Source organism: Saccharothrix sp. CCNWYY140, assembly GCF_037401995.1.
In the GTDB taxonomy this organism is placed as follows: Bacteria; Actinomycetota; Actinomycetes; order Mycobacteriales; family Pseudonocardiaceae; genus Actinosynnema.
Genome location: NZ_JBBEGC010000034.1, coordinates 1 through 56447, shown reverse-complemented (window position 1 = coordinate 56447; position 56447 = coordinate 1). Strand labels below are relative to the sequence as shown.

General features: G+C 72.2%; 59 protein-coding genes (1 of these 59 running past the window's edge). 27 read left to right on the top strand and 32 right to left on the bottom strand.

The window, feature by feature from the left end:
* The 5 genes from WBN91_RS17580 to WBN91_RS17560 all read left to right on the top strand — a co-directional run.
* Window positions 1–411, top strand: partial view of an LLM class flavin-dependent oxidoreductase gene (locus tag WBN91_RS17580; RefSeq protein WP_337724858.1) — the end only. 624 nt of this gene lie to the left of the window's left edge; the window shows 411 of its 1035 coding nt (coding positions 625–1035); its start codon lies off the left edge, out of view; its stop codon occupies window positions 409–411.
* A 287-nt stretch (window positions 412–698) separates the two neighbouring features.
* Window positions 699–1232 carry a hypothetical protein gene (locus WBN91_RS17575; protein ID WP_337724859.1) on the top strand — a complete coding sequence of 178 codons (534 nt, stop codon included), beginning with the start codon at window positions 699–701 and terminating at the stop codon, window positions 1230–1232.
* A gap of 540 nt (window positions 1233–1772) precedes the next feature.
* Window positions 1773–2246 carry a thioredoxin-dependent thiol peroxidase gene (gene bcp / locus WBN91_RS17570; protein ID WP_337724860.1) on the top strand — a complete coding sequence of 158 codons (474 nt, stop codon included), beginning with the start codon at window positions 1773–1775 and terminating at the stop codon, window positions 2244–2246.
* A 220-nt stretch (window positions 2247–2466) separates the two neighbouring features.
* Entirely contained in the window at window positions 2467–2793 is a 327-nt protein-coding gene (locus WBN91_RS17565) for a DMT family transporter (RefSeq protein ID WP_337724861.1), read from the top strand.
* Window positions 2794–2834: 41 nt separating this feature from the next.
* Window positions 2835–5960, top strand: a complete 3126-nt coding sequence (locus tag WBN91_RS17560; protein WP_443217740.1) for an NACHT domain-containing protein — start codon at window positions 2835–2837, stop codon at window positions 5958–5960.
* On the opposite strand, the gene rdgB is transcribed toward WBN91_RS17560, so the two are convergent.
* A complete protein-coding gene (gene rdgB, locus WBN91_RS17555; protein WP_337724863.1) occupies window positions 5944–6552 on the bottom strand; it encodes an RdgB/HAM1 family non-canonical purine NTP pyrophosphatase in 609 nt (202 codons plus the stop codon). The genes WBN91_RS17560 and rdgB overlap by 17 nt on opposite strands.
* Window positions 6549–7313 carry a ribonuclease PH gene (rph, locus tag WBN91_RS17550; protein ID WP_121222520.1) on the bottom strand — a complete coding sequence of 255 codons (765 nt, stop codon included), beginning with the start codon at window positions 7311–7313 and terminating at the stop codon, window positions 6549–6551. The genes rdgB and rph overlap by 4 nt, the downstream gene beginning before the upstream one ends.
* A gap of 54 nt (window positions 7314–7367) precedes the next feature.
* Here rph and WBN91_RS17545 point away from each other — a divergent pair, with 54 nt between their 5' ends.
* Window positions 7368–7883 (top strand): DUF2231 domain-containing protein, encoded by a 516-nt coding sequence (locus tag WBN91_RS17545; protein ID WP_337724864.1) that lies wholly within the window; start codon window positions 7368–7370, stop codon window positions 7881–7883.
* A gap of 3 nt (window positions 7884–7886) precedes the next feature.
* On the opposite strand, the gene WBN91_RS17540 is transcribed toward WBN91_RS17545, so the two are convergent.
* From WBN91_RS17540 to WBN91_RS17510, 7 genes are read right to left on the bottom strand one after another with little or no spacing between them, the layout of a single operon-like run.
* Window positions 7887–8282, bottom strand: a complete 396-nt coding sequence (locus WBN91_RS17540; RefSeq protein WP_337724865.1) for an OsmC family protein — start codon at window positions 8280–8282, stop codon at window positions 7887–7889.
* Between the two features lie 10 nt (window positions 8283–8292).
* Window positions 8293–8796 carry a hemerythrin domain-containing protein gene (locus WBN91_RS17535; RefSeq protein ID WP_337724866.1) on the bottom strand — a complete coding sequence of 168 codons (504 nt, stop codon included), beginning with the start codon at window positions 8794–8796 and terminating at the stop codon, window positions 8293–8295.
* Complete coding sequence (locus tag WBN91_RS17530) at window positions 8786–9595, bottom strand: MBL fold metallo-hydrolase (protein WP_337724867.1); 810 nt, start codon at window positions 9593–9595, stop codon at window positions 8786–8788. The genes WBN91_RS17535 and WBN91_RS17530 overlap by 11 nt, the downstream gene beginning before the upstream one ends.
* A gap of 17 nt (window positions 9596–9612) precedes the next feature.
* Window positions 9613–10407 (bottom strand): glutamate racemase, encoded by a 795-nt coding sequence (gene murI, locus WBN91_RS17525; protein ID WP_337724868.1) that lies wholly within the window; start codon window positions 10405–10407, stop codon window positions 9613–9615.
* A complete protein-coding gene (locus tag WBN91_RS17520) occupies window positions 10404–11033 on the bottom strand; it encodes a rhomboid family intramembrane serine protease (RefSeq protein WP_337724869.1) in 630 nt (209 codons plus the stop codon). The genes murI and WBN91_RS17520 overlap by 4 nt, the downstream gene beginning before the upstream one ends.
* A 41-nt stretch (window positions 11034–11074) precedes the next feature.
* The gene (locus tag WBN91_RS17515) at window positions 11075–12031 is read right to left on the bottom strand and encodes a hypothetical protein (protein WP_337724870.1); all 957 of its coding nucleotides are present in this window, start codon (window positions 12029–12031) and stop codon (window positions 11075–11077) included.
* A complete protein-coding gene (locus tag WBN91_RS17510) occupies window positions 12028–12546 on the bottom strand; it encodes a SigE family RNA polymerase sigma factor (RefSeq protein WP_337724871.1) in 519 nt (172 codons plus the stop codon). The genes WBN91_RS17515 and WBN91_RS17510 overlap by 4 nt, the downstream gene beginning before the upstream one ends.
* A gap of 155 nt (window positions 12547–12701) precedes the next feature.
* Here WBN91_RS17510 and WBN91_RS17505 point away from each other — a divergent pair, with 155 nt between their 5' ends.
* Window positions 12702–13547 carry an SMP-30/gluconolactonase/LRE family protein gene (locus WBN91_RS17505; RefSeq protein WP_337724872.1) on the top strand — a complete coding sequence of 282 codons (846 nt, stop codon included), beginning with the start codon at window positions 12702–12704 and terminating at the stop codon, window positions 13545–13547.
* A gap of 15 nt (window positions 13548–13562) precedes the next feature.
* Here the strand turns inward: WBN91_RS17505 and WBN91_RS17500 are convergent, their stop codons facing one another.
* The 8 genes from WBN91_RS17500 to clpS all read right to left on the bottom strand — a co-directional run bounded on the left by WBN91_RS17500 (window position 13563) and on the right by clpS (window position 18251).
* Complete coding sequence (locus WBN91_RS17500) at window positions 13563–14327, bottom strand: MBL fold metallo-hydrolase (RefSeq protein WP_337724873.1); 765 nt, start codon at window positions 14325–14327, stop codon at window positions 13563–13565.
* Window positions 14328–14486: 159 nt separating this feature from the next.
* Window positions 14487–15437 carry a PLP-dependent cysteine synthase family protein gene (locus WBN91_RS17495; RefSeq protein ID WP_337724874.1) on the bottom strand — a complete coding sequence of 317 codons (951 nt, stop codon included), beginning with the start codon at window positions 15435–15437 and terminating at the stop codon, window positions 14487–14489.
* A gap of 5 nt (window positions 15438–15442) precedes the next feature.
* Window positions 15443–15715, bottom strand: a complete 273-nt coding sequence (locus tag WBN91_RS17490) for a MoaD/ThiS family protein (RefSeq protein WP_337724875.1) — start codon at window positions 15713–15715, stop codon at window positions 15443–15445.
* 59 nt (window positions 15716–15774) lie between these two features.
* Window positions 15775–16230 (bottom strand): M67 family metallopeptidase, encoded by a 456-nt coding sequence (locus tag WBN91_RS17485; RefSeq protein ID WP_337724876.1) that lies wholly within the window; start codon window positions 16228–16230, stop codon window positions 15775–15777.
* A gap of 51 nt (window positions 16231–16281) precedes the next feature.
* The gene (locus tag WBN91_RS17480; RefSeq protein WP_337724877.1) at window positions 16282–16797 is read right to left on the bottom strand and encodes a DUF2231 domain-containing protein; all 516 of its coding nucleotides are present in this window, start codon (window positions 16795–16797) and stop codon (window positions 16282–16284) included.
* A 14-nt stretch (window positions 16798–16811) separates the two neighbouring features.
* Complete coding sequence (locus tag WBN91_RS17475; protein WP_337724878.1) at window positions 16812–17366, bottom strand: peptidase S58, DmpA; 555 nt, start codon at window positions 17364–17366, stop codon at window positions 16812–16814.
* Window positions 17367–17397: 31 nt separating this feature from the next.
* Window positions 17398–17955, bottom strand: coding sequence for a DUF2017 domain-containing protein (locus tag WBN91_RS17470; RefSeq protein WP_337724879.1), 558 nt, complete (start codon window positions 17953–17955; stop codon window positions 17398–17400).
* Window positions 17952–18251, bottom strand: a complete 300-nt coding sequence (gene clpS / locus WBN91_RS17465) for an ATP-dependent Clp protease adapter ClpS (protein ID WP_337724880.1) — start codon at window positions 18249–18251, stop codon at window positions 17952–17954. Before clpS ends, WBN91_RS17470 begins: the two co-directional genes overlap by 4 nt.
* A gap of 90 nt (window positions 18252–18341) precedes the next feature.
* On the opposite strand from clpS, the gene WBN91_RS17460 reads away from it, so the two are divergent.
* Both WBN91_RS17460 and WBN91_RS17455 read left to right on the top strand, forming a co-directional pair.
* Entirely contained in the window at window positions 18342–19616 is a 1275-nt protein-coding gene (locus tag WBN91_RS17460; protein WP_337724881.1) for a nicotinate phosphoribosyltransferase, read from the top strand.
* Window positions 19617–19630: 14 nt separating this feature from the next.
* Entirely contained in the window at window positions 19631–20200 is a 570-nt protein-coding gene (locus WBN91_RS17455) for an isochorismatase family protein (protein ID WP_337724882.1), read from the top strand.
* Between the two features lie 107 nt (window positions 20201–20307).
* Here WBN91_RS17455 and WBN91_RS17450 read toward each other — a convergent pair whose 3' ends face one another.
* The 3 genes from WBN91_RS17450 to WBN91_RS17440 all read right to left on the bottom strand — a co-directional run bounded on the left by WBN91_RS17450 (window position 20308) and on the right by WBN91_RS17440 (window position 24172).
* Window positions 20308–20964: a hypothetical protein gene (locus WBN91_RS17450; protein ID WP_337724883.1), complete on the bottom strand. Its 657-nt coding sequence runs from the start codon at window positions 20962–20964 to the stop codon at window positions 20308–20310.
* Between the two features lie 134 nt (window positions 20965–21098).
* Complete coding sequence (gene wecB / locus WBN91_RS17445) at window positions 21099–22259, bottom strand: non-hydrolyzing UDP-N-acetylglucosamine 2-epimerase (protein ID WP_337724884.1); 1161 nt, start codon at window positions 22257–22259, stop codon at window positions 21099–21101.
* Window positions 22260–23413: 1154 nt separating this feature from the next.
* Window positions 23414–24172, bottom strand: coding sequence for a choice-of-anchor P family protein (locus tag WBN91_RS17440; protein ID WP_337724885.1), 759 nt, complete (start codon window positions 24170–24172; stop codon window positions 23414–23416).
* A 329-nt stretch (window positions 24173–24501) separates the two neighbouring features.
* Here WBN91_RS17440 and xrtP point away from each other — a divergent pair, with 329 nt between their 5' ends.
* The 9 genes from xrtP to WBN91_RS17395 all read left to right on the top strand — a co-directional run bounded on the left by xrtP (window position 24502) and on the right by WBN91_RS17395 (window position 33021).
* A complete protein-coding gene (xrtP, locus tag WBN91_RS17435) occupies window positions 24502–25020 on the top strand; it encodes an exosortase P (RefSeq protein ID WP_337724886.1) in 519 nt (172 codons plus the stop codon).
* Between the two features lie 44 nt (window positions 25021–25064).
* Window positions 25065–26375 carry a glycosyltransferase family 2 protein gene (locus WBN91_RS17430; protein ID WP_337724914.1) on the top strand — a complete coding sequence of 437 codons (1311 nt, stop codon included), beginning with the start codon at window positions 25065–25067 and terminating at the stop codon, window positions 26373–26375.
* A 101-nt stretch (window positions 26376–26476) separates the two neighbouring features.
* A complete protein-coding gene (locus WBN91_RS17425) occupies window positions 26477–27049 on the top strand; it encodes a biotin transporter BioY (protein WP_337724887.1) in 573 nt (190 codons plus the stop codon).
* Window positions 27046–27711 carry a nucleotidyltransferase domain-containing protein gene (locus WBN91_RS17420; RefSeq protein WP_337724888.1) on the top strand — a complete coding sequence of 222 codons (666 nt, stop codon included), beginning with the start codon at window positions 27046–27048 and terminating at the stop codon, window positions 27709–27711. Before WBN91_RS17425 ends, WBN91_RS17420 begins: the two co-directional genes overlap by 4 nt.
* Before the next feature lie 119 nt (window positions 27712–27830).
* On the top strand, window positions 27831–29759 hold the full coding sequence (locus tag WBN91_RS17415) for an ATP-dependent DNA helicase (protein WP_337724915.1): 1929 nt from the start codon (window positions 27831–27833) through the stop codon (window positions 29757–29759).
* Window positions 29760–29834: 75 nt separating this feature from the next.
* Window positions 29835–30764, top strand: a complete 930-nt coding sequence (locus tag WBN91_RS17410; protein WP_337724889.1) for an ABC transporter ATP-binding protein — start codon at window positions 29835–29837, stop codon at window positions 30762–30764.
* Window positions 30764–31528 (top strand): ABC transporter permease, encoded by a 765-nt coding sequence (locus WBN91_RS17405; protein WP_337724890.1) that lies wholly within the window; start codon window positions 30764–30766, stop codon window positions 31526–31528. The genes WBN91_RS17410 and WBN91_RS17405 overlap by 1 nt, the downstream gene beginning before the upstream one ends.
* A complete protein-coding gene (locus WBN91_RS17400) occupies window positions 31521–32315 on the top strand; it encodes an ABC transporter permease (protein ID WP_337724891.1) in 795 nt (264 codons plus the stop codon). Before WBN91_RS17405 ends, WBN91_RS17400 begins: the two co-directional genes overlap by 8 nt.
* A gap of 94 nt (window positions 32316–32409) precedes the next feature.
* Entirely contained in the window at window positions 32410–33021 is a 612-nt protein-coding gene (locus tag WBN91_RS17395) for a hypothetical protein (RefSeq protein WP_337724892.1), read from the top strand.
* Here the strand turns inward: WBN91_RS17395 and WBN91_RS17390 are convergent, their stop codons facing one another.
* From WBN91_RS17390 to WBN91_RS17375, 4 genes are all read right to left on the bottom strand, one after another.
* Window positions 33022–33705 carry a peptidyl-tRNA hydrolase gene (locus tag WBN91_RS17390; RefSeq protein WP_337724916.1) on the bottom strand — a complete coding sequence of 228 codons (684 nt, stop codon included), beginning with the start codon at window positions 33703–33705 and terminating at the stop codon, window positions 33022–33024.
* Between the two features lie 14 nt (window positions 33706–33719).
* Window positions 33720–34946 (bottom strand): phosphoserine phosphatase SerB, encoded by a 1227-nt coding sequence (gene serB / locus WBN91_RS17385; RefSeq protein ID WP_337724893.1) that lies wholly within the window; start codon window positions 34944–34946, stop codon window positions 33720–33722.
* An 81-nt stretch (window positions 34947–35027) separates the two neighbouring features.
* Window positions 35028–36815: an aa3-type cytochrome oxidase subunit I gene (gene ctaD, locus WBN91_RS17380; RefSeq protein WP_337724894.1), complete on the bottom strand. Its 1788-nt coding sequence runs from the start codon at window positions 36813–36815 to the stop codon at window positions 35028–35030.
* A gap of 190 nt (window positions 36816–37005) precedes the next feature.
* Entirely contained in the window at window positions 37006–37722 is a 717-nt protein-coding gene (locus WBN91_RS17375) for a hypothetical protein (protein ID WP_337724895.1), read from the bottom strand.
* 260 nt (window positions 37723–37982) lie between these two features.
* Between WBN91_RS17375 and WBN91_RS17370 the strand changes: the two genes are divergently transcribed.
* The 3 genes from WBN91_RS17370 to WBN91_RS17360 all read left to right on the top strand — a co-directional run bounded on the left by WBN91_RS17370 (window position 37983) and on the right by WBN91_RS17360 (window position 40631).
* A complete protein-coding gene (locus WBN91_RS17370) occupies window positions 37983–38663 on the top strand; it encodes a response regulator transcription factor (RefSeq protein ID WP_337724896.1) in 681 nt (226 codons plus the stop codon).
* A 71-nt stretch (window positions 38664–38734) separates the two neighbouring features.
* The gene (locus WBN91_RS17365; RefSeq protein ID WP_337724917.1) at window positions 38735–40087 is read left to right on the top strand and encodes a HAMP domain-containing sensor histidine kinase; all 1353 of its coding nucleotides are present in this window, start codon (window positions 38735–38737) and stop codon (window positions 40085–40087) included.
* Window positions 40023–40631 carry an HD domain-containing protein gene (locus WBN91_RS17360; protein WP_337724897.1) on the top strand — a complete coding sequence of 203 codons (609 nt, stop codon included), beginning with the start codon at window positions 40023–40025 and terminating at the stop codon, window positions 40629–40631. The genes WBN91_RS17365 and WBN91_RS17360 overlap by 65 nt, the downstream gene beginning before the upstream one ends.
* Here WBN91_RS17360 and WBN91_RS17355 read toward each other — a convergent pair.
* The 7 genes from WBN91_RS17355 to WBN91_RS17325 all read right to left on the bottom strand — a co-directional run bounded on the left by WBN91_RS17355 (window position 40615) and on the right by WBN91_RS17325 (window position 46822).
* A complete protein-coding gene (locus WBN91_RS17355) occupies window positions 40615–41178 on the bottom strand; it encodes a 1,2-dihydroxy-3-keto-5-methylthiopentene dioxygenase (RefSeq protein ID WP_337724898.1) in 564 nt (187 codons plus the stop codon). The genes WBN91_RS17360 and WBN91_RS17355 overlap by 17 nt on opposite strands.
* Entirely contained in the window at window positions 41175–41768 is a 594-nt protein-coding gene (mtnB, locus tag WBN91_RS17350; protein WP_337724899.1) for a methylthioribulose 1-phosphate dehydratase, read from the bottom strand. The genes WBN91_RS17355 and mtnB overlap by 4 nt, the downstream gene beginning before the upstream one ends.
* A complete protein-coding gene (mtnC, locus tag WBN91_RS17345; protein ID WP_337724900.1) occupies window positions 41765–42430 on the bottom strand; it encodes an acireductone synthase in 666 nt (221 codons plus the stop codon). The genes mtnB and mtnC overlap by 4 nt, the downstream gene beginning before the upstream one ends.
* A complete protein-coding gene (locus tag WBN91_RS17340) occupies window positions 42423–43445 on the bottom strand; it encodes a s-methyl-5-thioribose-1-phosphate isomerase (RefSeq protein ID WP_337724901.1) in 1023 nt (340 codons plus the stop codon). The genes mtnC and WBN91_RS17340 overlap by 8 nt, the downstream gene beginning before the upstream one ends.
* On the bottom strand, window positions 43445–44569 hold the full coding sequence (locus WBN91_RS17335; RefSeq protein ID WP_337724902.1) for an acyl-CoA dehydrogenase family protein: 1125 nt from the start codon (window positions 44567–44569) through the stop codon (window positions 43445–43447). The genes WBN91_RS17340 and WBN91_RS17335 overlap by 1 nt, the downstream gene beginning before the upstream one ends.
* Window positions 44570–44669: 100 nt before the next feature.
* Window positions 44670–45857 carry a hypothetical protein gene (locus tag WBN91_RS17330; RefSeq protein WP_337724903.1) on the bottom strand — a complete coding sequence of 396 codons (1188 nt, stop codon included), beginning with the start codon at window positions 45855–45857 and terminating at the stop codon, window positions 44670–44672.
* On the bottom strand, window positions 45854–46822 hold the full coding sequence (locus tag WBN91_RS17325) for an XRE family transcriptional regulator (protein WP_337724905.1): 969 nt from the start codon (window positions 46820–46822) through the stop codon (window positions 45854–45856). Before WBN91_RS17325 ends, WBN91_RS17330 begins: the two co-directional genes overlap by 4 nt.
* Window positions 46823–47418: 596 nt before the next feature.
* Here WBN91_RS17325 and WBN91_RS17320 point away from each other — a divergent pair.
* Complete coding sequence (locus tag WBN91_RS17320; protein ID WP_337724906.1) at window positions 47419–47679, top strand: hypothetical protein; 261 nt, start codon at window positions 47419–47421, stop codon at window positions 47677–47679.
* Between the two features lie 73 nt (window positions 47680–47752).
* Entirely contained in the window at window positions 47753–48577 is an 825-nt protein-coding gene (locus WBN91_RS17315) for a hypothetical protein (protein WP_337724907.1), read from the top strand.
* Here the strand turns inward: WBN91_RS17315 and WBN91_RS17310 are convergent.
* On the bottom strand, window positions 48532–49893 hold the full coding sequence (locus WBN91_RS17310; RefSeq protein ID WP_337724908.1) for an MFS transporter: 1362 nt from the start codon (window positions 49891–49893) through the stop codon (window positions 48532–48534). The genes WBN91_RS17315 and WBN91_RS17310 overlap by 46 nt on opposite strands.
* 155 nt (window positions 49894–50048) lie before the next feature.
* On the opposite strand from WBN91_RS17310, the gene WBN91_RS17305 reads away from it, so the two are divergent.
* The 4 genes from WBN91_RS17305 to WBN91_RS17290 all read left to right on the top strand — a co-directional run bounded on the left by WBN91_RS17305 (window position 50049) and on the right by WBN91_RS17290 (window position 56325).
* Window positions 50049–50618 (top strand): NADPH-dependent FMN reductase, encoded by a 570-nt coding sequence (locus WBN91_RS17305; protein ID WP_337724909.1) that lies wholly within the window; start codon window positions 50049–50051, stop codon window positions 50616–50618.
* Between the two features lies 1 nt (window position 50619).
* Window positions 50620–51603 carry a zinc-binding dehydrogenase gene (locus WBN91_RS17300; protein WP_337724910.1) on the top strand — a complete coding sequence of 328 codons (984 nt, stop codon included), beginning with the start codon at window positions 50620–50622 and terminating at the stop codon, window positions 51601–51603.
* A gap of 2 nt (window positions 51604–51605) precedes the next feature.
* Window positions 51606–54467, top strand: coding sequence for a helix-turn-helix transcriptional regulator (locus WBN91_RS17295; protein ID WP_337724911.1), 2862 nt, complete (start codon window positions 51606–51608; stop codon window positions 54465–54467).
* 85 nt (window positions 54468–54552) lie between these two features.
* Window positions 54553–56325 carry a family 20 glycosylhydrolase gene (locus WBN91_RS17290; RefSeq protein WP_337729388.1) on the top strand — a complete coding sequence of 591 codons (1773 nt, stop codon included), beginning with the start codon at window positions 54553–54555 and terminating at the stop codon, window positions 56323–56325.
* The last annotated feature ends 122 nt before the right edge of the window (window positions 56326–56447 follow it).

The following is a 56447-nucleotide window of genomic DNA, read 5'->3' as shown; positions in this document are numbered from 1 at the left end:
CGGCCGTCGCAGGTGCTGTCGGAGCCCTACGCGATGGTGTGCGCTTCGGTCATCGTCGCCGAGTCGGCGGAGCACGCGCGGTACATCTCGGGTCCGGGCGCGCTGGCGTTCCTGCGGCTGCGTTCTGGACGTCCCGAGCCGCTGGCGACCAACGCCGAGGCCGCCGCCTACCCGTACACCGACCTGGACCGGTTGATCGTGGACGAGAGGCTGTCCACGCAGGTCATCGGCGACCCCGAGCAGGTGCGGGCGCAGTTGGAGCAGCTGCTGGACGACACCGCGGCCGACGAGCTGATGGTCACCACGATGGTCGCCGAGCAGTCCGACCGGCTGCGGTCCTACGAGCTGTTGGCGGAACTCGCAGACCTTTCACGTTCATCCGAAAGAGTGAAGACTGAAGTCGAGGTGTAGCAGACTGGCGCAGGGCGGCGATCATGTCAGTGAGCGCGCACGCCCCCCGACGCGCTCTTCAACTCCCGGGCCCCGTGCCCGGAGCACGACCGCCGCCGCGGTCCGCGTGGGTGGCGCCGCACCAGGTGTGGCGCTGCCCACGTGGGCGCCCGCGCGTCATCACGGCTTGGCCACAGGCAGGCACCAGGTCCGACTCAAGCCCCCTCATCCGTCCCCGAGCGCCGCCGCACCCGTCATGGTGGTGGGAGTCGCTGCAAGCCCACCGCCGGGGCGGGAAGGGGAGGTTCGTGAGATTCGCCAGACTGGCCGCCGGCCTGTGCCTGGCGGGGGCCTTGGCGGGATGCGCGGACCCCTCCGGGCTCGCGGACGCCGTCCCCGAGCCGACCTCCGCCGGTGCGAAGCAGGACCCGGCACCCCCCGCCTCGACGTTCACCGCCTTCGGCGCGCAACGCGTGTGGGGCAACGGCCTGTCCATCACGGTCTCCGCCCCCAAGTCGCTCAAGCCCAGCGACACCTCCATCCCGAAGTCACCGCGCACGGCGGTGTTCGTGGTGACCCTGGTCAACGGCACCCCCACCCCGTACCGGACAAGCCAGTTGGCGGTCCGCGCGACGGTCGGCGGCCAGCCCGTGGCGGAAGTCCTGGACACCGTGCAGGGCCTCAACGGCCTGTCGTCGGCGGTGACCGAGGTGGCACCCGGCGCGGACACCAAGCTGACCTTGGCGTTCGCCGTGCCCGAGGGCCCCGTGCGGCTCCAACTGGTGATCGAGCCGAACGGCGCCAACCAGGACCCCAGCGCCACCTTCGAGGGCATGGCCTGACCAGGTAGGACCAGCACGGGCCCACGCCTCCGGGACAGTCCTCCGCACTGGGGCAGCCTCCGACTGTCGGTGCTCCGTGGGACGATGGAAGCGGGGGCCGGAGGCCGCGCCGGCGATGGATTTCCGCCACTCGCAACCGCGCCTAACCCAGCCCCCGAAACACACCGCCGCCCGCCCGCGCCCGCACATGCTGCCGCCCGCGCTCGCACGCGCCGCCGCCCCGCCAAGCCCCCGCCAAGGCCGCCCCGCCCGCCTTGCCCCGCCCGCCTTGCCCCGCCCCGCCTTGCCCCGCATCGCCAAGCCCCGCATCGCCAAGCCCCGCCGAGCCTCGCCTCGCCCCCGCCGAGCCCCGCCCCGCCTTGCCCGCATCGCCAAGCCCTGCCAAGCCTCGCGCCCGCCAAGCCCCGCCGAGCGCCGCTCCTCCAAGCGCCGCCCCGCCGAGCCCCGCCCGCCGAGCCCCGGCCCGCCGAGCGCCCGCCGAACCCGTGCCCCACCTGCCCTGACCCTTCCCGTCGGGGGCCACCTGTAGCGTCTGCGGGCATGACCGAGCAGAAGCGCCTGTCCCCCGGCGACCAGGCCCCGGCGTTCACCCTGCCCGACAGCGAGGGCAAGCCCGTCTCGCTCTCCGACTACCTCGGCCGGTCCGTGGTCGTCTACTTCTACCCCGCCGCCGGCACCCCCGGGTGCACCAAGCAGGCGTGCGACTTCCGGGACAACATCGCCCAGCTGTCCGAGGCCGGGTACGACGTCGTCGGGGTCTCCCCGGACAAGCCCGAGAAGCTCGCCAAGTTCGCCGAGGCCGAAGGGGTCGACTTCCCCCTCCTGTCCGACCCGGACCGCAAGGTGCTCAGCGAGTGGGGCGCGTTCGGCGAGAAGCAGAACTACGGCAAGACGGTCATGGGCGTCATCCGCTCGACCTTCCTCGTCGACCCCGAGGGCAAGGTCGCCAAGGCGATGTACAACGTCCGCGCCACCGGCCACGTGGCCAAGTTGCTGCGCGAACTCCCGGCCTGAACCAGCCTCGAAGCGGGGGGCGCCGGGTACACTCGACGGCGAGGACAGGCCACAAGGGCCGCTCAGACCTCTCGTAAGGGTGATAACCGTGTGTCGCGCGACGACACCCGACGCCCCCCGTTCCAAGTTCGTCATCAGGGTCCACTTCCCCACTCGCGGCGGTTGACGCGGGCGTTCCACCACGCCCAAAACAACCGAACCCACGCTCGGGACACCCGACATGCTGAAGTGGATCCTGCTCTCCCTCGCCATCGGCTGCGAGGTCTTCGCCACGCTGTGCCTGAAGGCCTCCGACGGCTTCACCAAGACCCTCCCCACCCTCGGCCTCGTCGCCGGCTACGCCGCCGCGTTCTACCTGGAGTCCCAGGTGATCCGGCTGGGGTTGCCGGTCGCGATCACCTACGCGGTGTGGGCGGGTGGTGGTATCGCGCTGGTCGCGGTCGCCGGCCGCGTCCTGTTCGCCGACCCCATCTCGCCGGCCGTGCTCGCGGGCATGGCCCTGATCGCCGTGGGGGTGGGCGTCGTGACGACCGCCGCGGCCACGTGAGGCACTAACCTCGGCCCCCAGGGAGGACCTGGGGAGGGGCCATCACCGGACTGGAGACCGCGGCCGGGAGGATCGGGCAGGCGGTGGCGCAGCGTGCCGCCAAGGCGTGGCTCGAACGTCGCCGCAAGCAGCACGAGCGCACCGCGTCGCTGGCGCAGCTGGCCGCCGAGGAGCTGTCCTCGACCCGGCACCGCGCCCGCCTGGAGCACCTGGTCGAGGGCATCGGCCACCAGGTCGGCGACCAGCTGGAACCGTTGCTGGCGGCCAAGTTCGGCGACCTGCCCGAGCACGAGGTGGCCGCCGCGCTGGCCGCCGTCACCGACGCGCTGGCCGACCTCGACCTGTCCGACGACGCCCTGCTCGCCGCCGACGCCGACCCGGAGACCCTGGCCCGCCGGGTCCGGGCCGGGGTCGCGGCGCGCGCCGGGCTGTCCGAGGCCGCCCAGCGGCTCTTCGGGGTCGCCCTGGGCCAGGCGTGCCGGTACCTGGTGCAGGTCGTGCGGCACCTGCCCGCGTTCCAGCCGCGCGCCCTGGCCGAGGTGCTGACCCGCGCGTCGCAGCAGGCCGCCGCCCTGGACGAGGTGCTGGCCCGGCTCCCCCGCACCAGCCTGCACGCGCCGACCGGCACCGACACCGACGACGACTTCCGCGACGAGTACCTGCGCCACCTGGCCGCCACGCTGGACCGGCTGGAACTGCTCGGGCTGACCATGCGCCACCGGCCCCGGCTGGCGTTGAGCGTGGCCTACCTGAGCCTGAGCGTCACCGGCGGCGACCGGCGCAAGCCCGACCACGGCCTGGACGGCTGGTTCGGCGGGGACCTCGGGCACGGCGGGTCGCTGCGCGTCGAGGCCGCCATCGGCGGCGCGGACCGGACGCTGGTGCGCGGCGAGGCCGGGTCGGGCAAGACGACCCTGCTGGACTGGCTCGCCGTGACCGCCGCGCGCGAGGCCTTCACCGACCGCCTGACCTCGTGGAACGGCCTGGTCCCGCTGGTGGTGCGGCTGCGCCGGTACGCGGACTCGCCGCTGCCGCGCCCCGAGCAGTTCCTGGACCACGCGGCGAGCTGGCTCGTCGGCCTGATGCCGCAGGGCTGGGTGCACCGCGTGCTGCGGTCGGGGAAGGCGCTGGTCCTGGTGGACGGCGTGGACGAGGTGCCCGCCGGACGCCGCCGCCTGGTCCGGGAGTGGCTGCGCGACCTGGTGACCGCGTTCCCGACCGCCCGCGTGGTGGTGACGTCCCGCCCGGCCGCCGCCGACCAGTCGTGGCTGGCCGACGAGGGTTTCGGCTCGGTCCTGCTGGACCAGCTCACCCCGCACGACGTCCGCACCTTCCTGCGCCGCTGGCACGAGGCCGCGCGGGACGCCGAGTCGCTGCCGTGCGCGCCGGAGGACCTGCCGGAGGCGGAGCGGAGGTTGTTGCGCCAGTTGGGGAACCGCCCGCACCTGCGCGCGCTGGCCGCCAGCCCGCTGCTGTGCGCGATGCTGTGCGCGTTGAACCTGGGGCGCACGTCGGAGCTGCCGCAGAGCCGGATGGAGCTGTACCAGGCGGCGCTGACCATGCTGCTGGACCTGCGGGACGCCGAGCGCCAGATCGCCGGGATGCTCACCGGCACCGAGAAGACCGTGCTGCTGCGCGACCTGGCCTGGCGCCTGACCACCGCGAACCGCAGCGAGTTCCCGCGCGACCGGGCGGCGGACTTCGTGGCCCGCAAACTGGCGTCGATGCCCAGTGTGGACGGTGCGGCGGCGGCCATCCTGGAGCACTTGTTGGAACGCAGCGGCGTGCTGCGCGAGCCGGTGCCCGGCCGGGTGGACTTCGTGCACCGGACGTTCCAGGAGTACCTGGCCGCTTCCGAGGCCACGGAACAGGAACACATCGAGACCCTGGCCGGCAACGCGCACCTGGACACCTGGCGCGAAACCATCGTCATGGCCTGCGGCCACGGCAAACGCTCGCAGACCAAGGCCCTGCTGACCCACATCCTCGACCGCGCCGACGCCGAACCAAGACACGCCCGCCACCTGCGCCTGCTCGCGGCGGCCTGCCTGGAGACCGTGACCGACGTGGACGCCGAGGTCCACCACCGCATCGACACGGTGATCCGCGAGAAGCTGGTGCCGCCCAGGAGCACCAAGGAAACCCGGTCCCTGTCGTCCATCGGCCACCGGGTGCTCCGCTACTTACCCGACACCCTGGACGGCCTGACCGACGCCGCCGCCACCGCGACAGTGCGCACGGTCGCCCTGACCGGCACAGCCGATGCGATCCCGAGACTGGCCAAGTACGCCACGGACAGCCGCCCCTCGGTGCAAGGCGAACTGATCGCGGCGTGGGCCTACTACGACCCCGAGTCGTACGCGCGCGAGGTGCTCGCCGAGGCACCACTGAAGAGCCTCCAGTGGATCCAGTACCCGCGACTCGCACCGCACCTGCACCTGTTGCGGCACCTCGGAGCCGTGCAGATGCTGTTTCAACAGGCCGAAGCGTTCGCCGACCTCGGTTTCCTCGACGGTGTGCCCGAAGTGGTCCACCATCTCTCAGCACAGGTGCGCGGCACGGTGGACCTGCGGCCCCTGACCCGGCAGCGGCAGCTCCAGTCCCTGACGCTGCTCGGGGCGGATGGCTTCGCCCACCCCGAGGTGTTGTCCGAGCTGACCCGATTGCGACGGCTGCACTGGTACGAGAATGACGGCACCCGGAGCCTGGACTTCGTGCGCCACCTACCCCAGCCGGTGAGGAAGCTGTCGTTCGACCGGCTGGACCCGGGCGCGGACATCGAGCGGATCAGTACCCTGATCGCGCTGACCGAGCTGAGCTTCAACGGGTGGCCCGACACCCTGCCCCTGTCGATCCTGGGCGGGCTGCCCCACCTGAACCGGCTGCGGTTGGCCTGGCACACCCCACCTGCGGTGCTGCGGCGCATCGAGGAGCAACTGCCGAACCTGAAGTCACTGCTGCTGGTGGGTGAGGTGGCGTACCACGCCGGTGCCGTCACCGGTTTCGCCGGCTTGGAACACCTGTTCCTGTCGCCCTGGGACCGCAAGGAACCGGTCGACGTGCGGCCGTTGCGGGACATGAAACTCACGTTGAGCATCTCGCGCCGGGACCGGTTCGTCGGGCTGGACGAACTCGGTCCCGGCGTCACGATCAAGTTCCGGCGTTGAGCTTGCGCAGCTCCGGCAACAGCAGGCGCAGGGCGCGGCCCCGGTGGGAGAGCTTGTCCTTCTCCTCCGGGGTCAGTTCGGCCGACGTCACGTCGTGGCCCTCGGGGCGGAAGATCGGGTCGTAGCCGAAACCGTTGGCCCCACGCGGTTCCCGGATGATCGACCCGCGCCACTCGCCACGCACGACGGTCTCCAGGCCGTCCGGCCCGACCAGGGCCGCCGTGCACACGAACGCCGCACCGCGCCGCTCGTCGGGGACATCGCGAAGCTGCCCCAGCACCAACTCCAGGTTCGCCACGTCGTCCCCGTGCCGCCCGGACCACCTCGCCGACAGCACACCGGGCATCCCGTTGAGAGCGTCGATCGCGATACCGGAGTCGTCGGCGACAGACGGCAGGCCGGTGGCGTTGAAGGCGTCCCGGGCCTTGAGCAGGGCGTTGCCCTCGAAGGTCGGCTCGGTCTCCGGCGCCTCGGGGAACTCCGGCACGTCGGACAGGCCCAGCACCTCGATGCCCTCCAGGCCCTCGAAGGCCAGGATCCGGCGCAGTTCGCCGAGCTTCTTCCGGTTCCTCGACGCCAGCAGGAGCTTCACTTCTTCTTCCCCTTCGGCTCGGGCAGCACGCCGGGGTAGGGCTGGGCCAGGGCCTCGGACTGGAGGCGGTTGAGCTCCGCGCAGCCCGCGAGCGCCAGGTCCAGCATCTTGTCCAGAGTGGACCGGGCGAACGTCGCGCCCTCGCCGGTGCCCTGGACCTCGATCAGGGTGCCCGCGTCGGTGGCGACGACGTTCATGTCGACCTCCGCCCGCGAGTCCTCCTCGTAGGGCAGGTCCAGCCGGACCCGGCCGTCCACGACGCCCACCGACACCGCCGACACCGCGCACGACAGCGGCTGCGGGTCGGCCAGGCGGCCGGCCGCGCCCAGCCAGGTGACGGCGTCGGCCAGGGCCACGTACGCGCCGGTGATGGCGGCGGTCCGGGTGCCGCCGTCGGCCTGGATGACGTCGCAGTCGATGACGATGGTGTTCTCGCCCAGCGCCGCCAGGTCGATGCACGCCCGCAGGGACCGGCCGATCAGCCGGGAGATCTCGTGGGTGCGACCGCCGATGCGGCCCTTCACCGACTCGCGGTCGCTGCGGCTGTGGGTCGCGGACGGGAGCATGGCGTACTCGGCCGTCACCCAGCCCAGACCCGAGCCCGACCGCCACCGGGGCACGCCCTCGGTCACGCTCGCCGCGCACAGCACCCGCGTGTTGCCGAACTCGATCAGCACCGAACCGGCGGGCCACTGCTGGTAGCCCCGCGTGATCCGGATGTCGCGCAGTACGTCGTCGTTCCTGCCATCGGTCCTCAGCACGGCACTACCCTAAGGCGCTGAACCCGGGAACGTCCCACTGGCGTAGGGAGAGGCATGGCACTCGCAGACGACCTGGTGACGATCTTCGGTCTACCGGCGCACCCGCTGCTGGTCCACGCGGTCGTGGTGCTGCTGCCCCTGGCGGCGGTGGCCGCCGCCGCGCTGGCCGTGGTGCCCCGCTGGCGGCAGCGCTACGCGTGGCCGCTGCTGGGCCTCACCGTGCTCGGCGTCGGCGCGGTGTTCCCCGCGCAGAAGGCGGGCGAGCAGCTGGAGGCGCGGATGGCGAACCTGGAGAACCCCCTCATCCAGCGGCACGCCGAGCTGGGCAACGACCTGCTGCCGTTCGCCCTCGGGTTCTTCGTGGTGGTCGTGGCGCTGCTGGTCGCGGGCCGGCTGGCGGACCGCGAGCGCACGGCCGCCGCGGACGACACGAACGTGCCCAAGACCTGGCGGCGGATCTCGGTGGTGGTGGCGGTGGTGGTCATCGCGGCGGGCACCGCCACGACCGTGCAGACCGTCCGCATCGGCCACAGTGGCTCGACAGCGGTGTGGACCGGCGTGGGGCAGTGACGCCTAGGGCAGGTTCAGCGGGGTCGGCGGGGCCTTCTTCAAGGTCCTGGTGACCGTGCAGAGCTGGTCGATCGCCCGGCGCACCGCCGCGTCCAGCGCCGCGCGCTGCTCGTCGTCCAACCGGGACACGTCGTAGGCCAGGGTCACCGGCACGGCGTCCAGCTCGTGCGCGCCCGCCGGCCGGACGTCGTCGGCACGGGCCGTGAGCGTGCCCTCCACCCGGCGCGTGACCAGGGTCTCCGCCGTCACGATCGCGCAGCCCGCAGCGGCGGCCAACAGCAGCTCGACGGGCGTGAAAGCGCCCTCCGCTCCCGCGCGGCCCACGCGCACCGAGGCGCCCCGGTCGTTCGTGGCCACGAAATCGTGCTGTCCGATCCGGCGCACCTCGACGTTCGACACGCTTGCGACGTTAGTCGATGCCGTCGGCCGTGGCCCTTGCGATCTTGCGCACGTACTCCAGGTCGCCGCAGTCGTCGTCCAGCCGGTCCTGGCGTACGTCCAGGAACGCCTTCCCCAGCTCGGCGCGCCGGGCCTCGGGCACCTCGGAGCGGGCGTCGTTGAGGATGGTCCGCTCCTCCTCGTCGACGTGGTGGTTGAGCGCCTCGACCAGCTCTTCCAGCTTGGCCTCCCACTCCTCCGACTCGGTGTCGGCGACCTCCATCAGCGCCAGCAGCGCCTGGTGGCCCTCGGCGTGCTCCTCGGCGCCGTGGTCGACCTCCTCGTCGTCCACCTCCTTGTACCGCTTGAGCGCCGGGTACACCTCCGACTCCTCGGCCTCGGCGTGCGCGACGAGCAGCGCCGCCAGCTCCGCCAGCAGGGCCGGGCGGTCCGAGGAGCGGTCGCGCAGCTCGCGGAACAGCTCCTCGAACCGCCGGTGGTCGTTCAGGATCAGCTCGACGACGTCAGTTGCCATGCCCGCCTGTTACCCGCACCACCGGCTCGTCAACCTCGTACTTCCCCCCTTGGCGGACGACTTCGACCGGTCCGGTGAACTCCGCTTGGGCTTCGGCGAGCACCGCGCCCGGATCGGTCCAGGGCGCGATGTGGGTCAGCAGCAGCCGGCCGACGCCGGCGTCGGAGGCGAGGCGGCCCGCCTGGGTCCCGGACAGGTGCACGCCGGGCGGCCGGTCGTCGGAGTGGGTCCAGGTGGCTTCGGACAGCAGCACGTCCGCGCCCCGGGCGAGGTCGAGCAGCGCTGCGCACGGGCCGGAGTCGCCGGTGAACGCCAGCACCGCGCCGGCCGTGGCGATGCGGAACCCGTAGCACTCGCCGGGGTGGTCGACGCGGGCGGCGGTGATGGTGAAGGGGCCGACGGTGGTGGGTTCGGGGGTCAGGGCGTGGAAGTCGAACACGTCGGACAGGTCGGCGGTGCGGAGTTCTTCGTCGCTTTCCGCGTAGGCGCGGGCGAAGCGGCGCGGCGCGTCGGCCGGGGCGTGCACCGGGAGCTTGCGGGCGGAGGTGTCGTGCGGCGGGTGGGTGTGGTACCGGCGCATCACGGCGAGCGTGGTGAAGTCCGCGCAGTGGTCCGGGTGCAGGTGCGAGAACAGCAGCGCGTCCAGCGAGAACGGGTCGCAGTGCACCTGGAGCGCGGCGAGCACACCGTTGCCCAGGTCGATGGCCAGCCGGTAGCCGTCCGCCTCGACGAGGTAGCCGGATGCGGGTCCCTGTGGCCCCGGCAGGCTGCCCGAGCAGCCGAGGATGGTCAACAGCACCGTTGGAGAGTGCCAGGTCATTCGTGGGCGTGGAAGGTGGCTCTTTCCAGGCCGGGCAGGAATCGGTGAGCGAGCCTCGTGAACTTGTCCACCGGCCCGGTGCTGGCGAACCGCAGGTCCGGCGGTCCGCTCCGGAACAGGTCGCGCTCGTTGAGCACGCGGACCACGTCCTTCACCGTCTCCTCGGCGCTGGACACGAGGGTCACCCCGTCGCCCATCACGATCTGGATCACCCCCGTGAGCAGCGGGTAGTGGGTGCAGCCCAGGACCACGGTGTCGACCTCGGCGCGCTGGAGCGGCTCCAGGTAGGCCTGGGCGAGGCCGAGGACCTGGCGGCCCGACGTCGTGCCCTGCTCGACGAAGTCCACGAACCTCGGGCACGCCACCGCGGTGACCTCCACGTCCCGGGCCGCGGCGAAGGAGTCCTGGTAGGCGCCGGAGGCGATGGTGCCCTGCGTGCCGATCACCCCGATCCGGCCGGTGCGCGTGGTCGCGACCGCCCGGCGCACGGCCGGCAGCACGACCTCGACCACCGGGATGTCGTAGCGCTCGCGGGCGTCGCGCAGGCACGCCGAGGACGCCGTGTTGCAGGCGATGACGAGCAGCTTGGCGCCGTCCTCGACGATCCGGTCGGCCACCTCCAAGGCGTTCTTGCGCACCTGGGCGATGGGCAGCGGGCCGTACGGGCCGTTGGCGGTGTCGCCGACGTACCGGATGCCCTCCCCCGGCAACTGGTCCATGATCGCCCGCGCGACGGTCAGCCCGCCCACGCCGGAGTCGAAGATCCCGATGGGCGCGTCCGCGGCGCTCACGCGGCCCCCGTCCGCTCGACGACCCCCGCCCGCTTGGCGTCGCGAGCCACGCCCCAGGCCGCGAGGACCCCGCCGAGCGCGCCGAACAGGTGGCCCTCCCACGAGATGCCCGGCTGGCCCGGCAGCACGCCCCACAGCACGGCGCCGTAGGCGGCGAACACCACCACGGCCACCACGATCTGCCACGGCGACCGCACGAAGATGCCGCGCACCAGCAGGAAGACCAGGAAGCCGAACACCAGGCCGGACGCGCCGATGTGGCTGCCGTTCGCGCCGATGAGCCACGTGCCCAGGCCCGCGGTCAGCCAGATGACCGCCGTGATCTGGGCGAACTGCTTGATGCCGCCGGAGGTCGCCAGGAAGCCCAGGACGAGCAGCGGCACGGCGTTGCTCGTGAGGTGCTCCCAGCCGCCGTGCAGCACCGGCGCCCAGATGATGTTGTCCCACTCCGTGAAGTCGCGGGGGATGATCCCGTCGTCGTCCAGCGCGCCGAACAACACCGTGTCGACGGCTTCGACGACGAACAGCAGTCCGACGAACCCCGCCACGACGACCGCGGACAGCAGCGGTCGGGCTGGGACCACGCGCGTGGCGGGCGACTTCGGCGCCGCAGGGACCGGGTGCACCCCTCCAGGCTACGTGCGATCGGCGCTGTTGGGGGCGCAGGTCAGCCGTCCATGTCCACCATCACCGCCCACTCGCCGTGCTGCGCCTCGGGGATGGCGCTGATCTCCACCGGTTGCCCCGGCACGAGGTCGGGGAAGTCGGGCACGGCGCCGTTCAGGCTGCCGGTGGCCGTGTAGGAGAAGCTCGTCATGTCGTCGACCGTGGTCCCGGCGACCACGACCCGGACGCGGCCGGGCGAGCCGACCACGATGTGGGTCTTGGTGATGGCCCGCCAGGGGACGACGATCCGCTGCGGCTGGTTCGGGTCGGCGGGGTCGGAGCGCAGCACGACGTCGGCGGCGTGCACCAGGCCGTCGACCTCGACCGGCTCGGGCGGCGCGGGCGGCATCGGGTACTCGGCGAGCGGCACCTCCCGGCCGACGCCCAGCCGCACCGCGATGCCGTCCTCCGCCGGCTCGACCGCGGCGTCCTCGACGGTCGTGTCGATGCTGGTGATGCGCCCGAGAACGGTCAGCCGGACCACGGACTGCCTCCCCGGGACCAGCAGCTCGCGCGTCTCGTTGGTGCTGATGCCGGTCGAGCCGCTGTGGCAGGGCGACTGCTTGACCTCCTTGCCGTCGATGGAGAGCACGGCCTTGAGGTTGCTCTTGGTGCCGGTCTCGCACCCGATGAACAGCGTCAGCTCCGCCGTGTCGGAGGGCGTGAAGGCGAGGGCGAGCGGGTCCGGGGTGCGGCCGGAGGTCTGGGCGACGATCCGGCTGCCGGCCAGGTGCTCGGGGAACGGGTCGGGCTTGGCGGGCTGGGAGTCCGGCCGGGACGGCAGCCCCGCGACCGCGCCGCCGACCAGGGCCAGGGCCACGCACGCCACGGCGACGAACGCCCGCCGCCGGCGAACCCTCCGGACCCGCGTGCGCAGGGCCGCCATGCGGACGGTGTGGGCGGTCTCGGGCAGGTCGGCGTGGTCGTGGAGGACCGCGCTCAGGTCGTGCGTCTTCACCCGCGCACCCCTTCTCCGTCGAACTGGCCGTCGCGCTGCCCGAGCACCGCCGGGTCCACCCGCAGCCGGGCGAGGGCCTTGCTGGTCTGGGACTTCACCGTGCCGACCGAGATCCCGAGGACGTGCGCCACCTGCGCCTCGGTCAGGTCCTCGTAGAACCGCAGCACCAGCACGGCCCGCTGGCGGCGCGGCAGGGTGCCCAGCAGCCGCCACAGCCAGTCGTGCTCGTCCACCGCGGCCTGCGGGCTCGGCCCGACCCGTTCGGGCAGCACCTCGGTGGGTTCCTCGCCGCGCCACCGGCGTCTCCACCAGGTGGCGTAGGTGTTGACCATGATCTTGCGCACGTACGGCTCCGGGTCGCCCTGGACGCGCCGCCACGCCAGCCACGCCTTGGTCAGCGCGGCCTGCAACAGGTCCTCCGCGTGCCCGGCGTCGCGCGTCAACAGGTAGGCGGTGCGCACCAGGCGCGGCGAAGCCCCCGCGACGAACTCCTCGAACCCCTCGGGTGCTTCCACCGCTCCCCCGTCCTCCACGCTCTCGCCGGTACTACCAGTCGGGGACGGCGGATGGTTGCCCCCGGCGGCCATCCGGGTGGAATCGCGGGCTCGACGGTGTAGCAAGTCACACCGATCCGGTCGGGCGCGGCTCCGCCGGAGCCTAGGCTGTCCCGGTGTCGATCGACGTTGCGGTGCGGGCGGAAGCCGAACTCGGGGAAGGCCCCACGTGGGACCACGGCAGCGGCACCCTCCTGTGGGTCGACGTGCTGCGCAGCGAGGTGCACCGCTACTCCCCCGACCGCGACGAGGACGCGGTGCTCGACGTGCCGCAGCACGTGGGCGCGGCCAAGCCCCGCACGCGCGGCGGCCTGGTGCTCAACCTGCGCGACGGCATCGCCCTGGTCGACCCGGACGGCACCAGGACGTGGCTGGTCTACTGGGCCCGGGAGGGCTACCGCGGCAACGACGCGGCCGTGGACCCGGCGGGCCGGCTGTGGGCGGGCACCATGCGCTACGACGAGGACCCCGGCGGCTGGCTGGTGCGCGTCGAGCCCACCGGGGACGCGAAGGTGGTCGTGGACAACGTGCGCGTGAGCAACGGGATCGGCTGGAGCCCCGACGCCACCGCCATGTACTACGTCGACTCGGCGACCCGCCGGATCGACGTCCTGGACTACGACCGCGCCAGCGGCACGGCCACCAACCGCCGCACGGTGGTGGAGGTGGACCGCGGCCTGCCCGACGGCCTGTGCGTGGACGCGTCGGGCGCGATCTGGGTGGCCCTGTGGGGCGGGGCGGCGGTGCGCCGGTACACGCCGGACGGGCGGCTGGACACGGAGATCGAACTGCCGGTGGGCCAACCGACCGCGTGCGCCTTCGGCGGCCCGGACCTGACCGACCTCTACGTCACCACCGCGCGCACCGGCCTGTCCGGCGAGGCGCTGACCGAGCTCGCGGGCTCGGTCCTGGTCGTCTCCGGCGCGGGCGAAGGGCAGATGACCGCCTCGTTCGCCGGCTGATCCACTGTGGACGGATCAGATCGCGTACACCGCACCGGGTTCGGCCAGTGACACGGGACCGGTGAACGACTCCACGGCGTCGCTGAGCACGCCGTCCCGGTCCGACCACGGCAGCACGTGCGTCAGCACCAGCCGCCCGACACCGGCCTCCGCCGCCACCGCACCGGCCTCGTGCCCGCTCATGTGCAGGTAGTTCGCCCGCCCCGCCTGCTCCCGCCACGCCGCGTCGGCCAGCAGCAGGTCCGCGCCGCGCGCCAACTCCACCAGCTCGGGGCACGGCACGGTGTCCCCGGTGAACACCAGCGACTTGCCGCCCACCGCGATGCGGAACGCGTACGCCTCGCAGATGTGCCGCATCGGCGCGACGTCGATGGACACGTCACCCACCGCGAACCGACCCGCCTGCAACGCCACGAAGTCGTAGGTGTCCGCCAACCGCAGCGTCGCCAGCTCCTCCTCCGACGCCGCGTGCGCGTTGGCCAGCCTGGTCGGCGCGTGCGCCGGCGCGAACACCGGCAGCCGCTTCCCCGGCGACGGCGGGTTCGGGTGGTGGCGCAGGTAGGTGGTCAGCGCGCTGAAGTCCGCGCAGTGGTCCAGGTGCAGGTGCGACAGCAGCACCGCACCCAGTCGGAACGGGTCGCAGTACCGCTGCAACGCCCCGAGCACCCCGCCGCCCAGCTCCACCGCGATCCGCACGCCACCCGCCTCGACCAGGTACCCGGACGTGGGCAGATCGGGGCCGGGAGCACTTCCCGCGCAGCCGAGGACGGTCAATTCCATGACCGGCACGATAGCAGTCCGGACATCGGCAGAATTGCGGAAAGAAGGTGGACGAACAACACCGCAATTCACTTCGTCGGCTTTATCGGAAAACATCGGTTTCCCGAACCGGCAAAGCGGTGGCGGGCGACCCGGGAGGTCGCCGCCACCGCTCGCGCGTCAGGCCCAGAGGTGGCCGTCGAGGCGTTCGGCGGCCTCGTCCAGCGTGCCCGCGTAGGCGCCGGTCGACAGGTACTTCCACCCCGCGTCCGCCACCACGAACGCCACGTCCGCCCGCTCCCCGCGCTGCGCCGCCTTCTCCGCCACGGCCAGCGCCGCGTGCAGGATGGCGCCGGTCGAGATGCCCGCGAAGATGCCCTCGACCTCCAGCAGCTGCCGGGTCCGGCGCAGGGCGTCGTAGGAGCCGACCGAGTAGCGGCCGGTCAGCACCTCGGCGTCGTACAGCTCGGGCACGAAACCCTCGTCGAGGTTGCGCAGGCCGTACACCAGCTCGCCGTACCGGGGCTCGGCGGCGACGACCTGCACGTCCGGCTTCTGCTCGCGCAGGTACCGGCCCACACCCACGAGCGTGCCCGTCGTGCCCAGGCCCGCCACGAAGTGCGTGATCGTGGGCAGGTCCTTGAGGATCTCCGGGCCGGTGCTCTCGTAGTGCGCACCGGGGTTGGCGGGGTTGCCGTACTGGTAGAGCATCACCCACTCGGGGTGCTCGGCGGCCAGTTCCTTCGCCCGCGCGACGGCCTGGTTGGAGCCGCCCGCCGCCGGCGAGAACACGATCCGCGCGCCATAGGCCTGGAGCAGCTGCTTGCGCTCGGCGGAGGTGTTCTCCGGCATCACGCAGACCAGGCCGTAGCCCTTGAGCTTCGCGACCATCGCCAGCGCGATGCCGGTGTTGCCGGACGTCGGTTCCAGGATCGTGCAGCCGGGCTGCAAGCGGCCTTCCCGCTCGGCCTCCTCGACCATCATCAGGACCGGGCGGTCCTTGATCGAGCCGGTCGGGTTGCGGTCCTCCAGCTTCGCCCACAGCCGCACGTCCTTCGACGGCGACAGCCGGGGCAGCCCCACCAGGGGCGTGCCGCCGACCGCGTCGAGCAGCGACTCGTACCGGGCCACCGCGATCAGCCCCCGGCGACGGCCGGGAGGATCGTCACGGTGTCGCCGTCCTTCACCGCCGCGTCGAGACCGCCCGCGAAGCGGACGTCCTCGTCGTTGACGTACACGTTCACGAACCGGTGCAGCGAGCCTTCCTTGACCAGGCGCGCCTTCAAGCCACCGTGGTTGTTCTCCAGGTCGTCGATGACCTGCGCGAGCGTGGTGCCCGACGCCGAGACGGACTTCTGGCCGCCGGTGTGCGTGCGCAGGATCGTGGGGATGGAGACGGTGACAGCCATGCTGGGACCTCCGGGAGAGGAGCCGGGACTTATTTCGGGATCGAGCGGGGACGACGCGCTCAGGGACAGTCGGGCGTGTCGTCCGCGCCCGTGTGCGCGAACATGTACGACTCGACGACCTCGACCGGTTCTTCGGTGACGACGCCGTCAACGATCCGGTAGGAGCGCAGCTCGTGCGTCTCGGGGTCCCTGGTGGAGATGAGGACGTAGTGCGCCTGCGGCTCGCTCGCGTACGACACGTCGGTCCGCGACGGGTAGGCCTCGGTCGCGGTGTGCGAGTGGTAGACGACGATCGTCTCTTCGTCGTTGGCGCTCATCTCGCGGTGGACGCGCAGCTGCTCCATCGAGTCGAACCGGTAGAAGGTCGGGGAGCGCTCGGCGTTGTCCATCGGGACGAACCGCTCGGGGCGGTCGGAGCCCTCGGGGCCCGCGATGATGCCGCACGCCTCGTCGGGGTGGTCACGACGGGCGTGCGCCACCATCGCGTCGACGAGGTCACGGCGGATCACCAGCACGCCACCATCCTACGTGGTGGCGGAAGGTGTCCCGCGTTGTGAGAACGGGCACTACACCCGCTCGCGCTCCACCCCCGCACCCTGTGAGTAGGCCAGATGTCCGCCCAGCAGGCCGCCGGCGGTCAGCGCGCCCATCCCGACCGCTGAGACGACCCGGCCCACGAGCCCGAACCCGTGGCCGCGCAGCCGGAACGAGGTCAGGTACAGCAGGTTGGCCGCCGCGTTGCTCGCCAAGTGCACGAACGCGGTCCGGCGCTGCCGCTCGTCGAGGGTCGCGTACTCGGCCAGCCCCGTGACGATGGCCACCGGGGCGGTCGCCAGCCCGACCCCGATCAGGACCCGCGCCGCTTTGCCCTCCCCGGGCAGGAGGTCGAGCACGTTGGACGCGGCGTACATCCCCAGCGGGAGCAGCACCGCAGCCGGGTGCGCGGGGTGCCCCATCGGCTCGCCGCGCAGCACCCGAGAGCTGCGGAGGCCCGAAGGGATGGCCTCGGCCAGCGCGCCGGCCGCCCGGTCCAGCGCCTTGTTCTCCTCAACCCACCGCAACACCCGCGTCAGCCGACTCATACCGCACGGGTACCTCACCGGAGGGCGCTGAACACGTCCTTCGCCGCCGTTGTGCACAGTTCGTCCAGCGGTGTCCCGGTCGCCACCCCGGTGGCGAGGGCGAACACCGTCGAGGGCACCCGCAGACCGGCCCGGACCAGCCCGTCCTGCGCGGACATGGCGACCCGGCGGCACCCGGCTTTGTCCAGGTCGGCGTCGACCACGACGAACGCCGCCGCCGTCTGGCCGACCAGGACCACCGCCGGGGGCACCGCGACCTCGACCGCGGCCTCGCACGCCGCGTGCCCGACGTCTTCGCGCAGGTCACCGACCGCCGCACCGCACACGATGGGCACCACGCCGCCGTCCACGGGGAACCCGTGCCCGCGCTCGGCCAACCACCGCATGACGCCGTTCGGGGCGGACGGAGACTCGGAGAGGGTCACCGCGTGCACGCGCTGGACCAGCGCGGATGGGTCGAGCAGGTCCAGTTCGCGGGTCCCGACGGGCGCGCCGCGCGTGTCCACGCCCGCGGCCACCCCGCCGGGTGCGAGCACGACCACCGCCCCGGGCACCCGACCGAGCAGCATCAGCCCACGACCGCCATCAGTCCCCGAGCCATCAGTCCATGACCGCCTCGACCAGCGTCTCCTGCACCCACGTCAACCAGTGGTAGACGCCCAGGTGCGGCGAGCGCGGGTCGTCGGGCGGCAGCTCGTCGGGCATGTCCTCCTGCACGTCCAGCGCCGTCCCCAGGGCCAGCCGCACGTCGTTGAGCGCCGACAGCCACGCCTCGGCCTGCGCCGACGCCAGCCGGACCTCGCCGCCGTCGGCCGGGCAGGTGTCCAGCACGACGGCCGCCGCCGCCGTCTTGGCGTCCAGCAGCTCGGGCTCGTGCAGGGAGCGCAACGCGTTCGCGGAGTCCACTTCGGCCGGATCGGGCGCGTCGGGGTCCAGGCGGTGGAAGTCGGGCAGCAACCGGCCCAGGATCGGGTCGTCCGGCGGGGTCGAGGACCCCGTCCGGATGCCGGTCAGCTGCGCCAGCTCGTCCTGCGGGGCCTCTTCCGCGCGGGCCAGCAGCATGTCCTGGATCTGGCTCACCAGACCGCGCACCACGGCGGCTTCCTGCCGGTCGAACTTGCCGACCACCGCGTCGCCGGACTTCGTCCACTTCCTCACGACGAACGCTGCATCGTCGCCCAGAGCCCGGCCGCGTGCAGTTTCGCCACGTCCGCCTCCACCTTGTCCTTCGACCCCGACGACACGATCGCCTTGCCCTTGTGGTGCACGTCCAGCATCAACTTCGTCGCGTGGTCCCGGCTGTAGCCGAACAGCTTCTGGAACACGTACGTGACGTAGGACATCAGGTTCACCGGGTCGTTCCAGACCAGCGTCTGCCAGGGACGGTCCTCGGTGCGGACGTCCTGCGGCGACGGGTCAACCTGCGTCCGCTCATGCTCGACGGGCGTGGTCATACCGCCAATGGTGTCATGTTCCGGTCCGTGGCGGAGCCCATAGGGCCTTCTGCCGCTGGCGCGGCGCGGTCGAGCCTAGGCTTCTGGCTCATGTCGACGTCGCTGTTCACGGACCACTACGAGTTGACGATGCTGGCCGCTGCCCTGCGCGACGGCACCGCCGACCGGCCGTGCGTCTTCGAGGTCTTCGCCCGCAGGCTCCCCGAAGGCAGGCGGTACGGGGTGGTCGCGGGCACCGGGCGCCTGCTGGACGCCATCGAGGCGTTCCGCTTCGGCGAGGCCGAGCTGGAGCTGTTGGAGCGCACCGGCGTGGTCGACCGCGCGACGCTGGACTGGCTGGCCGGCTACCGGTTCACCGGCGACGTCGACGGGTACCCCGAGGGCGAGCTGTACTTCCCGGGGTCGCCGATCCTGTCCGTCCGGGCGCCGTTCGGCGTGGGCGTGGTGCTGGAGACGCTGGCCCTGTCGATCCTCAACCACGACAGCGCGATCGCCTCCGCCGCCGCCCGCATGGTGGGCGCCGCCAACGGCCGCCGCATGATCGAGATGGGTTCGCGCCGCACGCACGAGGACGCCGCCGTCGCGTCCGCGCGCGCCGCGTACCTGGCCGGGTTCACCGCCACGTCCAACCTGGAAGCGGCCCGCCGGCACGGCATCCCCACCGCCGGCACGTGCGCGCACGCCTTCACGCTGCTGCACGACAGCGAGGAGGCGGCGTTCCGCAGCCAGGTCGAGGCGCTGGGCGCGGGCACGACCCTGCTGGTGGACACCTACGACATCACCAGCGGCATCAAGACCGCCGTGGAGATCGCCGGGCCGGACCTGGGCGCGATCCGGATCGACTCGGGCGACCTGGGCGTGCTCGCGCGGCAGGCCCGCGACCAGCTGGACTCGCTGGGCGCGCGCAACACCCGCATCGTCGTGTCCGGCGACCTGGACGAGTACTCGATCGCCGCGCTGCGCGCCGAGCCCGTGGACGCCTACGGGGTGGGCACTTCGGTGGTGACCGGGTCGGGCGCGCCGACCGCCGGGATGGTCTACAAGCTGGTCGAGGTCGACGGTCGGCCCGTGGCCAAGCGGTCGTCGCACAAGGAGTCGCGCGGTGGGCAGAAGAGCGCGCTGCGGCGGCACAAGGACACCGGGACCGCATTGGAAGAGGTCGTGCACCCCGCTTCCGAGGCTGTCGAGCTGGGTCCGCACGACCGGGTCCTGCCCGTGCCGCTGGTGCGCGGTGGACAAAGGGTCGAGGGGCTCGACACGCTGGCGGAGAGCCGGGAGCGGCTGCGCGCCGCACTGGTCAGCGTGCCGTGGGAGGGCCTGAAGCTGTCCCGCGGCGAGCCCGCGATCCCGACGACGTTCCTGTGATTCGTAGGAGTGACATGGCCAAGGCACTGATCGTGGTGGACGTGCAGAACGACTTCTGCGAGGGCGGGTCGCTGCCGGTGACGGGTGGGGCGGCGGTGGCGGCGGCCATCTCGGCGCACCTGGCGTCGGGCGGGTACGACCACGTCGTGGCGACGCGGGACTACCACATCGACCCGGGCGCGCACTTCAGCGAGACGCCCGACTTCGTGAACACGTGGCCGGTGCACTGCGTGGCCGGGACGCCCGGCGCGTCGTTCCACCCCGAGCTGGACGTGACGCCGGTGGAGGCCGTGTTCTCCAAGGGCGCGCACGCGGCGGCGTACTCCGGGTTCGAGGGCGTGGCCGGCGGCGGCGAGGGCCTGGCCGACTGGCTGCGGGCGCGCGGGGTGTCGGACGTGGACGTGGTGGGCATCGCGACCGACCACTGCGTGCGGGCCACGGCGTTGGACGCGGCGGCGGCCGGGTTCACGACGACCGTCCTGCTGGACCTCACCGCCGGGGTGGCGGCGTCGACCGTCGAGACCGCCCTGGGGCAGTTGCGCGAGGCCGGTGTCGCCTTGGCGGGCACGCCCCACGTGGCCTGACCGCGCGGCGGAGCGGGGGTGCTCTTGAGGTGAGCACCCCCGAATCCACAGTCAACCAGGGGGGTACGACAGAGCCGGGCGTGCCGGCGGCGGGGGGATGTGCGGGCTCAGGGAGTCGGTGCGCAAGCGGTCTCGCCGACCTTCACGCTGCCCTGGACCCCCGACTCCGGGGTGAAGCGGAAGTGCAGCAGGGTCAGCGCGAGGCTGCCGTCGTTCGGTTCGGGCAGGACCACCTCGCTGAACGTGACCCGGGCGAGGACCGTGCCGGAGGAGTTCTTCACCTCGTGCACGTGGTTGTTCGGGATCTGCTCGGGCAGGCCCGCGAACCCGCTGAGCCCGCCCATCGACCAGCCCGCCGTAGTGCCGGCTTCGGTCGCGTCGCAGGTCACCTTCCACTTGCCGACCTTGAGCCGGGGTCCGCCCGCGGACATCAGCGCCGACAGCTCGAACCCGTTGCCGGTGGCCTCGGACCTCGTGGTGGTCGTGTCGGTGTTCGGGTCGACCACGGTGGTGGTGCAGGTGGAGTCGCCCGCGCCGAACCGGATGCCGGTCCGGGAGATCGCCGGCGACGACGCGGTCGTGGGACCCTCGACCGCGCACCGCGCCTGCGGGGGCACGACGACCTGCTGCCCCGACTTGGTGAAGTCGGCCGAGCCGGTGGACGCGACGCCCGCCGGTCCGGCCGCGAGCGCGGGTGTGCCCGCGGCTCCGATCGCGAGCGCCGCGGCCACCGCCCCGGCCCGGCGCGCGATGATGTGCATCATGGGTTGCCCTTCTCGTGACGCTGGTGCCCAAGTAATCGACAGTGGGCCGGGAAACGCTGACGATTCACCCTGAATATCACTCGTAAGTGGAAATGGAATACACGATCGAGTGATCGCTAACGCCGAGCAATCGATCAGGAGGGAATGCGCATCGGCAATGCCGACGAGAACACCGCCGGCAACCCGACCAGCCTTTCCAGCGCCGCCCGAACCCGGCGGGCCGCCGAGCCGTCGCCGAACGGGTTGCGCCCCGGCGGCAGCCGCAGGCGGGAGGCAAGGACCCAGCCGGCCTCGGCGAGGATCCGCGTGACGTCCGTGCCGACCAGCCAGGCGCACCCGGCGTCCACCGCCGGCATCCGCTCGGTCGTGGACCGCAGGACCAGCACCGGCACGCCGAACGTCGGCGCCTCCTCCTGGAGCCCACCGGAGTCGGTCAACACCAACGCGGCCCGCCGCAAGGCCCGGACGAGGTCGGGGTAGTCCAACGGCCGGCACACCACGATCCGCTCGTGCCCACCCAACACCCGCCGCACCGCCGTCCGCACCGAGGGGTTCGGGTGGACGGGCACCAGCACCCGCACGTCGGGATGCCGATCGGCCAGCGCCCGAACCGCATGGAGGACCCGTTCCAGCGGAGCACCCCAGGACTCCCGGCGGTGCACGGTGACCAACACCAGCCGATGCCCGGACGCGTCGAGTTCTGCTTCCAACTCCACCAACGCCGGTTCACGGGCAGGCAGATCGGCCTCGGCAACCAGCCGCACCGCGTCCACCACGGTGTTCCCCGTGACCACGATCTCCGCCGCAGGCAACGCTTCCCCCACCAACGCGGTAGCCGCGTCGTCCGTGGGCGCGAGGTGCAGCGAGGCGATCCGGGCGATCATCTGCCGCGTGCCTTCCTCGGGAAACGGCCCACCCAGATCCCCCGTCCGCAGCCCCGCTTCAAGGTGCGCCACCGGTATGCCCCGGTAAAAGGCAGCCAACGCCCCCGCCAAGGCAGTGGTCGTATCCCCTTGCACCACCACAACAGCCGGATCCCGCACCCGCAACACTTCGTCAACCGCCGGCACCAGCCGCGACAGCAACTCGGCCTGACTGCCGGTCACACGAGGAACCTCAAGCACCACATCGGGCTTGAGGTCAAAGGCCTCCAGAGCCTGCTCCACCATCCCCACATGCTGTCCACTGTGGACAAGAACGGGCCGCAACACGGGATGATCGCCCAACGCCAACACGACGGGCGCGATCTTCACCGCTTCGGGCCGGGTACCCGCAAGCAGCAGAACTTCCTTCACCAGACTCCTCACTCCGCAGGGACACCGACTCCCCACCACCTCGGGTACGGTGGAAAGCCCCACACAACCGCCCACAAAGGACCAGCCCGAAACATCACCCATTCGAGCGACATACAAGATCCGCGACCAAACCCCTCCTCACGCGTCCCGTAGAGAGAAAGGAACGCGGCAAACCGGCCCCACGCCCTCCCGCCAACCCCACCCACCCCGCCGGCCCACCCACCTCGCCGGCCCACCGCCCCACCGACTCCAGCCGACACCGCCCTGGCAGAGCCACACCGCCCAGGCGACACGGCCCTGCCGAGCCACACCGCCCCAGCCAGCACCGCCCCAGCCAGCACCGCCCCAGCCAGCACCGCCCCAGCCGAGCCACACCGCCCTGGGTCCGGTCGGGTAGTCGCCGAGTCGCGGCCCCGGGGTGCGAAGGGAGGCCGGGACCGGGAGCCGCGCGGTCGCAGGCTCGCAACCAGCGGTGTTGGGCCTTGCCGCGACGGGCAGTGGTCGAGCCTGCCGCAACCGGCGGCGGTGGAGGTCCCGCAAACAGCAGTCGGCCGGCTGCCGAGGCCCCCGAGCGATCGAGCGCCGCCGCGACGCACGCCAGGAGCCGAACCTCGGAGTCGTGCACCGCAGGTCGAGCACCGCCGCGACGCGCACCCCGAGTCGCGCCGCAGAGTCGTGCGCCGCGGGTCGAGCGCCGCCGGGACGTGCGCCCCGAGTCGCGCCACAGGGTCGTGCGTCGCAGGTCGAGCGCCGCCGGGACGTGCGCCGGGAGTCGCGCCGCGGAGTCGTGCACCTGGGGTCGCGTGCCACGGGGTCGCGCGCCGCAGGACCGGGGGCCAAGCGGCGGGCGTGTCCGGGGATCGAGAGAGCGCCGGGGGTCGGGGTCGGAGGGTGGGGTGTCTGGAGGCCGGGAGGGTGGGTGCGGCGCCCGGGGTGTGGGGGTTGCACCGTCGGGCGCCGCTGGCATTAGGGGGTTTTGGGGTTGGGGGGTTGTCGGCGGCGGCGGGAGTGGTGGGTTAGGAGGGTGCCGGCCGTCAGTAGGGCCAGTGCGGCGATCACCCACCACGTCACGCTCGCGCCCGTCGCCGCCAGTGTGCCCACGCCCGTCCCCACAGCGACCCCGGTACCGGGAACCTTGTACAACGCCAACCCCCTCAGACCAACGCCCGGCGACGGCGCAGCACGACCGCGCCGGTCGGCACCGCGACCAAGGCCAGCAAGCCCAAGCCGATCCATAGGCCGGCGCCCGACGCCATCGGGATCGGCAACCCGGCCGGACCGCACGTCGCGGACGACACGACCAGGTCACCGGAGCCCAGAGCCCCGAGCACGCCACCGATCAAGGTCACGTGGATGGCGTTGACGGTGAGGCTGCCGTCCCTGTTGCGCACCTGCTCGTTGAACACCACCCGCGCGATGTCCACGCCCACCAAGCCCACGTCGAGCACCGTGTTCGGCGCGGGCTCCGCCTCGACCTCGCCCAGCCTGCCCAAACCCACGCCGACCAGCTTCGTCCGACCGACCACGCCCTTCTGGGTCGCGTCGCACTCCGCCTCGACCGCCTCGGCCGTGATCGCGCCGGTCGCCGAGGCCAGCAGTTCCAACCTGACGTCGGCGGTCACGGCTCGGGAGTGGACGCCGCCGGTCTTGTCGTCGCGGGTCGCGGACGTGTCCAGTACGCCGGTCTTCAGCACGCCCGGCACGTTGGCGGTGGCGAAGGTGCCCGTGGTCGGGCCGTTCGCGTCGGCGGCGGCGAACGGGCCCGCCGACACCGCGTTCCCGCCCAGCAGCGACAGGTCCAGCTCGGCGCCGTGGGCGGAGGCGTCGCCGGGGGCGGCGGACGCGGGTGGCGCGGTGGCCAGCAGGGCGGCCACCGCGACGAAGCCGGCCAGGCCCGTCATTCGCACACGCATGGAGGTCCTTCCTCACGAAACGAACGTTCTCGGGGGACTCGCGACCGGGCACACGACGCCTGACGCCATCGGGATCGCAGGGCGCGTCGGAGTGCACTGTGCGAGCAATTGCCCCTATCGGCGTTCCACCCGTCGGATTAAGGGTTGCTGACCGTAAAGGGGGACGACGTCCACTCGAACCGCCCAACTGCGGCCACACAGAGTCGATCAACCGCCCGAAAGCGGCTCACGTTCTCACCCGATCCGGCAGTGCGGACGAGCCGAGAAGCCGCCGATGACCTTCGGGTAGCCCGATCGGGCGGTCCCCGGACGGATGAAAGGACTCTCCCGTGGCGTATGCCGTGCCCCGGACCGAACACCTCAACCGGGTGGTGGTCGTCGCACTGGTGGTGGCCGCCGCCGGGCTGGTGCTGTTGCACCGCGCCTACCGGACGGCCGAGATCGCGTTGTCCGGACTGGTCCTGAACGCTCTCAGCAGCGACGGCGTCGCCGTGGTCGCCGCCCGCCAGACCGTCTACTTCGGACTCGGCTCGGACACGCCGCTGGGCCTGCGCATGACCCCGGAGTGCACGTCCGCGTTCCTGGTCCTGCCGTTGCTGCTGGTCGGCGCGGTGATGGTCGCGCTGCGGCCCCGGATCACCCGGAAGGTCCTCGCCGCGCTCGCCGTCGCCACGGCCGCCGTCGTCGTGGTCAACCAGCTGCGCGTGCTCACCCTGGTCGGCCTGGTCAAGACCCTCGGCGTGGACACCGGCTACTACTGGGGCCACACCCTGCTGGGCTCGATGGTGAGCGTCTTCGGCGGCGCGGCGGCGCTCGTGGCGTTCGTCCGGCTGGCCACGCGCGGGTGAGCCTCGACGTCGTCCTGGGGTTCACCCAGGCCCTCGCCCTGACCATGAGCGTCGCCTTCCTGACCTACGTGTTCCTCATCGTCGTCCCCTACCTGCGGCACACCCCCGCGCCGACCGGCCGCCCGGACCGGTTCGAGTGGCACTTCCTGGTGCCGTGCCGGGACGAGGAGGCGGTCATCGGCGACACCGTCCGGTACCTGCGCACGACGTTCCCCATCGCGCACGTCTGGGTCATCGACGACGACTCCGACGACGCCACCGCCGGCGTCGTCCGGACCTTCCGCGGCGACAAGCACGTCCACCTCGTGCGCCGGTACCGCCCCGACGCCCGCACCGGCAAGGGCGACGCGCTCAACGACGCCTACCGCACGCTCAAGCTGTGGATGGGCCGGCACGCCGACGCCGACCGGGCCGTGGTGGTCGTGGTCGACGCCGACGGGCGGCCCGCCCCCAACTGCCTGGAAACCTGCGCGGCGGACCACCTGTTCGGCGACCCGACCATCGGCGCCGTGCAGGTGGACGTCCGGATGGTCAACGCCGGCGTCCGGCAGACCGGCGTGTCCCGGTGGCGCTCGGTGTTCGGCGCGCTCCTGGTCCGCATGCAGGACCTGGAGTTCCGCACGGCGATCGCGGCCATCCAGCTGTCCCGCGGGGTCACCGGCACGATCTCGATGGGCGGCAACGGGCAGTTCACCCGCCTGTCCGCGCTGGACGCCATCGCCGGGCCGGCTGGTCAGCCGTGGCGCGGGTCGTTGCTGGAGGACTTCGAACTGGGCGTGCACCTGCTGACCGCCGGCTGGCGCACGGGGTTCTCCCTGGACACCCACGTCCACCAGGAGGGCCTGTACAGCCTGCGGCGGTTCCTCGCGCAACGGACGCGGTGGGGCCAGGGCACCATGCAGTGCATGCGGTACGTCCGGCGGATCTGGGCGTCGCCACACCTGACCACGCTGGGCGCGGCGGAGATGCTGTACTACCTGGCCCAACCGTGGATGCAGCTGCTCGGGACGCTGATCTACCCGGTCCCGCTGGTGCTGCTGGCGCACCGGACCGTGACGTCGCCGGCCGAGGTCTGGCAGTGGCTGGCGGAAGGCGCGTGGGTCCTGTTCGCCGTCTACGGGTCGTTCGGACTGCTGCCGTTCGTGCTGTGGGGACCGGTGTACCGGGCGCGGTGCGAGCCGGGACTCGGCCGGGGACGCGCGCTGGTGTACGGCTTCGGCTACGCGCTGTACATCTACACCTTCTACATCACGTCGTGGCGCGCGCTGAGCCGCCTGGTCCGGGGCCGCAACGGCTGGACCAAGACCCGGCGGAACACCGAACGCCCCACCGGGAAGGTGGCCCTGGACACCTGAGCACCGCGTGAGATCCGCGACTTTGTAGAGCTTCGACAAAGACCGAACATGTGATCGCCGGTTAACCTCGCCGACGGAAGTCGATCCACGGGAGGTCCACAGTGTCCGTCATCGCCGTCCCCGGTCGCCGTGTGCTGGCCGACCTCGTGCCGGGCTCGCTGGCGCGTGACATCGCCCTGGTCGTGGCCGGTGCGGGGTTGACCGGGCTGGCCGCCCAGGTCGCCCTGCCGGTGCCGGGCAGCCCGGTGCCGATCACCGGGCAGACCTTCGCCGCGCTGCTGGTGGGCGCCGCCCTCGGGTGGCAGCGCGGTGGCGCGTCGATGGTGTTGTACCTGATCGCCGGCGTCGCCGGTGTGCCGTGGTTCCAGGGCGCCTCGTCGGGCATGCCCGCGTCCCTCGGCTACGTCGTGGGCTTCGTGTTCGCGGGTGTGCTGGTCGGCCACCTGGCCGCGCGCGGCGGTGACCGGACGCCCCTGCGCACGGTCGGCACGATGGCCCTGGGCAACCTCGTGATCTACGCGTTCGGCGTGCCGTGGCTGATGGCCGCCGCGAACGTCGGGTTCACCAAGGCGCTGGCGCTGGGCGTCACGCCGTTCCTGATCGGCGACGCGCTCAAGATCGCCCTCGCCGCCGGCCTGCTGCCCGCCGCGTGGGCGCTGGTGAAGCGCAAGTGAGCGACCACGTCGCCTTAGTCGACAAAGCGGCTCCCGGCCTGGTCGTCGCGGCGCACGTGGTGGGTTCCACCGCGCTCGACGACCGGGCGCCCGGGTCCGACCTCGACCTCGTGGTCGAGCTGGCGCGCACGCCGACCCACGACGACCTGCGCGTGCTGGCCGAGGCCCAGAGCCTCGACCTGGACGTGGTCTACCTGGTCGACGGTCGGCCCGGCCCGTGGGGGCGGGACGGGCGGCTGAACACCACGCCCGCCGAGGTCACGCCCGTGCTGTTGGAGCAGCTCAACAACTACTCCCGGACCTTGCGCGGCCCGAAACCCCGCTTCGCCGTGTCCCGCGACGAGGTCGAGCAGTGGTGCCGGCGGAACCTGGTCGAGTACTGGGCGCCGCTGGTGGAGCTGGGCGCGGCGGCGAGCGGGCCGGGGTTGCGGGAAGGCGTGCTGTGGCTGGCGTTCGGCCCGGCGCGGCTGTGGCACACCATCCGGACCGGCGAGATCGTCGGCAAGACCCGCGCCGGTGAACTGGCGGCCCTGCACTGGCCGGACCTCGCCGACGGGGTGAAGGTGCTGGTCGAGGCCCGGCACGACCCCGGGCGGGAACTGCGCGAAGAGCACCGGCTGGTCGCGGTGGAGCTGGGCGGGCGAGTGCTGGCCGAGTTCTGACGGTGTCGCCGGGTACCGTCTTCGCCGTGCCGTCCACCACCGCGATCCCCGACACCAGAACGCTGCTCGCCGTCGCCGTGGAGGCGGTGGGTGGAGCCGAGCGCGAGGGCCAGCTCGCGATGGCCGAGGCGGTGGAGCGCGCGATCCGCACCGGCGAGCACCTGGCCGTGCAGGCGGGCACCGGCACCGGCAAGTCGCTGGCCTACCTGGTGCCCGCGATCCGGCACGCGGTGGCCGAGGAGTCCACGGTCGTCATCTCCACCGCCACCATCGCCCTCCAACGCCAGCTCGTCGACCGCGACCTGCCTCGTCTGGGCCAGGCGCTGCGCAAGGAACTGGGCCGCGAGCCCCGGTTCGCGATCCTCAAGGGCCGCCGCAACTACCTGTGCATGCACCGCGTCCACACCGGCGCGCCGGACGAGCCGGAGGACGCGGGGCTGTTCGACCCGTTCGCCGTGTCCCGACTGGGTCGCGAGGTGAAGCGGCTGCACGAGTGGTCGTCCGACACCGAGACCGGTGACCGGGACGAGCTGGTGCCCGGTGTCAGCGACCAGGCCTGGAAGCAGGTCTCGGTGACCGCGCGGGAGTGCCTGGGCGCGGCGAAGTGCCCGGTCGGCCAGGACTGCTTCGCCGAGCGGGCGCGGGCCGAGGCGGGCAAGGCCGACGTCGTGGTCACCAACCACGCCATGCTCGCGATCGACGCCCTGGAGGGCTACCAGGTGCTGCCCGACCACGACGTCGTCGTGATCGACGAGGCGCACGACCTGGTGGACCGGGTCACGTCGGTGGCCACCGAGGAGCTGAGCGCGACCCTGGTTGCCACGGCTGCGAGGCGGTGCGGGCGGCTGATCGACCAGTCCGTGGCCGATCGGATGGCGGAGGCGAGCGACGGCCTGGGCATGATCCTGGAGGACGCCCCAGTCGGCCGCCTCGACTCCCTGCCCCAGGCGCTGGCGGGCGCCCTGCGGGCCACCAAGGACGCCGCCCACGCGTGCATCACGTCCCTGGGCCCGGACCGCAAGGAGGACGTCGAGGGCGCGACGGCGCGCAAGCTCGCCCTGTCGCTGCTGGACGAGGTCCACGACTGCGCGGCCCGCATCCTGGAGGCCTTCGACGACGACCACGACGTGGTGTGGGTGTCCGGCGACTCGGGCGTCAACCGCACCCCGTCACTGCGCGTGGCGCCGCTGGGCGTCGGCGGCCTGCTGCGGGAACGCCTCTTCGGCAAGCGCACCACCATCCTCACCTCGGCGACCCTCACCCTGGGCGGCACCTTCGACACCCTGGCCCGCCAGTGGGGCCTCCCCGCGTCCTCCGCGTCCCGCAAGGCCGAGGGCACGGCCACGGACAAGGAGCCGCCGTCGGACCTGGGGCAGCCGCGCTGGCAGGGCCTGGACGTCGGATCGCCGTTCGAGCACGGCAGCAGCGGCATCCTGTACGTGGCCCGCCACCTGCCCCCACCGGGCCGGGACGGCCTGCCACCGTCCTATGTGGACGAACTGGAGGGCTTGGTCAACGCGGCCGGCGGGCGCACGCTGGGCCTGTTCTCGTCCATGCGGGCGGCGAAGGCGGCCACGGAGGCGTTGCGGGGCAAGCTGGAGTACCCCGTGCTGTGCCAGGGCGACGACTCGACGGGCCAGCTGGTCAAGCGCTTCGCCGAGGACCCGCGCACGTGCTTGTTCGGCACGCTGTCGTTGTGGCAGGGCGTGGATGTCCCCGGCCCGGCGCTGCAACTCGTGGTGATGGACCGGATTCCCTTCCCCCGGCCGGACGACCCCCTGGCATCGGCGCGACAGAAGGCCGTGGAATCCCGCGGTGGCAACGGCTTCCTGACGGTGGCGGCCACGCACGCGGCTCTGTTGCTGGCTCAGGGCGCTGGCCGGTTGCTGCGGTCGATGAACGACAAGGGCGTGGTGGCGATCCTCGACCCGCGCCTGGCCACGGCCCGGTACGGCGGCTTCCTGCGGGCGTCGCTGCCCCCGTTCTGGACCACCTACGACCCCGAGGTCGTCCGCGCGGCCCTCAAGCGCCTCGACGCCGCGAACTAACGCTGACCTGCGGATTCAACAAATCTTCGGCGGCTCGACCGTAGCTTCGCCCCCGATCACACGGGGGTGAACGGCATGAGTGTCCGCGTACGCGACCTGACCAGGACCTACCGCAAGGGCAGGCGCAAGAACGAAGAAGTCACCGCGCTCGACGGGTTGTCCCTGGATATCCCGTCGAACGAGGTCCACGGTCTGCTCGGCCCCAACGGCGCGGGCAAGACGACGCTGTGCAAGGTCCTGTCCACCGTCCTGCTGCCCACGGGCGGCAGCGCCGAGGTGTTCGGGCTCGACGTCGTCGCGCAAGCCCACGAGGTTCGGCCGTTGATCGGCATCGTGTTCGGCGGTGAGCGCGGCCTGTACGGGAAGCTCACCGCGCGGCAGACCCTGCGCTACTGGGCCGCGCTGTACAAGCTCCCCGACACCCGGGCGAAGGCCCGCACCGACGAGCTCCTCGACCGCCTGGGGCTCACGGCCAAGGCCGACGACCTGGTCGAGACCTACTCGCGCGGCATGAAGCAGCGGCTGCACCTGGCGCGCGGGTTGATCGGCGACCCGAGGCTGATCCTGCTGGACGAGCCCACCACCGGCATGGACCCCGTCGCCGCGCACGACTTCCGCGCCCTGATCGGCGAACTGCGCGCCGAGGGCCGAACGATCCTGATCACTACGCACGACATGGACGAGGCCGAAGAGGTCTGCGACCGGGTGACCCTGATCGACCACGGGCGGGTGCTGGCGACCGAGTCGCCGCGCGGGTTGGCCGAGATGTCCGGTCTGCACCGGTGGGTGGAGGCGGAGACGGCGCTGGACGTGAGCGGGCTGCCCGGGGTGCTCGGCACGGAACGGCGGGACGGGCTGCTGCGCGTCCGGGTCGTCGACGACGCCGCCGCCCGGGTCGTCCTGGACTTCCTGCTGGACAACGGGGTCCGCTCGGTGCGGGCGGTGCCGCCGCGGTTGGAGGACGTCTACCTCGACCTCGTCGGCCGGCGCGGGATGGAGGTCTGATGCGGCTGTTCCTCACCGGGGTCCGGATGCAGTGGTGGCTGGTCCGGCGGCAGCCCGACGACCTGCTCACCCTGTGCACGATCCCGTTCACGGTCCTGATGCTGATGTCGATCGTGGTCCACTCCGGGCGCGCGGACCTGCTGCCCAACGCGTTCCTGGCGCCCGTCCTGATCGGGCTGTGGGGGTTCGCGACGGGGCTGGCGGCCGAGGTGCTGGTGACCGAGCGCTGGACGCGGTCCCTCGAACTGGGGATGGCCGCGCCGGTGTCCCCGCACCCGGTCTACCTGGGACGGGTGGCGGCGGTGCTGCTGCTGGGCGTGGCGCCGCTGGTCGAGACGTGGGGGCTGGGGTGGTTGGTGTTCGGCGTGACGCCGACCGTGCACCACCCGTGGGTGTTCTGGGCGGCGATGGGTGCGTCGATGTTCGCGATGGCGGGCACCGGGTTGTTGCTGGCGGCGTTCATGCTGACCAACGACACCGGGCACTACCAGAACTTCCTCAGCTTCCCGATCTACGTGCTGTCGGGCGTGATGGTGCCCGTCCAGTACCTGCCGGAACCCCTGCAACCGCTGTCGCACGCGGTGTTCCTGTCCTGGTCGGCGGACCTGATGCGGGACGCCCTCGCGCCCGCCCCCGTGGCGGCGGTCTGGTGGCGGTTGCTGGCGATCGTGGCGTTGGGGGCGGCAGCGTTGGTCGCGGGGCGGTTGTCGTTGGAGTTGACGTTGCGCCGGGTGCGGCGGGCGGGGTCGGTGGCGTATGCGTGACCAGTTGAGGGTCCTGCGGCACAGCTTGGCCGTGCAGTGGCGGATGTGGCGGGGCTTCCACACCTGGCGGACGTGGACGTTCGGGTGGCTGTCCCGGCTTCTGATACAAGCGTGCTTCTACGCGCTGGTCGGGCGGATGCTCGGGTCGCAGGAGCAGGTCGACTACCTGCTGATCGGCAACCTGGTCGCGATCATGGCGATCGACGCGACCGTGGTGATCCTGCTGACCGTGGGCGAGCGGCAGGCCGGGACGCTGGCGCTGATGGTCGCCGCGCCCGCCACCCACCTCACCGCGTACCTGGGCAAGGGGTTGGTGAACCTGGGTTCGGGCGTGGCGGCGTCCACGATCGCGTTCCTGGCCCTGCCGCCGCTGTTCGGGGTGGCGCTGCCGTGGCCGTGGGCGGGGTTCGTGCCGCTGATGATCTTGGTGGTGGGGTTGTCGTGCTACTGCTACGGGACGTGCGTGGCGGCGTTCGTGCTCGGGTTCCCGTCGGCGCGGTGGGTGGCGTTGAACCTCAGCTACCTGGTGATCATGACGTTCAGCGGGGTCAACGTGCCGACGTCGTTCTGGCCGGATTGGGTGCACGCCCTGACTTCTGTGCTGCCGATGACGCACGGCCTGGCGGCGATCCGGTCCTTCGTGGCCGGCGGACCGCTGCCCGGGGTGCTGGCGGACCTGGCGCTGGAGTTGGGTGTCGGCGCGCTGTGGATCACGGTCGCGGCCCTGGGGTTCGAGCGGATGGTGCGGCGCGGGCGGCGGGACGGCACGATCGAGTTCGCCGGGTAACCCGATGGTCGCATTCGGACGGTCGCAGACCCGCCCGTGCCACTAGGTTCCAGGACTGTCCATTGAAGACACTCCCTGAAGGGGACCACCCACCGTGAAGGCCCGTTTGGCGGCGGCCGTCGCCGCCCTGCTCCTGTTCCCCGGCGTCGCGACCGCGGCCGAGTCGACTCCCTCGATGGAGGTCAGCGCCGCCACGCTGACGTTCTGCCTGACCCCCACCGCGGAGGGCAAGCTGGCCGAGGAAGGCATCGTGCTCGACGCGTTGGAGCCCGCGGTCGACGCCGATGCCGACGGGCGCCGGTGCGTGCGGATGCCGGTCACCGGGCGGATGACCCCGGACCTGGACAAGGTCGACCTGCTCGCCGAGGGCGGTCTGCGGTTCCGGTCGGCGGACCGCGAGTTGCGCTTCCACACCATCCGCGCGCAGACCGAGACCGGCCGGATCGTCGTCCGCGCCCTCCCCAACGACGAGGACGACGAGGTCGAGTTGTTCGCCGTGGACGTGGCCCGGGTCTCCACCACGCCGACGGTCGAGCCGGTGGGTCTCGAGCTCGCCACCCCGTTGGCCACCACCGCGGACGTCGCCGCCGAGTTCGCGCAGGCCTTCGACCGCGTCCTGTTCGCCGAGGGTGACGAGCTGGTCGACGCCACCGGCGAGGTCGAGCTGATCAGCGCGTCCCACGTGGTCGAGGGCACCCTCGACTGATCACGCCCGGTGGACGGCCACGGTCGCCGTGCCGGGGTCCACCTCGGTGTACCCGGCGTCCCGTACGACGACCGTGTCCGGCCGGGCCACCAGCGCGTCCCAGTCGGCCGGGGACGGCGTCCGGACCGCGCACCGGTAGTCCACCGCCGCCCAGGCCTCCAGCTCCTCCTCGGTCAGCGTGGGCGCGAGCAGCATGGACGCGTGCCCGACCTGGGCCGCCGCCTTGCCCGCGGTCATCTCCACGCGCGGGTTGAGCCACAGCTCGTACGCACCCGCGGGCACGTCGCCGGGTTCGTCGACGGGCAGCTCGCTGCCCGAGATCTGCAACCGGGACAGCTCCTTGGGCAGCTCCGACACCAGGCCCGGCACGAACGCCCGCACCTGCGCCCCGCCCACGGTGATCGTCACCCCGGGCAGCGCCTGCACGGCCTCCCAGTGCGCACCCCGCGCCCGCCGCGACACCTTCCGGATCCGGCCCCGCACCCACGCCACGACCTCGTCGTGCCACTCCCCACCCGGCTCGGCGCGCGGGTCCAGGCACACGGCGATCGCGGCGGCAGCGGCGGCCTCCAGCACGTCCGTCCGGCACGGCGGGGACGTCCGCTCGATGCGCAGCACCATCGGCATGGCCCGCACCAGGGCGGGGTCTTCCTCGTCGGTCGTGTAGTGCCGGTCCACCAGCATCTTCAGGATCTCGTTCACAGGCGCACGGCCTCCAGCCCGTCGGCGGCGTCCGCGGCCTCGACCTCGGCCCGCGTCACGCCCAGCACGAACAGCACCGCGTCCAGGAACGGGTGGGACAGCGCGGTGTCGGCGACCTCGCGCAGCGCGGGCTTGGCGTTGAACGCGATGCCCAGGCCGGCCGCGCCCAGCATGTCGATGTCGTTGGCCCCGTCACCCACCGCGACGGTCTGCGCCAGCGGCACGCCCTCCTGCTCGGCGAACCGCCGCAGCGCCACGGCCTTGCCCGGCCGGTCCACGATGTCGCCCACCACGCGCCCGGTGAGCTTGCCGTCCACGACCTCCAGCTCGTTGGCCGCGCAGAAGTCCAGGCCCAGGTCGTCCACCAGGGACTTGATCACCCGCGTGAACCCGCCGGACACCACACCCGCCCGGAACCCGAGCCGCTTCAACGTCCGGACCGTCGTGCGCGCACCCGGCGTCAGCTCCAACGAGCCCGCGACCTCGTCCAACACGGACTCGGGCAGGCCCTCCAGCAACGCCACCCGGCGGCGCAGAGACTCGGCGAAGTCCAGCTCCCCGCGCATCGCGGCCTCGGTGATCTCGCGGACCTGCGGCTCGACGCCCACGTGCGCGGCCAGCATCTCGATGACCTCGCCCTGGATGAGCGTGGAGTCCACGTCGAACACCACCAGCCGCTTGGCCCGCCGCTGCAACCCGGCCCGCTCGACCGCGATGTCCAGGTCCACCCGCACGGACACCTCGGCCAGCGCCTCGCGCAGCGCCGCGTCGGCGACCACGGTGTCGTCGGCGACGGAAACCCGCAGCTCAAGACCGGTGACCGGGTAGTCGGCCACACCCCGGATCGCGTCGATGTTCACGCCCAGCGACGCCAGCCGCCGCGCCACCTCGGTGAACGCCCGCGCGGTCACCGGGCGCCCGAGCAGGATCACGACGTGGCTGGACTCCAGCCGCGCGGTGCGCTTCGAGTCGGCCCCGATCTCCACCTCGACGTGCATGGACACCGTCGCCATCGCCTGCTCGACGGCCTCCTGGAGCCCTTCCGGGTCGTGCGCGGCGGACACCAGCACACCCAGCACCAGCCGACCCCGGATCACGACCTGCTCGACGTCCAGGACGTCCACGCCGTGCCTGGTCAGCACCGCGAACAGCACGGAGGACACGCCCGGCTTGTCCGGACCGGTGACCGTGATCAGGACGGGCGTCGCGCCGGGATTGCTCACTGGTGGCTCCTCTGCCAGACAGCGAGAGCCCCGACCACCGCGAACGGCGATCGGGGCTCGTCGTTGAACCTGACCTGAAGGTTACCGGTGGTCGGGGTGCTCTGACTCCGACGCTGTGCCCGACTGCACAGCCTTGCCCGCCAGCTCCGACGGCGCCTTGCCCGCGCTCTCGTGCGGGATGGCCTTGCCGGTGAAGGTGACGTGCGCCTCTTCGTGCAGCCGCTCGATCATGTGCGGGTAGTGCAGCTCGAAGGCGGGGCGGATGGAGCGGATGCGCGGCAGCTCCTTGAAGTTGTGCCGCGGCGGCGGGCAGGAGGTCGCCCACTCCAGGGAGTTGCCGAAGCCCCACGGGTCGTCCACGGTCACGGTCTCGCCGTAGCGGTAGGACTTGAACACGTTCCAGATGAACGGCAGCGTCGACGCGCCCAGGATGTAGGCGCCGATCGTGGAGATCGTGTTCAGCGTGGTGAAGCCGTCGGACGGCAGGTAGTCGGCGTACCGGCGCGGCATGCCCTCGTTGCCCAGCCAGTGCTGCACGAGGAAGGTCGCGTGGAAGCCCAGGAACGTGGTCCAGAAGTGCAGCTTGCCCAGCGGCTCGTCCAGCATCCGGCCGGTGATCTTCGGGAACCAGAAGTAGATGCCGGCGAAGGTCGCGAACACGATCGTGCCGTAGAGCACGTAGTGGAAGTGGGCGACCACGAAGTACGTGTCCGACACGTGGAAGTCGATGGCCGGGGCCGCGAGGAGCACACCGGACAGACCGCCGAAGAGGAAGGTCACGATGAAGCCGATGCTGAACAGCATGGGCGTCTCGAAGGTGAGCTGCCCCTTCCACATCGTGCCGATCCAGTTGAAGAACTTGATGCCGGTCGGCACGGCGATCAGGAAGGTCATGAAGGCGAAGAACGGCAGCAGCACGGCGCCGGTGGCGTACATGTGGTGCGCCCACACGGCGACGGAGAGGGCCGCGATGCCCAGGGTGGCGTAGACCAGGCCGTTGTAGCCGAAGATCGGCTTGCGGCTGAACACCGGGAAGATCTCCGACACGATGCCGAAGAACGGCAGCGCGACGATGTAGACCTCGGGGTGGCCGAAGAACCAGAACAGGTGCTGCCACAGGATCACGCCGCCGTTGGCGGGGTCGAACACGTGGGCGCCCAGGTGCCGGTCGGCCAGCAGGCCCAGCAGCGCGGCGGTCAGGATCGGGAACGCCAGCAGCACCAGGACCGAGGTGACCAGGATGTTCCAGGTGAAGATCGGCATCCGGAACATGGTCATGCCGGGCGCGCGCAGGCAGACCACGGTGGTGATCATGTTGACCGCGCCGAGGATGGTGCCCAGACCACCGATGACCAGGCCGGAGATCCACAGGTCGGCGCCCGCGCCGGGCGAGTGGATGGCGTTGCTCAGCGGCGTGTAGGCGAACCAGCCGAAGTCGGCCGCGCCGCCGGGCGTGATGAAGCCCGCCATCACGATCAGGCCGCCGAACAGGTACAGCCAGTAGGAGAAGGCGTTCAGCCGCGGGAACGCCACGTCCGGGGAGCCGATCTGGAGCGGCAGGACGAAGTTGGCGAAGCCGAACACGATCGGGGTCGCGTAGAGCAGCAGCATCACCGTGCCGTGCATGGTGAACAGCTGGTTGAACTGCTCCTGGCTGAGGAACTGCATCCCCGGCCGGGCCAGCTCGGTGCGCATCAGCATGGCCATCGCGCCGCCCACCATGAAGAAGGCGAACGAGGTGACCAGGTACATGATCCCGATCTGCTTGTGGTCCGTGGTGCGGAACATCCGCAGCAGGAACGAACCCTTGACCGCCTCGCGAGTCCCGAAGGGCCGCGTTGCGATCGGCTGCGGGGCTACGGCCGTCACGGTGCCTCCTGCACTTCTTCTGGTTCTGGCGTAGGCCTGGGGGCAGGCCTTGTCGGATCGTAGACGGACCGGTTTCGAGCGGCGCGCCTGGGCCGTCCCTGGATCAAGGGAGGTAGCGCAGCTCACAGGAGGTCCGGTCGCACCAGTGGCCCGTCCCCGGAGTGCGGGACGGGCCACCGTGCTTGGCTGACTAGCGCTTGATCAGGCCGCGCAGCTTCGGCGAGGCGACGAACGCGGCACCGGCGGCGACCAGCGCGAGGCCGACGATCAGCAGCCACATGGAGCCGAAGCCGGTGCTGGCGAGCTGGTCGTTCGAGCCCGCGGCGGCGGCGGCCTGGGTCGTCGTGGTCACCGACGGGTCACCGGAGCCGGGCGACGTGGTCGTCGCGGCCGTGGTGGTGGTCGTCTCGTCGACGGTGGTCGTGGTCGTGGTCGTCGTCGTGGTGGTCTCGTCCTCTTCCACGCAGATGAACCAGTGGCTGATGCCCGCGGGCTCGCCGCTCGGGTTCTTCGGCGCGTGCAGGTCCTGCCACGGCAGGGCGCCCAGCGGCTTGATGTCGGCCGGCGGGTCCACGTAGTACACGTTGCCGCCGCCGCCCTGGCCGCCCTTCACGAACACACCGGTGATGGTGTAGCCGGTGGGCTGGGCGGTGATGTCGATGTAGGTCGCGTCCGCGGTGAAGATGGCGGCCGGCGGCTCCATCTCGTCACCGGGCAGGCCCAGCGCCTCGCAGCCGTTGCCCGGCTGGCCGATGTCCACGTTGCCGTCGTGGTAGGTGGCGCGGTCGTCGCCCGGGACGGGGGTGCCCGGCGCGGCGGTGGCGGCGGTGGCGTACAGGCCGCTCGTGACGGTGGTCACGGCGAGGAGGGCGGCTGCTCCGAGCAGGCGGCGGACCGTCTGGCGCATGGTTGTACTCCGGCAGGGTGTCGAGGGCTGACGGTGGGCATCAAACTCCACCGCTCGCCCTCCTATCGGGTTAGGACGTTCGGGGGATACGGGTTGCCGTCAATTCGTTACCCGCCCGTGCCCGAGGTTGCGACGAACGGCCCATTCGGACATCCCTTGTGGTGCGAAAATCCTTCACTTCCGCTGGTAGCGGGTCCTTTTACCGAACCCGAACGCGGCGGACGATCCGAACACGACCGACGCGTGCCACGATTCGCGCCGTGCAACCCGAGGGCCGTGGGCTGGTGCTGGTCGTTGAGGACGAGCGGGCGATCGCCGAGCTGGTGACGCTCTACCTCCGGCGTGACGGGTTCGGGGTGCACGTCGAGACCGACGGCCAGGCGGCGCTCGCGGCCGTGCGGCGGCTCAAGCCGGTCGCCGTGCTGCTGGACGTGGGACTGCCGGGCATGGACGGCGTCGAGGTGTGCCGGGCGTTGCGCGCCGCCGGGGACTGGACGCCGGTGCTGTTCGTGACCGCCCGTGACGACGAGGTGGACCGCGTGCTGGGCCTGGAGCTGGGCGCGGACGACTACGTGACCAAGCCGTTCAGCCCGCGCGAACTGGTGGCGCGGGTCCGGACGGTGCTGCGGCGCGGCACCCCCCAGACCACCTCCGTGCACGTCCTGGGCCGCGTCAAGCTGGACACCGACCGGCGGCGGGTGTGGGTGGACGACGCGGAGGTCGCGCTGACCTCCACCGAGTTCGACCTGCTCGCCCACCTCATGCGCCACCCGGGGCGGGTGTTCGCGCGGGAACAGCTGCTCAGCGCGGTGTGGGGGTACGCGGCGGTGGCCGGGACGCGGACCGTGGACGTGCACGTCGCCCAGCTGCGCGCCAAGCTCGGCGACCCGAACCCGATCCGCACCGTGCGCGGCGTCGGCTACTCGGCGGAGGCACCGTGACCAGCAACCCTGTGACCAGCGGCCCTGTGACCAGCGACCGCGTGACCGGCGAGCCCGTGACCGGCGGCCCTGTGGCGAGCCGGCGCAGGACCAGTCTCGCGTTCCGCATCACCGCGTTGTGCCTGGCGGTGGCCGGGGTGGCGGTCATCGTCGCCGGGCTGGTGTCCGCGCGGCTGGTGCTCAGCGCGTCCCGGGACGTGGCCCGCACGTCCCTGTCCGACCAGGCCGACGTGGTCACCGAGCAGCTCGGCGAGATGGGCCGCAACGCCCGCCTCCGGGTGGTCGAGGTGCTGCGCGGGCAGGACATCCAGGTGGTCGCGATCGGACCCGGCGGCAGGCTCGTCGGCGACCCGCAGGCGGTGCGGGCGGTGCGGCAGGCCGGCGGCAAGTCGGGCATGGTCGGGAACCTGCTGGTCGAGGTGCGGGACAACGTCGCCCTGGTCCAGCCCGCCGACAACGCCGGGCCGGGCCGCAAGCTGGTGGGCAACATCCTGATCGCGCTGGGTGTGGGCCTGCTGGTGGCGGCGGTGGCCGGGTGGTTGCTGGGCAGGCTGGTCGCCCGGCCGCTGCGCGAGACCGCGAACGTCGCCCAGACCATGAGCACCGGCCGGCGCGACCTGCGCGCCCCCGAGCACGGTCCCGCGGAGGTCGCCGAGGTGGGCGGCGCGGTCAACGCCCTGGCCGACGCGCTGGCCCGCAGCGAGGCCCGGCAGCGGGAGTTCCTGCTGTCGGTCTCCCACGAGCTGCGCACGCCCCTGACCGCCGTCACGGGTTTCGCCGAGTCCCTGGCCGACGGCGTGGTCTCCGGCGACGACGTGCCCCGCGTCGGCCGCACCATCGGCGAGGAGGCCCACCGCCTGGACCGCCTGGTCGCGGACCTGCTGGACCTGGCCCGCCTGGGCGCCGACGACTTCCGCGTGGACCTGGTCGACGTGGACCTGCGGGACCTGGTGTCCTCCGCCGCCGAGGTCTGGCACGCCCGCTGCGCCGCGAAGGGCGTGGACTTCCGCCTGGACCTGCCCGCCACCCCGGTCCCGGCGCACACCGACCCCCGCCGCCTGCGCCAGGTGCTGGACGGGCTGCTGGAGAACGCCCTGCGCCTCACCCCGCCCGGCCGGCCGATCGTGCTGGCCCTGGACGACGTCCTCCAGGTGCGCGACGGCGGCCCGGGACTGTCCGAAGAGGACTACCGGGTGGCCTTCGAGCGGGGCGCCCTGCACGCCAAGTACGAGCGCTCCCGCCCGGTGGGCACCGGCGTCGGCCTGGCCCTGGTGCACGGCCTGGTGACCAAGCTCGGCGGCACCATCACCGCCGGCCCCGCGCCGGAGGGCGGCGCGGCCTTCACCGTACAGTTGCCCCATGCTGGAAGCGTTGTGGGACAAGGCGGTCCAGGTCCTGGGCGGGCGTCCGGGCACGGCGGGTGACCTGGCCGCCAAGTACGCCGAACCGCACCGCGCCTACCACAACGCGGACCACGTCCTCGCCGTGGCGAAGGACGTGGTCGAGCTGGCCGCCCACCGCACCGAGGAAGACCGGGCGGTCCTGACCCTGGCCGCGCTGGCCCACGACGTCGTCTACGACGGCCGCCCCGGCGAGGACGAACGCAACAGCGCGAACTGGGTCCGGGAACGCCTGGGAGAGGCCGGGGTCGACCCCGGACCGGTCGTGGCGCTGGTCCTGGCCACCATCGACCACACCGCGCCGGACGAGCTCACCGCGCTGCTCATGGACGCCGACCTGGCGATCCTGGGCGCGGACCCGGCGGCGTACGAGCGCTACCGCCGGGCCGTCCGCGCGGAGTACTCCCACGTCCCCGACGACGCCTGGCGAACGGGCCGCGGCCAGGTCCTGGAGTCCCTGCACGCCCGCGACCCGCTCTACCTCACGCCGCAGGCCCGAGCCCGGTGGGAGGCCCGCGCCAAGGCCAACCTGGCGGCGGAACTGGCCGGTCTCAGCGAGCCGCGGTGATCTCGTCGAAGGTCGGGAACGACTTCGCGATCTCGCTGCCGGTGAAGTTGCCCACCCAGCCGTCGTCGTCGTGGAAGAACCGGATCGACACGTAGTCCGGGCGGGTGCCCATGTCGAACCAGTGCGTGGTGTTCTTGGGGACGCTCAGCAGGTCCCCCGCCTCGCACAGGATCGCGTAGACGCGTTCCTTGATGTGCAGGTAGAAGATCCCCGAACCACGCGCGAAGAACCGGTCCTCGTCGTCGTCGTGCGTGTGCTCGGCCAGGAACTTCAGCCGGGCCTGCGCCGCCGACGCCAGCCACTCCGGGTCGTCCGAGGGGGTCATCTCCATCGCGTCGACCAGGATGTAGCCCTCGGACTCGGTGACCCGCGCGACCCGGTCGCGGTAGGCCTCCAGGGCGTTCTCCTTGGTCACGCCCGGGATCACCGGCCACTGCTCATAACGCACGCCGAGCTGCTTGAGCTCGTCGGCGATCTCGACCGGGTCGGAGGTGCGCACCAGCACGGTCCCGGGGTCGGTGTCCGGCCAGACGGTCAGCAAGGTCATCGCGATTCCCTCCTCGTCTCCACCTTGAAGCGCAGCAGCCACTCCAGGCACTCCAGCCGGTGGCGCGCCTGGTGCAGGTCGTCGCCCCACACGTACACGCCGTGCCGGGCCACGATCAGGGCCGGCACGTCCTTGCGGAAACCGGCCTCGAAGGCGTCGCCCAGGACGCGCATGTCCTGGCTGTTCGGCACGACCGGGATGGTGACCACGTCGTCGTGCGCCTGCCGGCCGAAGCCCTTGAGCATCTCCAGGTCGCGCAGTTCGACGCCCTCGGGCCAGAACTCGGCGGCGACCACGGGGGCCAGCGCGTGCACGTGGATGACCGCGCCGGCGCCGGCCACGGCCGCGATCCGGCCGTGCAGACCGGCCTCGGCGGACGGGACGCGGACCGGGTCCTCGGTCTCCCCGTGCTCGTCGATGATCACGACGTCCTCGGGGGTCAGCTCACCCTTGTCCTTGCCGCTGATGGTGACCGCGAGCCGCAGCGGGTCGCGGTCCACGACCACGGACAGGTTCCCGGACGTGCCGCGCATCCAGCCCATCGCGGTGAACCGGGCGCACTCGGCGGCCAGCGCCTCGCCGGGGGTCACAGCGCGCTCACCGTCTTGTGCGGGCCGAAGTCCGCGTCGCCGTAGGGCTCGCCGGGGCGGGCCACGCCGACAGTCTGCCAGCCGGCCTCGGCGGCGGCGTGCAGCTCGGCCGGCACGTCCGAGTAGAACGTGATGTCCTGGGATCCCAACGCTTCCGCGATCCTGTGGTAGGACGCGGCTTCGCGCTTGGGACCGGCGTTGACGGTGTCGAAGTGGTGCTCGAACAGGCCGCGCAGGTCGCCCTCGGTGGTGTGGCCGAAGAACGCGACCTGGCCGGCGACCGACCCCGACGAGAAGATCGCGAGCTTCACGCCGTCCTCGTGCCACTTGCGCAACGCCGGGACGACGTCCGGGAAGAACTCCGCGACCAGGTCGCCGTTGGCGTAGCCCTGCTGCCAGATCAAGCCTTGCAACGTCTTGAGCGGCGTGACCTTCTGGTCGGCGTCCATCCACCCGTGCAGCACCCGCACCAGCTCGTCCGTGCCACCGTCCACACCGGACAGTTCGCGGATCTGGGCGACGGCCTGCACCACGGCCGGGTCGTCGGCGTGGTCGTCGATCCACGGACCCAGGCGCGGCCGGGCGTAGTCGTAGAGGGTGACCAGCACCTGGTCCGTGGCGGACAGGGTGCCTTCGATGTCGAGCACGACCCACTCAGTCATGAACGTCCTTGCTGTCGTAGTACTCCGCGAGCCGGTCGGGAGCGTACGCGCCGCGGTCGGTGACCACGGTCGTGACGAACCTCGGCGGGGTCACGTCGAACGCCGGGTACCAGCCCCGGACCCGGTGGGTGGCGGTGCGGCGGCCCAGCGTGTGCAGGACCTCGTCACCGGGCCGGTACTCGATCGGCACGTCGGCGGCGGTGGGCGCGAGCCGGTCCGGCGCCTGCACCAGGGCCAGGAACGGCACCTCGAAGGTGTGCGCGGCGACGGCCAGGCCGAGCGTGCCGACCTTGTTGACCACGTGACCGTCCATCGTGACCCGGTCCGCGGCGGTGACCAGCACGTCCACCTGGTTCTCGGCGAACGCCGCCGCGCCCATGCCGTCGGTGATGAGCGTGGTCTCCACGCCCATCTCGGCGAGCGTCTCGGCGGTCAGGCGGGCGCCTTGCAGGTAGGGGCGGGTCTCCGTGCAGAAGAACCGCAAACGTTTGCCGGCGGCGTGGGCGGCCTTCACGGTCTCGGTCAGGTACAGGTCGGCCCAGCAGTGGGTGAGCACCGTGCCGTCGTCGGGCAGGAGGGCGGCGGTGTGCTCGCCCAGCGCCCGGCTGCGGCTGCGGTAGCGCTCGTCGCCCTGCCGTGCGCCTTCCAGCGCCCCGGTTTCGAGGTCGTCGGCCTCGTCCACCGCGGCCAGCACGGCCGCGACGGCCTTGCGCAGGGCGTTGTTCGTGCGGCGGGTCTCGACCAGGAGCGTTCCGGCTCGTTCGAGCTGCGCGCGGCCTTCCTCGCGCGGCAGGCCGCGGGCTTCCCTGGCGGCGAGGACCATGCCGTACAGGGTCGCGAAGTAGGGGCCGGAGGACTGGGTGACCATGTCCTCGATGGCCTTGGCGACCTCGGCGACCGTCGTGCAGCGCACCCAGGTCCGCTCGAACGGGAAGTTGCGGCGGTCGAGGATCAGCACGCCGTCGTCGTCGAGGCGGACGCTGTTCGCGAGGACCGGTTCCGGGGTGGACGACATCAGCTGTACCCGGTGAACGGCGCGCGCTCGCCGGTCAGGTGGTACGCGCCGAGTTCGCGAGCCTTGTAGGACACGGGGTCGTGCAGGGTGAGGGTGCGGGCGTTGCGCCAGAACCGGTCGAACGCGTACCCGGCGGCCGTGGCCCGCGCGCCGCACAGCTCGAAGACCTTGCTGGTGGTGTGGTTGGCGACCTTGGTCGAGACGACCTTGGCCGAGGTGATGCGGGCGGCGGTGGTCGCGCGCTGCTCGGCGGTGAGGTCGCCGTCCGCGTCACTGGCCTCGCGCAGGGCCTCGGAGGCGGCGTCGGCGAGCAGGCCCGCGGCCTCGACGTCGGCGACCAGCTCGCCGTAGGTGGCCAGGATGTAGGGGTCCGCGGTGGCGGTGTCCACGCCCGAGAGGAACCACGGGCGGGTGGTGGTGCGCGTGTACTGGGCGGCCTCGGCCAGCGCGCCTTCCGCGAGGGCCACGTAGAGCTGGGCGAGGACGAGCTGGAAACCGATCGCGGCCAGCGACTGGCGGGGGCTGTGCTCGTCGTGCGCGCCCAGCACCCGGTCCTCGGGGACGTGGACGCGGTCGAACGTCACGCCGCCGCTGGCGGTGAGGCGCTGGCCGATGTTGTCCCAGTCACCGTGGTAGGTGATGCCGTCGGACTTCGCGTCGAGGGTGAAGGTGACCTTGCCGCCGGTGTCCGTGCGGGTGGCGCTGACCACCAGCCGGTCCGCCACCGACGCGCCGGTCGCGAACGTCTTGCGCCCGCTGACCTGGAAGCCGCCGTCGACGGGTTCGAGCTGGAGCGCGGCGTCGAGCGGGTTGCTGACCCCCGCCCAGAACAGGTCGTCGGCCTCGTCGACCACCGGGTTGTCGAACAACCCCCGCCGCCAGACCTGGAGGTAGTGGTACCCGAGCAGGTGCCCGACGTTGCCGTCGGCGGCCCCGACGACCCGGGTGACGGCCTGCTGCGTGCCCCAGTCCCGCACCGACAACAACCCGGACCGCCGCAACACGTCCACCTCGGCCACCGGCTCGACCCCCGCGCGATCCCGCTGCGCGGCGTCCAACCGCAACCCGGTGGCCACCTCGTCGGCGACGGTCAGCCACTTCCGCCGACCATCGTTGCTACTCATCCCGCTGCCTCCACGCTCGCACCTTCAGCCAACCGAGCCTAATCGCCGCCGGCCGACCGTCACTGAGCGTTCCGCCACATGGGAGCGGTGCGCAACCGGATCAGGCGTGGTTACCGGGCACGTACTCGGCGCACTCCGTGAGCCCGAGGACCCCCAGCACGTGCTCCGCGCCCGAGATGCGCCACCCGTGCCGCCGCCCCAGCCGCTGCACGTGGTCGCGCCACCGCTCGCGGTCGGCGCGCAGCGCCTTCAAGTACTCCACGCACAAGTCGGGCGTGATGGCCTCGCACTGCTTGCGCGCGGCCATCAGGGAGAGCTCCATCCGGTGCGCCGTCTTCTCCGGCATCGGTTGGCCGTCGTCGCCCCGCACGCCACCCCGCACCCGGTCCAGGATCTCGTCGATCAGGTCCAGCCGCGCCCGCAGGAAGCCCTGCCAGTAGCCGAGGTCCGTCGACTCCTCGTAGCGGCCCTCGTCCAGCAGGGCGAACACGCCCTCGGCCAGGGTGTCGCCGAACTCCTCCACCCGGGCCCGCGTGTCGTTCGCGAACGGGTCGTAGGGCTTCTGCGCCACCGAGCCGACCAGCGCCGACCCGCGCAGGCCCACCTCGTCGAGCAGGAAGAACCAGTCCTCGTTGTAGATGGTCGGGAAGAACGACTCCGTCGACTCGTGCCCCACCACCAGCGCGCCGCCGCCGATGAACGTGCCCTGCTTGCCGCCGGTCTCCCGCTTCGCGTGGCAGACCACCGAGTTGTCCGGGAACCCGCCGACCCGCAGGCCCACCGCCGACACCGACCCGGTCACCGCGCCCGCGGCCAACTCCAGGTCCTCCGGGTCGGGCACGGTGATGTCGTCGTCCAGGAACGCGATCCGCTCCCACGCCATCAGGCGGGCGATGACCAGGCCGAGGTTGCGCTTGAGGCTGGTGTCGGTGTGCCGGACGAAGTCGGTGGTCGCGATCAGCTTGGTGGTGTCGAAGGGGGGCAGCACGCGCGCGGGCAGCGCGGTGACGTCCACGACGACCAGGTCCAGCCCGGCCGCCAGTTCCTTGGTCTTCCCGGGATCGGCCGCGCCGCTGCACAGCACCACGAGCGTGGCGTCCAACCGGCGGGCCAGCGACACGGCCTGGGTCAGGTACGCGGGCTCGCGGTTGGTCGGCACGATGATCGCGTCCACCCGCGCGCGGGCGGCGGGCTCGACGGCCATGAGCAGGCGGTCGTGCGAATCGTGCTGCTCGACCTGGAGCTCGGCCTGGTGGTGCTCTTCGGCCACCGATGCGGTGGTGTTCAACGCCGGCCCTCCGGCCATTCGTAGAGTCGGGACTCGGGCAGGTTCCAGTCCGGTGTGACCACCCGCCCGTTCACCACGGTGACGCGCGTCAGCACGCTGTACGCGTCCAGCCCGGCGAAGGTCTTGCGCAGGTATTCCGCGTTGCGATCGCGGAACCTCTCGTCGGTGAGGGCACGCACCGCGCCGAGGGTTCCCCGGCCGTACATGCCGTTGCAGATCGTCACCGTCCGCTTGTGGTTGAACGGGTTCGGTCCGCGGTAGAAGTGCGCGATGTCCTCTTGCAGCACTTCACGTTCACCGAAGGTGCCCAGCTTGGGCGCGAACACGCGCTCCTCGCCCCCGTGGACGACGACGAACCCGCCCGACTCGGACTCGTCGTGCCTGGTGACCTGGCTGACCGGCAGGTCCACCCGGTCCAGCAGCTCGCGCGTGACGACGTTCCAGTCGACGCCGCCGAGCAGCACCAGGTGCGAGGTGTAGTCGTCCGGCGCGAGCCCGGACGCCGTGCGGAAGTGGACCCGGCTGCGCGGGTTGAGCGCCCGGATGTGGCCGTGCAGCTCGATCAGCGCGTCCAGGTCGGCGTAGGTGTAGAGCTCGACGTAGTCCGGTTTCGAGGGGTCCGCGTACGGCATCTGGTCGCGCATCGCCTTGGGCAGCTGGGCGACGACGATGGTGATGTTGTTGCGGTCCGGGAAGTACCAGAAGTCGTCCCGGCCGGGGCGGTCCACGTCGGACACCAGCCCGATGTCCTGCTTCACGGCGGCGGCGCGCAACGCGGTCAGCTCGGCCAGCAACTCCTCCCGCCGCTGGAGCTCGTCGGGGGTCAGTTCCTCCAGCGGGAGCAGGCGGTAGGGGTAGCGGGCGACGGACCGGCGGGTCGCGAAGAAGGTGGCGTACGCGGCGAGCCTGGTCAGCGGCGGGGCCTTGGGGTGCGTCCGGCTTTCCCACGACGACAGCAGGGGCACGCTGGCCCGCTTCTCGGTACTGAACGCATCCGCAAGATCACTCTGCGTGATTACCCGGTCGGGCCACTGCTCTTCACGCAACGCCCGGAGGCGGTGCGCCAGCGCAAAGGTGTCACCAGAACCGACCACGTCGCTCGCGCCCTTCAGTTAACTTCAGCATACAAGCTGAAGAGCGCAACATACACGATGACCCGCCGCCACACGAAGCCGACAGCACGCAGTATTGCGGTTCCGGTTGCGCCGCAGTTCGGGGAACGCCCAGGTCGTGAGGCCGCCACAGAATGACCGGCCGCGGAGTGACCGGCCGCGGAAGTGGGCGGGCGCGTAGGTGAGCCGGCGGCCCGACGTGCGGCGGCCCGGCAACCGGCGGCCTGGCAACCCGCGACCACGAGAACCGGCGGCTAGATGTGCGGTGACCGAGAGGACCGGTGGCCGGGCGAAGCTGGCGCGGAGGCGGCGGGTCGAAGTCCTCCAGCGTGCCCCCATTGCGCCTCTTGTCAGGCACAACAGCCAGCTCTACTCTGAACTTGCTGGAGTTCAGCAAAACTTCAGTGAGCGAAGTGAAGTTCAGCCCAGGAAGCCATCCGGGGGTAGCCATGAACACGCTCACCGCTTTAGCCCAGTCGGTCGCTCATACGGCAGCTCAGTCGACCGAGACCACCGAGTGGACGCCGCTGGTCCTCATCCTCCTCATGGGCGCGATGACGCTGGTCCTGGGCCTGGCCCGGCTGTTGCGCCGCCTGCTCGGGATGGTCACCCGGGTCCTGCTGTCGGCGGGTGCGGCCATGACCGGGATGGTCACGATGCTCGCCATGTGCACGGCACTGACCACTCTCGTCCTGGTGTACGCACGCTGAACCGACGGGTGCGACGCCGCCCCTTCGACTACGGTGTGCGGGCCGTGGCCCGCATCGAAGGGGGAGTCGCACGATGGACGTGTCCCGCAGATCGTTCTCCGGGGGGACCGCCGTCGCGGTGGGTGTCGCCGCGATCCCGGGGACGACCGCGCTCGGCGAGCACCTGGCGCCGAGTCCACACCGGACGTCCACACCGCACCTGCTGGAAGCCGAGCAGCTCGTCTCCTACCTCTCCCTGCCGACGTGCCCGCTGACCAACAACCGGTACAAGACCCCCGACCAGCCCAACATCGTGACCTGGGGCTCGCCGGGCGACGCGACGACCTGGGTCAACCAGAGCCAGTGCGCCTCCTTCCAGACCGCCGTGCTCAAGCGCACCTACAAGTGGGCCACCTCGAAGTTCTTCACCACCCACTTCGGGCTGGCCAGCCCGTTCGCCCGCGACTACCAGGCCGCGTTCGCCCGCGACGACGTGCCGCACTTCCAGCGCATCACCCGGGTCGCCGACCTGCGGCCCGGTGACCTGGTGGCCATCGACTACGACAACGACCAGGACACCAACACCGGCCACATCGTCATGGTCCGCTCGCTGCGCGGCACGTACGTGGCGCCCTCCGGCGGGCTGAACTTCCCCGGCGAGACCCAGTACGCGGTCGAGGTCGTGGACTGCACCGCCGAGCCGCACGGCCTGCACGGCGTGGGCAGCTACTTCGCGTTCCCGGACAGCCGCATCTTCAACGCGACGGCCGCCACCGACGGCGCGGGCTTCGGCCACATGATGTTCTACGCCTCGGACGAGACCGGCGAGTTCACCCGCTACCGCTGGAGCGTGAACACCAACTCGGCGGGCACCTACACGCTCGCCGAACGCCCGCTCTCCGCCGCGCGCATCGTCTGACGGCCCGGCCGGACCCGCCCGCCCACCAGCGCGGCGCCGCCGAGCACGACCACCACGGTGAGCACGGCGACCCCGGTGCGGAACCCGCCGGCGCCGTCCGCCGCCCCGGCGACCACCAGCGCGGCGACCGCCGGTCCCACCGTGGACCCGATCATCCGGGCGGTCGCGCTCAAGCCGCCGGCCGCGCCGGCCATGTCCTCCGGCGCCTGGGACATCAGCAGCGCGTTGATGGCCGCGTTGAACAACCCCTGGCCCACGCCCATGACCGCCAACCGCCACGACAGGTCGACCACGCCGGTCACCGGGGGCAGCAACAGCAGCAACCCCACCACGGTCACCACGATCCCCGCCACGGCCACCAGCCAAGCCCCGTACCGGTCGGCCAACGACCCCGCCACCGCCGACAGCAGCCCCACCCCGGCCACGAACACCAGCAGCGCCACGCCGACGTCCTCCGGCGACCCGCCCAGGACGTCGGTCACGAAGTACGGCACCAGCAGGAACAGCAACCCGCCGGACGTGGCCACCAGCGTCAGGGTCAGCAACGGCAACGCGAACACCCGCCGCCGCACCAGCCCCAACACCGGCCGGGACGCGGGCAGCCGCCCCCACGCCACCGCGAGCACCACGGCCACCGCCACCAGCCACACCATGTCCTCGAAGGCCAGCAACACCGCCGTGATCGCCCCGCCCAGCAACACCACCTCCAGCCACAGGCCACGATCGGGACTGACCAGCCCCCGCCCGTCCCCCTTCAACGACCGGAGCCCCAGCCACAGCGCCACGACCAGCACCGGCAACTTCATCAGGAACACCGAACGCCACCCCAGCGCACCCGCCATCACCCCGCCCAGCGGCGCACCCGCCAACCCGCCCACGGTCATGATCGTGATGACGTAGCCGATCGCCCGACCCCGCTGAGCCGCCTCGACCGACCCGACCACGATCGGCATGTACGCGGCCAGCACCAACGCCGCCGCCACGCCCTGCACCACCCGCCCGGCGACCAGCACCCAGAACACCGGCGCGAGGGCGCTCACCGCGCTGGCCACCCCGATGCCGACCAGAGCGGCCAGGAACGCGAGCCGCACGTCGACGCGGTCCACCCACCGCCCGGCCGGGATCGCGATGGCGGCCATCGGCAGCGTGTACGCCAGCAGCACCCACGCCGTCGCCCCCGGACCGACCCCCAGGTCCGCGCCGAGACTGGGCAGCGCGACCGCCGCGACCGTCATCTCCGTGGTGACCACCAGCATCGCCAGCGCGAGTGTCACCACCGGTGTCCACCGGGTCCCGACCTGCGTGTTCGTCGTCATGACCGCCACCCAACCGCCCGCGCGCCGGCGGCGAATCCGTCACGCGACCAGTCGACCGGGACGGTGACCGGGGCGGCCCGCACCAGTCACGTGACAGATGCCCGCCCGGTCGACCGGCTCCTAACTTCGGTGCCACCAACGAGGGAGGGATGGACATGATCAAGCTCGCGGTCATCGTCGGCAGCACCCGCAGCGGCCGGTTCGCGCCGGTCGTGGCGAACTGGTTCACCGAGCAGGCCCGGCAGCGCGCCGACCTCGACGTGGACGTGCTGGACCTGGCCGACGTCGGGCTGCCGGACGTGCTGGCCGGGTGGGACGAGGAGCCCGCCGACGAGGTCAAGGCCGTCTCGCCGCGCCTGGCCGACGCGGACGCGTTCGTCGTGGTCACGCCGGAGTACAACCACAGCTTCCCCGCGCCGCTGAAGAGCGCGATCGACTGGCACAACGCCGAGTGGCGGGCCAAGCCGGTCGGGTTCGTGTCCTACGGCGGCCTCGGCGGCGGGTTGCGGGCGGTGGAGCAGCTGCGGCTGGTCTTCGCCGAGCTGCACGCCGTCACCATCCGGGACACGGTCAGCTTCCACGGCGCCTGGACCCGGTTCGGCGAGGACGGCGCGCCGCTGGACGCGGAGGAGGTCAACGGGGCCGCGAAGACCATGCTGGACCAGCTGGTCTGGTGGGGCACCGCGCTCAAGGACGCCCGCGCGAAGCAACCGTACGAGGCCTGACGTGCGTGCCATCCGCCTGCGCGGGTTCGGTCCGGCGGACGCCCTCGAACCCGTGGACGTCGAGGACCCGCGGCCCGGTCCCGGACAGGTCCGCATCGCCGTGCGGGCCGCCGGGGTGCAGCTCGTCGACACCGCGGTCCGGCGCGGCGACGGGCCGTGGCGGCCGGAGCTGCCGGTGGTGCCGGGCAGCGAGGTCTCGGGGGTCGTGGACGCGGTCGGCGCGGGCGTGTCCGACGACTGGCTGGGGCGGCGGGTGGTCGCGCAGCTCGGGCTGGCCAGCGGCGGGTACGCCGAGCTGGCCGTGCGGGAGGTCGACGCGGTGCACGTGGTCCCCGAGGGGGTGTCCCACGAGGCCGCGGTGGCGATGGTGTGCACCGGGGCCACGGCGATCGGGGTGCTGGACGCGGCGGCGGCGCAACCCGACGAGGTGGTCCTGGTGACGGCGGCGGCGGGCGCGGTCGGGCACCTGCTGGTGCAGGGCGCGGCGCGGCGGGGCGCGTTCGTGGTCGGGGTCGCGGGGTGCGGCGACAAGCGGCGGACCGTGCTGCGGTCGGGCGCGGCGGTCGCCGTGGACTACCGGGAGCCGGGCTGGGAGGAGCGGGTGCGGTCGGAGCTGGGCGGCCGGGAGGTGGGGGTCGTGCTGGACGGGGTCGGCGGCGTGGCCGGGCGGGCGGCGTTGGAGCTGGTCGCGCCGGGCGGTCGGGTGGTGATGTTCGGCACGTCCTCCGGCGAGCCGACGGAGGTGTCCACCGCGGACCTGTTCGAGCGGGCGTTGACCGTGACGGTCGCGGTCGGTCCTCACGTGGCCCGCAGGTCCGGCGGGGTTCGGGCGCTGGAGGCCCGCGCGCTGGCGGAGGCCGCGGCGGGCAGGTTCACGCCGGTGGTGCAGCCCTTCCCGCTGGAGGGGGCCGCCGCCGCGCACGCCGCGCTGGAGGACCGGCGGACGGTCGGCAAGGTCGTGCTCGTGCCGGGCCTAGTGTCGTGACCATGCCCGCCCGACCCGAACCCGACCCCCACGGCCGGCCCACCGACCCGCCCAGCCGAGCCGGCCAGCACGCCCAGTCCGGCGCGCTCCACGGCCGAGCCGGCGAGCAGCACGGCCGGTCCGGCGGGCTCCACGGCCGAGCCGGCGACCCGGACGGCCGGTCCGGCGGGCTGCACGGCCGAGCCGGCGACCCGGACGGCCGGTCCGGCGGGCTGCACGGCCGAGCCGCAGAACTCGACCGCCTGGAGGAGCTGCTGGCCGAGGCGCGGGCGGGGCGCAGTGGGGCGCTTGTCGTGCGGGGCGAGGCGGGTATCGGCAAGTCCGCGTTGCTGGACCGGGTCGCGGCGCGCGCGGGTGACTTCCGGGTGCTGCGCGCGACCGCCGTCGAGTCGGAGTCGGTGGTGCCCTTCGCCGGGCTGAACCTGCTGCTGCGGCGGGTGGTCGACGCGCTGGACGGGTTGCCGCCCCGGCAGGCGGGCGCGCTGCGGTCCGCGCTGGGTCTGGCCGCTCCCGACGGCGGTGACTGCTTCCTGGTCGGCCTGGCCGTGCTGACCCTGCTCGCCGACCTGGCCGAGAGCGGACCCGTGCTGTGCCTGGTGGACGACGCGCACTGGCTCGACCCCGGGTCGGCCGACGCCCTGCTATTCGCCGCGCGGCGGCTGGACGCGGACGGCGTGGCCCTGGTGTTCGCGGCCCGCGACCTGCACGCGCCGCCGTTCCCCGCGCCCGGCCTGCCCGAGCTGCGGCTGACCGGGCTGTCGGCGGAGGACTCGGCCGTGCTGCTGGACGAGCACGCCGCCGACCTGCCCCGGTACGTGCGGGACCGGATCGCGCAGGAGGCCCGCGGCAACCCGTTGGCGCTGCTGGAACTGCCCGCCGCGCAACGCGAGGGCCACATCACGGCCGCGCACGGCCTGCGCGTGGCCGCGCTGCCCACGCACAGCCGCATCCAGCAGACCTTCGCCGACCGCATCGGCACGTTGCCACCGGCCACGCGCGACCTGCTGCTGGTCGCCGCCGCCGACGACACCGGCGAACCCGGCGTGGTCTTCAAGGCGGCGGAGCTGCTCGGGGCGGGCCTGGGCGACCTGGAGGCGGCCGAGCAGCGGCAGTTGCTGCGCTCGGACGAGGGGCGGCTGGCGTTCCGACACCCGCTGATCCGGGCGGCGGCCTACCAGAGCGCGCCCCTGGTGCGGCGGATGGCAGTGCACCGGGCGCTGGCCGAGGTGTCCGGGGACGCCTACCGCGCCGCGTGGCACCTGGCCGCCGCCGTCACCGGCCCGGACGAGGAGGTGGCGCGGGCGCTGGCCCGGTCCGCCGAGGACGCCCGCACCCGGGGTGGGTTCGCCGCCGTGGCCGCCGCGTACCAGCGGGCCGCCGAGCTGAGCCCGTCCGTGGTGGAGCGCGGGAAGCGGTTGACCGCCGCCGCCCGCGCGGCGCTGGACGCGGGCCAGTACGACCGCGCCGCCGCGCTCGCCGACCAGGCGGGCGACCTGCTGGACCAGCCGCTGGAGCACGCCCGCATCGCGCGGGTCCGGGCGGTCGTGGCGGCTGAGCGGGGCCGGTCCGCGGAGGCCGCCGCCGTGCTGTCCCGGGCCGCTTTCTGCGCTGCGCACGAGGACAAGGAACTGGCCGGCGACCTGCTGTTCGCCGCCGCGAGCAGCGCGTGGACGGTCCGCGACCTGGACACCGTGCGTGCCGCCGCCGACCAGGCCCGCGGCCTGCCGGGCGCAGAGGACGTCCGGGCCTTGGCACGGGCCGCGACCGGTCTGGACGGCGGTGACCTGGGGGACGCGATGGCCGCGTTGCGCTCACTGGTGACGGGGCGGCGCGTCGACCACGCCCAGGGTGCCTGGTGGCTGCTGGTCCTGGGTGACGACCAGGCCGCCTACGACCGGGCGGCGGCCGTCGAGCGGGAGAGCCGGGCGACCGGCCGCCTGGGCACGCTCCCCCGCGCGCTGGCCTACTTGGCTCGGGGTCGACTGCACCTGGGCCGGCTGCGCGACGCGCGGGCCACCGCCGAGGAGGGGCTGCGCATCGCGGCCGACATCGGGCAGGTGTTCAGCGTCGGCTACCTGCACAGCGTGCTGTCCGAGCTGGCGGCGATCGAGGGCGACGAGGAGCGGTGCCGGGCGTCGGTGGCGGTGCTGGAGGGTGACGCGCCGCGGTCGGTGCGGGCGGCGTGCGCGCTGGCGTTGCTGGACCTCGGCCTGGGCCGGTACGACGCCGTGTTGGACCGGTTGGCGGACGTGGCCTCCGGCGCCCACCGGCTGTACGCGATCTCCAGCCTGCCCGACCTGGTCGAGGCCGCCGTGCGCACCGGGAACCCGGAAGCCGCAAGGGGTTCCTTCGAGTGGTACGAGGAGTGGGCGCGGCACTCCGGCCAGCCGTGGGCACGGGCCGTGGCGCTGCGCTGCCGTGCGCTGATGACCGACGAGGAGCAGTGGTACGCGGAGGCGGTCGAACTGCACCGCACCGACCACCGCCCGTTCGAACGCGCCCGCACCGAACTCCTGTACGGCGAATGGCTCCGCCGGGCCCGCCGCCGCAACGACGCCCGAACCCACCTGCGCTCGGCACTGGACGCCTTCGACCGCCTGGGCGCGGCCCCGTGGTCTTCCCGAGCCCGCACGGAACTCCGCGCGACCGGCGAGAGCCGCGCCCTGCCCGGTCCCGACCCGTTGAGCGCCCTCACGCCGCAGGAATTGCAGGTGGTGCGGCTGGCGGCGGAGGGTTTGAGCAACCGGGACATCGGGGCGCAACTCTTCCTGAGCCCCCGGACCGTGGGCTACCACCTGTACAAGGCCTACCCGAAGCTCGGCGTGGCCTCGCGGGTGGAGCTGGGCAAGCTCGACTTGGGCTGATGGTCTAGACCCATTGACAGAGGTCTCCTCGATGCCGACGCTGGACGGCAGTGTGGCCGCCGCCCGCTGCACGAGGAGGTCCCGAGTGAAACTCCGAGCGAGGGTGGCCCGCGCGCTCGCCGTCCTGGCGCTGCTGCTCGGCGCGACGGTCGTGTGGAACGCCGCGTCCACCCCCATCACGGCGACGGCGGCGGAGCCGTTGCAGAGCGTCGTGCCGGTGCCCGCGTCCGTCCAGGCAACCCCCGGCACAACCCACATCCTCACCGCGTCCACGAAGATCCACACAACCCCCACCGCCCACGAGGTGGGCAACTTCCTGGCCGGCGTCCTGCGTCCCTCCACCGGCTACCCACTCCCGGTCGAGGACACCACCGGCACCCCGACAGACGGCATCGCCCTGCTCATCGGCGGCGCACCGGCCACAGTCGGCGACCAGGGCTACCACCTGACCGTCACCACAGCCGCGATCACTCTGCGCGCCAACACCCCGGCAGGCTTGTTCGCCGGCGTCCAAACCCTGCGCCAACTACTCCCCGGCAAGATCGAGAGCAAAACCGCCCAGCCAGGCCCGTGGACCATCCCCGGCGCAACGATCATCGACCACCCGCGCTTCGTCCACAGGGGTGCGATGCTCGACGTGGCCCGCCACTTCCACCCGGTCGCCACGGTCAAGCGGTACATCGACCAACTAGCCCTGTACAAGGTCAACTACTTCCACCTGCACCTGACCGACGACCAGGGCTGGCGGATCGTGATCGACAGCTGGCCCCGCCTGGCCACGCACGGCGGCAGCACCCAGGTCGGCGGCGGCCCCGGCGGCTACTACACCAAGGCGCAGTACCAGGAGATCGTCGCCTACGCGGCAGCCCGCCACATCACCGTGATTCCCGAGGTGGACCTACCCGGCCACACCAACGCGGCACTAGCCAGCTACGCGGAACTGAACTGCAACGGCGTCGCACCCGCACTGCGCACGGACATCGCCGTCGGCTACAGCTCGCTGTGCGTGGGCAAGGAGATCACGTACCAGTTCGTGGAAGACGTGATCCGCGAGATCGCCGCCCTGACCCCAGGCCCGTACTTCCACATCGGCGGCGACGAAGCCAACGCCACCACCGACCAGGAGTACCAGACCTTCATGAACAGGGTCCTGCCCCTGGTGGGCAAGTACGGCAAGAAGCCGATGGGCTGGCACGAGTTCGTCAAGACCACCACCGACACCACAGCCGTACCCCAGTATTGGGGCACCACGACGTCCAACGCAGTCGTGCAGGCCGCGGCGACTAGGGGGCACAAGGTCCTGATGTCGCCTGCGAACAAGGCTTACCTGGACATGAAGTACAACTCCAGCACTCCGTTGGGATTGAGCTGGGCGGGGTACATCGAGGTCCAGGACGCTTACAACTGGAACCCAGGCACGCATGTCAGCGGCGTCCCGGAGTCCGCGGTACGAGGCGTAGAAGCTCCACTGTGGACAGAAACCATCGTGACGCCCGCGCACATCGACTACATGGCGTTCCCGAGGTTGGCAGCCATCGCCGAACTGGGCTGGTCCCCGTGGTCAACACACAACTGGGACGCCTTCAAGGTACGCCTAGGCGCACAGTCCCCCCGCTGGACCACAATGGGCATCGACTTCTACCGCTCCCCCCAGATCCCGTGGGACAACGGCGGAACCACAACGACCACCACCACAACGACCAGCACCCCGCCATCCGGCACATGGGCACCCTGGGTCAGCTACGCAACAGGAGCCCAGGTCACCTACAACGGCTCGACATACCGCTGCCGCCAACCCCACACCTCACAGCCAGGCTGGGAACCACCAAACGTCCCAGCACTCTGGGAGCGCATCTAACCAACGCAAGCCGCGCGGCAGCCTCCACCCGGGCCGCCGCGCGGCTGCTTTTCACGAAGCTGCCGCACGGCACACCTCTACCTGGGCTTCTTGCTTGTGTCATCCCCGTATGGCCTGCCCGA

Coding starts and splice junctions, on each gene's coding strand:
- WBN91_RS17295 (WP_337724911.1), top strand. CDS start 51,606: ATGCCCGCCCGACCCGAACCCGACCCCCACGGCCGGCCCACCGACCCG.
- WBN91_RS17545 (WP_337724864.1), top strand. CDS start 7,368: ATGGCACTCGCAGACGACCTGGTGACGATCTTCGGTCTACCGGCGCAC.
- WBN91_RS17430 (WP_337724914.1), top strand. CDS start 25,065: ATGAGCGTCGCCTTCCTGACCTACGTGTTCCTCATCGTCGTCCCCTAC.
- WBN91_RS17460 (WP_337724881.1), top strand. CDS start 18,342: ATGTCGACGTCGCTGTTCACGGACCACTACGAGTTGACGATGCTGGCC.
- WBN91_RS17490 (WP_337724875.1), bottom strand. CDS start 15,715: ATGGCTGTCACCGTCTCCATCCCCACGATCCTGCGCACGCACACCGGC.
- WBN91_RS17455 (WP_337724882.1), top strand. CDS start 19,631: ATGGCCAAGGCACTGATCGTGGTGGACGTGCAGAACGACTTCTGCGAG.
- WBN91_RS17440 (WP_337724885.1), bottom strand. CDS start 24,172: ATGCGTGTGCGAATGACGGGCCTGGCCGGCTTCGTCGCGGTGGCCGCC.
- mtnC (WP_337724900.1), bottom strand. CDS start 42,430: ATGACTGAGTGGGTCGTGCTCGACATCGAAGGCACCCTGTCCGCCACG.
- bcp (WP_337724860.1), top strand. CDS start 1,773: ATGACCGAGCAGAAGCGCCTGTCCCCCGGCGACCAGGCCCCGGCGTTC.
- WBN91_RS17360 (WP_337724897.1), top strand. CDS start 40,023: ATGCTGGAAGCGTTGTGGGACAAGGCGGTCCAGGTCCTGGGCGGGCGT.
- WBN91_RS17400 (WP_337724891.1), top strand. CDS start 31,521: ATGCGTGACCAGTTGAGGGTCCTGCGGCACAGCTTGGCCGTGCAGTGG.
- WBN91_RS17320 (WP_337724906.1), top strand. CDS start 47,419: ATGAACACGCTCACCGCTTTAGCCCAGTCGGTCGCTCATACGGCAGCT.
- WBN91_RS17535 (WP_337724866.1), bottom strand. CDS start 8,796: ATGGCAACTGACGTCGTCGAGCTGATCCTGAACGACCACCGGCGGTTC.
- WBN91_RS17475 (WP_337724878.1), bottom strand. CDS start 17,366: ATGCTGCTCGGTCGGGTGCCCGGGGCGGTGGTCGTGCTCGCACCCGGC.
- WBN91_RS17390 (WP_337724916.1), bottom strand. CDS start 33,705: ATGCTGGTGGACCGGCACTACACGACCGACGAGGAAGACCCCGCCCTG.
- clpS (WP_337724880.1), bottom strand. CDS start 18,251: ATGACCACGCCCGTCGAGCATGAGCGGACGCAGGTTGACCCGTCGCCG.
- WBN91_RS17405 (WP_337724890.1), top strand. CDS start 30,764: ATGCGGCTGTTCCTCACCGGGGTCCGGATGCAGTGGTGGCTGGTCCGG.
- WBN91_RS17355 (WP_337724898.1), bottom strand. CDS start 41,178: ATGACCTTGCTGACCGTCTGGCCGGACACCGACCCCGGGACCGTGCTG.
- WBN91_RS17410 (WP_337724889.1), top strand. CDS start 29,835: ATGAGTGTCCGCGTACGCGACCTGACCAGGACCTACCGCAAGGGCAGG.
- WBN91_RS17415 (WP_337724915.1), top strand. CDS start 27,831: ATGGCCGAGGCGGTGGAGCGCGCGATCCGCACCGGCGAGCACCTGGCC.
- WBN91_RS17480 (WP_337724877.1), bottom strand. CDS start 16,797: ATGAGTCGGCTGACGCGGGTGTTGCGGTGGGTTGAGGAGAACAAGGCG.
- WBN91_RS17500 (WP_337724873.1), bottom strand. CDS start 14,327: ATGGAATTGACCGTCCTCGGCTGCGCGGGAAGTGCTCCCGGCCCCGAT.
- WBN91_RS17305 (WP_337724909.1), top strand. CDS start 50,049: ATGATCAAGCTCGCGGTCATCGTCGGCAGCACCCGCAGCGGCCGGTTC.
- WBN91_RS17340 (WP_337724901.1), bottom strand. CDS start 43,445: ATGTCGTCCACCCCGGAACCGGTCCTCGCGAACAGCGTCCGCCTCGAC.
- WBN91_RS17450 (WP_337724883.1), bottom strand. CDS start 20,964: ATGATGCACATCATCGCGCGCCGGGCCGGGGCGGTGGCCGCGGCGCTC.
- WBN91_RS17565 (WP_337724861.1), top strand. CDS start 2,467: ATGCTGAAGTGGATCCTGCTCTCCCTCGCCATCGGCTGCGAGGTCTTC.
- WBN91_RS17375 (WP_337724895.1), bottom strand. CDS start 37,722: ATGCGCCAGACGGTCCGCCGCCTGCTCGGAGCAGCCGCCCTCCTCGCC.
- WBN91_RS17310 (WP_337724908.1), bottom strand. CDS start 49,893: ATGACGACGAACACGCAGGTCGGGACCCGGTGGACACCGGTGGTGACA.
- WBN91_RS17315 (WP_337724907.1), top strand. CDS start 47,753: ATGGACGTGTCCCGCAGATCGTTCTCCGGGGGGACCGCCGTCGCGGTG.
- WBN91_RS17335 (WP_337724902.1), bottom strand. CDS start 44,569: ATGAGTAGCAACGATGGTCGGCGGAAGTGGCTGACCGTCGCCGACGAG.